44 protein-coding genes, 1 tRNA gene and 4 pseudogenes (2 of these 49 only partly in view) are annotated in these 57325 nt (G+C 66.1%); 23 read left to right on the plus strand and 26 right to left on the minus strand.

Annotated features, from left to right (window positions below; genetic code table 11):
• Positions 1–146 carry the 5' end (the start) of a TIGR02300 family protein gene (locus Mspo_RS05885; RefSeq protein ID WP_159727797.1) on the minus strand. Its footprint begins 217 nt before the window's first position, so the window shows 146 of its 363 coding nt (coding positions 1–146); the start codon lies at positions 144–146; its stop codon lies off the left edge, out of view.
• 255 nt (positions 147–401) lie between these two features.
• Here Mspo_RS05885 and Mspo_RS05890 point away from each other — a divergent pair.
• Together Mspo_RS05890 and Mspo_RS05895 are read left to right on the plus strand one after the other, a co-directional pair.
• A tRNA-Gly gene (locus tag Mspo_RS05890) sits at positions 402–475 on the plus strand.
• Positions 476–619: 144 nt separating this feature from the next.
• Positions 620–1675 carry a hypothetical protein gene (locus Mspo_RS05895; protein ID WP_159727799.1) on the plus strand — a complete coding sequence of 352 codons (1056 nt, stop codon included), beginning with the start codon at positions 620–622 and terminating at the stop codon, positions 1673–1675.
• Positions 1676–1763: 88 nt separating this feature from the next.
• On the opposite strand, the gene Mspo_RS05900 is transcribed toward Mspo_RS05895, so the two are convergent.
• From Mspo_RS05900 to Mspo_RS05920, 5 genes are all read right to left on the minus strand, one after another.
• Positions 1764–4079 (minus strand): Tex family protein, encoded by a 2316-nt coding sequence (locus tag Mspo_RS05900; protein WP_159727801.1) that lies wholly within the window; start codon positions 4077–4079, stop codon positions 1764–1766.
• A gap of 123 nt (positions 4080–4202) precedes the next feature.
• The gene (locus tag Mspo_RS05905; protein WP_159727803.1) at positions 4203–5768 is read right to left on the minus strand and encodes a hypothetical protein; all 1566 of its coding nucleotides are present in this window, start codon (positions 5766–5768) and stop codon (positions 4203–4205) included.
• A gap of 4 nt (positions 5769–5772) precedes the next feature.
• Complete coding sequence (locus tag Mspo_RS05910) at positions 5773–6552, minus strand: crotonobetainyl-CoA--carnitine CoA-transferase (protein WP_159727805.1); 780 nt, start codon at positions 6550–6552, stop codon at positions 5773–5775.
• 83 nt (positions 6553–6635) lie between these two features.
• Positions 6636–7574 carry a glycosyltransferase family 2 protein gene (locus Mspo_RS05915; protein ID WP_159727807.1) on the minus strand — a complete coding sequence of 313 codons (939 nt, stop codon included), beginning with the start codon at positions 7572–7574 and terminating at the stop codon, positions 6636–6638.
• The gene (locus Mspo_RS05920) at positions 7571–7999 is read right to left on the minus strand and encodes a GtrA family protein (RefSeq protein WP_159727809.1); all 429 of its coding nucleotides are present in this window, start codon (positions 7997–7999) and stop codon (positions 7571–7573) included. Before Mspo_RS05920 ends, Mspo_RS05915 begins: the two co-directional genes overlap by 4 nt.
• 731 nt (positions 8000–8730) lie before the next feature.
• Here Mspo_RS05920 and Mspo_RS05925 point away from each other — a divergent pair.
• Positions 8731–11937, plus strand: coding sequence for a helicase-related protein (locus Mspo_RS05925; RefSeq protein ID WP_159727983.1), 3207 nt, complete (start codon positions 8731–8733; stop codon positions 11935–11937).
• Positions 11938–12183: 246 nt separating this feature from the next.
• Positions 12184–13590, plus strand: coding sequence for a mannose-1-phosphate guanylyltransferase/mannose-6-phosphate isomerase (locus tag Mspo_RS05930; protein ID WP_159727811.1), 1407 nt, complete (start codon positions 12184–12186; stop codon positions 13588–13590).
• Between the two features lie 84 nt (positions 13591–13674).
• On the opposite strand, the gene Mspo_RS05935 is transcribed toward Mspo_RS05930, so the two are convergent.
• The 4 genes and pseudogenes from Mspo_RS05935 to Mspo_RS05950 all read right to left on the minus strand — a co-directional run.
• Positions 13675–14172, minus strand: coding sequence for a hypothetical protein (locus Mspo_RS05935; protein ID WP_159727813.1), 498 nt, complete (start codon positions 14170–14172; stop codon positions 13675–13677).
• 2 nt (positions 14173–14174) lie between these two features.
• Positions 14175–14677, minus strand: a pseudogene (locus tag Mspo_RS05940) (SRPBCC family protein).
• A gap of 116 nt (positions 14678–14793) precedes the next feature.
• Positions 14794–15432: pseudogene (locus Mspo_RS05945) on the minus strand (vWA domain-containing protein); the annotation flags it as partial.
• Between the two features lie 108 nt (positions 15433–15540).
• Positions 15541–16779: pseudogene (locus Mspo_RS05950) on the minus strand (PQQ-dependent dehydrogenase, methanol/ethanol family); the annotation flags it as partial.
• Positions 16780–17320: 541 nt separating this feature from the next.
• On the opposite strand from Mspo_RS05950, the gene Mspo_RS05955 reads away from it, so the two are divergent.
• Together Mspo_RS05955 and Mspo_RS05960 are read left to right on the plus strand one after the other, a co-directional pair.
• Positions 17321–17530: a hypothetical protein gene (locus tag Mspo_RS05955; protein WP_244613182.1), complete on the plus strand. Its 210-nt coding sequence runs from the start codon at positions 17321–17323 to the stop codon at positions 17528–17530.
• A 328-nt stretch (positions 17531–17858) separates the two neighbouring features.
• On the plus strand, positions 17859–18446 hold the full coding sequence (locus Mspo_RS05960; RefSeq protein ID WP_159727817.1) for a phosphatase PAP2 family protein: 588 nt from the start codon (positions 17859–17861) through the stop codon (positions 18444–18446).
• Here the strand turns inward: Mspo_RS05960 and Mspo_RS05965 are convergent.
• Entirely contained in the window at positions 18417–19811 is a 1395-nt protein-coding gene (locus Mspo_RS05965) for a VOC family protein (RefSeq protein ID WP_159727819.1), read from the minus strand. The genes Mspo_RS05960 and Mspo_RS05965 overlap by 30 nt on opposite strands.
• An 81-nt stretch (positions 19812–19892) precedes the next feature.
• Positions 19893–21425 carry an aldehyde dehydrogenase family protein gene (locus tag Mspo_RS05970; RefSeq protein ID WP_159727821.1) on the minus strand — a complete coding sequence of 511 codons (1533 nt, stop codon included), beginning with the start codon at positions 21423–21425 and terminating at the stop codon, positions 19893–19895.
• 216 nt (positions 21426–21641) lie between these two features.
• Between Mspo_RS05970 and rocD the strand changes: the two genes are divergently transcribed.
• On the plus strand, positions 21642–22874 hold the full coding sequence (gene rocD, locus Mspo_RS05975) for an ornithine--oxo-acid transaminase (RefSeq protein WP_159727823.1): 1233 nt from the start codon (positions 21642–21644) through the stop codon (positions 22872–22874).
• 109 nt (positions 22875–22983) lie between these two features.
• Positions 22984–23859, plus strand: a complete 876-nt coding sequence (locus Mspo_RS05980; RefSeq protein ID WP_159727825.1) for a dimethylarginine dimethylaminohydrolase family protein — start codon at positions 22984–22986, stop codon at positions 23857–23859.
• Between the two features lie 248 nt (positions 23860–24107).
• Here the strand turns inward: Mspo_RS05980 and Mspo_RS05985 are convergent, their stop codons facing one another.
• Positions 24108–25226 carry an ATP-binding protein gene (locus Mspo_RS05985; protein WP_159727827.1) on the minus strand — a complete coding sequence of 373 codons (1119 nt, stop codon included), beginning with the start codon at positions 25224–25226 and terminating at the stop codon, positions 24108–24110.
• A gap of 136 nt (positions 25227–25362) precedes the next feature.
• Entirely contained in the window at positions 25363–27627 is a 2265-nt protein-coding gene (locus Mspo_RS05990) for a response regulator (RefSeq protein ID WP_159727829.1), read from the minus strand.
• A gap of 165 nt (positions 27628–27792) precedes the next feature.
• Between Mspo_RS05990 and Mspo_RS05995 the strand changes: the two genes are divergently transcribed.
• The 3 genes and pseudogenes from Mspo_RS05995 (at position 27793) to Mspo_RS19845 (ending at position 33283) form a co-directional block, all read left to right on the plus strand.
• Positions 27793–32127: a DEAD/DEAH box helicase gene (locus Mspo_RS05995; protein ID WP_159727831.1), complete on the plus strand. Its 4335-nt coding sequence runs from the start codon at positions 27793–27795 to the stop codon at positions 32125–32127.
• Between the two features lie 71 nt (positions 32128–32198).
• Positions 32199–32693 (plus strand): annotated as a pseudogene (locus Mspo_RS20070) (helix-turn-helix domain-containing protein); the annotation flags it as partial.
• The gene (locus tag Mspo_RS19845; RefSeq protein WP_256366348.1) at positions 32624–33283 is read left to right on the plus strand and encodes an IS630 family transposase; all 660 of its coding nucleotides are present in this window, start codon (positions 32624–32626) and stop codon (positions 33281–33283) included. The pseudogene Mspo_RS20070 and the gene Mspo_RS19845, both read left to right, overlap by 70 nt.
• A 136-nt stretch (positions 33284–33419) precedes the next feature.
• On the opposite strand, the gene fabI is transcribed toward Mspo_RS19845, so the two are convergent.
• Complete coding sequence (fabI, locus tag Mspo_RS06010) at positions 33420–34298, minus strand: enoyl-ACP reductase FabI (RefSeq protein ID WP_159727836.1); 879 nt, start codon at positions 34296–34298, stop codon at positions 33420–33422.
• Between the two features lie 273 nt (positions 34299–34571).
• Here fabI and Mspo_RS06015 point away from each other — a divergent pair, with 273 nt between their 5' ends.
• Together Mspo_RS06015 and Mspo_RS06020 are read left to right on the plus strand one after the other, a co-directional pair.
• Positions 34572–35072, plus strand: a complete 501-nt coding sequence (locus tag Mspo_RS06015; protein ID WP_159727838.1) for a sigma factor-like helix-turn-helix DNA-binding protein — start codon at positions 34572–34574, stop codon at positions 35070–35072.
• Between the two features lie 16 nt (positions 35073–35088).
• On the plus strand, positions 35089–35973 hold the full coding sequence (locus tag Mspo_RS06020) for an anti-sigma factor (protein ID WP_159727840.1): 885 nt from the start codon (positions 35089–35091) through the stop codon (positions 35971–35973).
• A gap of 152 nt (positions 35974–36125) precedes the next feature.
• Here the strand turns inward: Mspo_RS06020 and Mspo_RS06025 are convergent, their stop codons facing one another.
• The 3 genes from Mspo_RS06025 to Mspo_RS06035 all read right to left on the minus strand — a co-directional run bounded on the left by Mspo_RS06025 (position 36126) and on the right by Mspo_RS06035 (position 38489).
• On the minus strand, positions 36126–36569 hold the full coding sequence (locus Mspo_RS06025; RefSeq protein ID WP_159727842.1) for a DUF2147 domain-containing protein: 444 nt from the start codon (positions 36567–36569) through the stop codon (positions 36126–36128).
• Positions 36570–36906: 337 nt separating this feature from the next.
• Positions 36907–37335 carry an anthrone oxygenase family protein gene (locus Mspo_RS06030; RefSeq protein WP_159727844.1) on the minus strand — a complete coding sequence of 143 codons (429 nt, stop codon included), beginning with the start codon at positions 37333–37335 and terminating at the stop codon, positions 36907–36909.
• A gap of 89 nt (positions 37336–37424) precedes the next feature.
• Positions 37425–38489 carry a GSCFA domain-containing protein gene (locus tag Mspo_RS06035; protein ID WP_159727846.1) on the minus strand — a complete coding sequence of 355 codons (1065 nt, stop codon included), beginning with the start codon at positions 38487–38489 and terminating at the stop codon, positions 37425–37427.
• Between the two features lie 219 nt (positions 38490–38708).
• Between Mspo_RS06035 and Mspo_RS06040 the strand changes: the two genes are divergently transcribed.
• From Mspo_RS06040 to Mspo_RS06055, 4 genes are all read left to right on the plus strand, one after another.
• On the plus strand, positions 38709–39758 hold the full coding sequence (locus tag Mspo_RS06040; protein WP_159727847.1) for a WcbI family polysaccharide biosynthesis putative acetyltransferase: 1050 nt from the start codon (positions 38709–38711) through the stop codon (positions 39756–39758).
• A gap of 100 nt (positions 39759–39858) precedes the next feature.
• Positions 39859–41052 carry an acyltransferase family protein gene (locus tag Mspo_RS06045; protein ID WP_159727849.1) on the plus strand — a complete coding sequence of 398 codons (1194 nt, stop codon included), beginning with the start codon at positions 39859–39861 and terminating at the stop codon, positions 41050–41052.
• 93 nt (positions 41053–41145) lie between these two features.
• Positions 41146–42369, plus strand: a complete 1224-nt coding sequence (locus Mspo_RS06050) for an acyltransferase (RefSeq protein ID WP_159727851.1) — start codon at positions 41146–41148, stop codon at positions 42367–42369.
• A 207-nt stretch (positions 42370–42576) separates the two neighbouring features.
• A complete protein-coding gene (locus tag Mspo_RS06055) occupies positions 42577–43584 on the plus strand; it encodes a CorA family divalent cation transporter (protein WP_159727853.1) in 1008 nt (335 codons plus the stop codon).
• Between the two features lie 171 nt (positions 43585–43755).
• Here Mspo_RS06055 and purQ read toward each other — a convergent pair whose 3' ends face one another.
• Both purQ and purS read right to left on the minus strand, forming a co-directional pair.
• Positions 43756–44442 (minus strand): phosphoribosylformylglycinamidine synthase subunit PurQ, encoded by a 687-nt coding sequence (gene purQ / locus Mspo_RS06060; protein ID WP_159727855.1) that lies wholly within the window; start codon positions 44440–44442, stop codon positions 43756–43758.
• Entirely contained in the window at positions 44439–44684 is a 246-nt protein-coding gene (gene purS, locus Mspo_RS06065; protein WP_159727857.1) for a phosphoribosylformylglycinamidine synthase subunit PurS, read from the minus strand. The genes purQ and purS overlap by 4 nt, the downstream gene beginning before the upstream one ends.
• 171 nt (positions 44685–44855) lie before the next feature.
• Here purS and Mspo_RS06070 point away from each other — a divergent pair, with 171 nt between their 5' ends.
• Entirely contained in the window at positions 44856–45200 is a 345-nt protein-coding gene (locus tag Mspo_RS06070) for a hypothetical protein (protein ID WP_244613184.1), read from the plus strand.
• A gap of 72 nt (positions 45201–45272) precedes the next feature.
• Positions 45273–45854, plus strand: coding sequence for a peptide-methionine (S)-S-oxide reductase MsrA (gene msrA / locus Mspo_RS06075; protein WP_159727859.1), 582 nt, complete (start codon positions 45273–45275; stop codon positions 45852–45854).
• A 22-nt stretch (positions 45855–45876) separates the two neighbouring features.
• Here the strand turns inward: msrA and mepA are convergent, their stop codons facing one another.
• Complete coding sequence (mepA, locus tag Mspo_RS06080; RefSeq protein WP_159727861.1) at positions 45877–46791, minus strand: penicillin-insensitive murein endopeptidase; 915 nt, start codon at positions 46789–46791, stop codon at positions 45877–45879.
• Between the two features lie 242 nt (positions 46792–47033).
• Between mepA and Mspo_RS06085 the strand changes: the two genes are divergently transcribed.
• Complete coding sequence (locus Mspo_RS06085) at positions 47034–47612, plus strand: L,D-transpeptidase (RefSeq protein ID WP_244613186.1); 579 nt, start codon at positions 47034–47036, stop codon at positions 47610–47612.
• A 538-nt stretch (positions 47613–48150) separates the two neighbouring features.
• On the opposite strand, the gene rpsA is transcribed toward Mspo_RS06085, so the two are convergent.
• From rpsA to Mspo_RS06100, 3 genes are all read right to left on the minus strand, one after another.
• Complete coding sequence (rpsA, locus tag Mspo_RS06090; RefSeq protein ID WP_159727863.1) at positions 48151–49875, minus strand: 30S ribosomal protein S1; 1725 nt, start codon at positions 49873–49875, stop codon at positions 48151–48153.
• 400 nt (positions 49876–50275) lie between these two features.
• A complete protein-coding gene (locus tag Mspo_RS06095; protein ID WP_159727865.1) occupies positions 50276–51073 on the minus strand; it encodes a DUF1217 domain-containing protein in 798 nt (265 codons plus the stop codon).
• 79 nt (positions 51074–51152) lie between these two features.
• Positions 51153–52460 carry a TIGR03808 family TAT-translocated repetitive protein gene (locus Mspo_RS06100; protein ID WP_159727867.1) on the minus strand — a complete coding sequence of 436 codons (1308 nt, stop codon included), beginning with the start codon at positions 52458–52460 and terminating at the stop codon, positions 51153–51155.
• A gap of 375 nt (positions 52461–52835) precedes the next feature.
• Between Mspo_RS06100 and Mspo_RS06105 the strand changes: the two genes are divergently transcribed.
• The 3 genes from Mspo_RS06105 to Mspo_RS06115 are packed head-to-tail and all read left to right on the plus strand — an operon-like array spanning position 52836 to position 55118.
• Positions 52836–53261, plus strand: coding sequence for a DUF123 domain-containing protein (locus tag Mspo_RS06105; RefSeq protein ID WP_159727869.1), 426 nt, complete (start codon positions 52836–52838; stop codon positions 53259–53261).
• 41 nt (positions 53262–53302) lie between these two features.
• On the plus strand, positions 53303–54799 hold the full coding sequence (gene hisS / locus Mspo_RS06110; RefSeq protein WP_159727989.1) for a histidine--tRNA ligase: 1497 nt from the start codon (positions 53303–53305) through the stop codon (positions 54797–54799).
• Entirely contained in the window at positions 54699–55118 is a 420-nt protein-coding gene (locus Mspo_RS06115; RefSeq protein ID WP_159727871.1) for a LysR family transcriptional regulator, read from the plus strand. Before hisS ends, Mspo_RS06115 begins: the two co-directional genes overlap by 101 nt.
• 7 nt (positions 55119–55125) lie before the next feature.
• Here the strand turns inward: Mspo_RS06115 and Mspo_RS06120 are convergent, their stop codons facing one another.
• On the minus strand, positions 55126–56844 hold the full coding sequence (locus Mspo_RS06120; RefSeq protein WP_159727873.1) for an ATP-binding protein: 1719 nt from the start codon (positions 56842–56844) through the stop codon (positions 55126–55128).
• Positions 56841–57325 carry the 3' end of a SagB/ThcOx family dehydrogenase gene (locus Mspo_RS06125; RefSeq protein ID WP_244613187.1) on the minus strand. It continues 1132 nt past the right edge of the window, so only the last 485 of its 1617 coding nucleotides appear in the window; its start codon lies off the right edge, out of view; the stop codon is at positions 56841–56843. Before Mspo_RS06125 ends, Mspo_RS06120 begins: the two co-directional genes overlap by 4 nt.

Here is a 57325-nt window from a genome sequence, read left to right on the forward strand (position 1 = left end):
TCGGCGTGGCGGGCGGCGATCCGCGTCGTCGCCACATGGAAAATCGCTCCACACTTCGGGCAGACGACCGGATCCTTGTTCAGATCGAAGAATTTGACGCCACAAGACTGACATTGGCGCTTGGCGCCGAGTTCGGGTTTGGCCACGGTCCTTGCATCCTCGGAGGTAGAGCGGCGTGGGACCGCCCGTGGGAAGAGATTGGTCGGGCGCTCGGTTAGTTTGCCCATGCCCGGCTGTCAAATGAGAAATCGAACGCGAGCCTGTCAAGCCGATCGCGCCCCCGCCGGGACGCTTTCGTCCGGCTTTGCAGGGGGAAAGCGCCGATCGGCGCATTGCGGACGCCTCCGCGGCCGGATCGACCATTGCCAAGCGGGCCACGACTTGGCATATCTTTCGTCGCTGCGGGTGTAGCTCAATGGTAGAGCAGCAGCCTTCCAAGCTGAATACGAGGGTTCGATTCCCTTCACCCGCTCCAGCTCGCGCTTCCTGGGACGCGAAAGCTTGTCTGGCATCCCGGAAGCTGGACTCTTTCGGGCGGTTGTTGGACGCACGCCAAATTTCCTATCCGAATGGCCGAAGCCCAAGCCATCCTGAAATCCGGTAGATTTGAGGAATCGATATGCTCATTCCCATTTCGCTTACCTCCACGAACGACATCGTCGCCGAGACCGAGGCCGAAAACGTCGGCTTCGATAGCCTCGGCCTGACCGAGGCGAAGATCGAGGAGTTTCTGCGAAAGAACGTCAGGCTCCTCTTCGACGAGGAAGAGGACGACGAAACCCTTCTTATCGTCGGCCAGCAGGTCGTGAACCTGAAGGGCGCAAGGAACGACCTCGTGGCTCTCGACGGGAATGGCAATCTCGTCCTGATCGAGGTTAAGAGGGATGCAGCCGACATGGCGTCGCGCACCGAAGCAATGGAGTTCCAAGCGGTTCGATATGCCGCCAGCCTCGCGACGGTCGCCACCGTTGACGACCTCGTCGAGCGGGTTTTCGCTCGCTATATCAGGAAATGGGAGCACGAGTTCGATCTTCGGGGTTTGACGTTCGAAGAGCTTGGAAAGCGCATCGTGAACGATTTCCTCTCTAAGAACAGCGCCGCGCAATCCTTCAATAAGCGTCAGAGAATCCTGCTCGTTTCGTCGACCTTCGACGAGCAGACCCTGTCTGCCGCCGCGTGGATGAGCGCCAATGGCATCGACATCTCGTGCATTTCATTGAACCCGATCCGGGCTGGAGGCTCCAGCAATGGCCCCCTTTACCTCGCCGCCGAAAGGCTGATCCCTACCAAAAAGATCGAGGATTTCTACATCGAGTTCCGGGAGCGTCCAGAGGGTTCCGGCGAGTCCGTTTCGGCCCCCGATACGAAGAAGGGTAGGACAAATCTTCCACGTATGTCCAAGCTCATGGAATGGGGGATCGTCGCACCAGGTATGAGATTGACCCTGAAGGGGTTCGCCGACTCGGAAGCCATCGTGAAGGACGCCAAATCGGTCGAATTCGCAGGCGAGACGATGTCATTCAATGAGTGGGGAACGAAGGTTACCGGATGGTCGGCGATCTGCATCTATGACTGGGCAGTTACGCCGGGAGGCGAGACGCTAGCAGCGCTTCGAGCCCAAAAGCTCGAGAATGTAGCGAAAAAGACTGTGGACACTCAGATGACGGAAATCTAACCGCCAACGGCATGTCACAGGTCCAGCCGCGAGATCACCGATCGATATGATATGCGGTTTGGCTGTCTAACTCGTTTCCGCCCGCCCTTCACCCTCTCGCATTCTTCGGCGGCGTGCGCATGGCGGCGAGCAGCGCCTCTCCCAGCGCCCCCGCGCCCTTCTGCGGCTCCGGCTGACGCGTCGCGCGCGGCGCGGCGCCGCCCTCGCGGCGCTGGCCACCCGGAGCGGATTGGCGCTGATCGGGCGTGTCGTCGAGCCGCATGGAGAGCGAGATGCGCTTTCTGGGCGCGTCGATCTCCAGCACCTTCACCCTGACGATGTCGCCGGGCTTGGCCACGGCGCGCGGGTCCTTCACGAAGGTCTTGGACATGGCCGAGATATGCACCAGCCCGTCCTGATGCACGCCCACATCCACGAAGGCGCCGAAGGCCGCGACATTGGTGACGACGCCCTCGAGAATCATGCCGGGCTTCAAATCGGTGATCTTTTCGACGCCCTCCTGGAAGGTCGCCGTCTTGAAGGCGGGGCGCGGATCGCGGCCGGGCTTCTCGAGCTCGGCGAAAATGTCGGTGACGGTCGGCAGGCCGAAGGTCTCGTCGACGAATTGCGCGGGCCGTAGCTTGCGCAGCTCCGTCGCATTGCCGATGATCTGCCTCATGTCGGTCTTGGCGGCGGCGAGGATGCGCCGCACGACCGGATAGGCCTCCGGATGCACGCCGGAGCGGTCGAGCGGATCGTCGCCGTCGACGATGCGCAGAAATCCCGCGCTCTGCTCGAAGGCCTTGGGGCCGAGGCGTGGCACTTTCTTCAAGGCTTCGCGCGTGCGGAAAGGGCCGTTGGCGTCGCGATGCGCGACAATGTTGGAAGCGAGCAATTCGCCGACGCCGGATACGCGCGCCAGCAGCGGCGCGGAGGCCGTGTTGACGTCGACGCCGACCGCGTTGACGCAATCCTCGACGACGGCGTCCAGCGAATGGGAGAGCTTCACCTCGGAGACGTCGTGCTGATATTGGCCGACGCCGATCGCTTTCGGCTCGATCTTCACGAGCTCGGCGAGCGGATCCTGCAGGCGCCGCGCGATGGAGGCGGCGCCGCGCAGCGTGACGTCGAGATCGGGCAACTCGCGCGAGGCGTATTCGGAGGCGGAATAGACCGAGGCGCCGGCTTCCGACACGACGATCTTGGTGAGCTTCAGCTCCGGGAATTTGGAAATGAGCTCGCCGGCGAGCTTGTCGGTCTCGCGCGAGGCGGTGCCATTGCCGATGGCGATGAGCTCGATTTTGTGCTCGCGCGCGAGCTTGGCGAGGACGGAGAGCGATTCGTCCCAACGGCGCTGCGGCTCATGCGGATAAATGGCCGTCGTCGCGACGATCTTGCCGGTCTTGTCGATGACCGCGACCTTGACGCCGGTGCGGAAACCCGGATCGAGGCCGAGCGTCGCCCGCGCGCCGGCGGGGGCGGCGAGCAGAAGATCGCGCAAGTTCGCCGCGAAGACGCGAATCGCCTCGTCCTCGGCGAAACGCCACAGCCGCGTGCGCAGATCGACGGAGAGATGCAATTCGATCTTGGTGCGCCAGGCCCAGCGCACCGTGTCCAGGAGCCAGCGGTCGCCCGGCCTTCCGCGATCGGCGATCGAAAAGCGCTGCGCGATCTGGCCCTCATAGCCGACGGCGCCTTCGCTCGGCTCCGCGAGCATCTCGAGATCGAGGACCTCCTCCTTCTCGCCGCGGAACATCGCCAATATGCGATGCGAAGGAAGCTTCACTAGCGGCTCGGAGAAATCGAAATAGTCGGAGAATTTCGCGCCCGCCGTCTCCTTGCCGGCGCGCACTTTGGACTTCATGAGTCCTTGCGTCCAGAAGGTCTCGCGCAGACGGCCGATGAGATCGGCGTCCTCCGCGAATCTCTCGACGAGAATGGCGCGCGCGCCGTCGAGCGCCGCCGTTGCGTCGGCGATGTTCTTCTCGGCGTTCACAAAAGGCGCGGCCTGCTCCTTCGGCTCGCGCTCGGGATGGGCGAGCAGAGATTCGGCGAGCGGGGCGAGGCCCGCCTCTATCGCGATCTGCGCCTTGGTGCGACGCTTCGGCTTATAGGGAAGATAGATGTCCTCGAGCCGCGCCTTATTGTCGGCCTCCATGATCGTCGCGCGCAGCGCGTCGTCGAGCTTTCCCTGCGCCTCGATCGAATCGAGTATCGCTTTGCGGCGGTCTTCCAATTCGCGCAAATAGCGCAGGCGTTCCTCGAGATGGCGCAGCTGCGCGTCGTCGAGCTGGCCCGTCGCCTCCTTGCGATAGCGGGCGATGAAGGGAACCGTCGAACCTTGATCGAGCAGAGCGACGGCCGCCTCCACCTGCCAGGGTTTCGCGGAGAGCTCCGTGCTGATTCGTTCGACGATCGACGCCATGCGCTATCCCTGCCCGCAAGTGATGGGATCGCGTTTCTAGCGTCGGGCGCGGCGCCAAGTCAAAGGCGCCAAGTCAAAAGCGAAAACCTGTGGACATCGGCCTCGCCTCGCCTCGCCGCCCAGTCATTTGCGCGAATCGGGGAGATGCGGGTGGTCCGGCCAGCAGCGGCGCTCTTCGAGCTCGAGCCGAACGCCCTCGCGCGCCGCGAGCCAGGGCGGAACCGTCGCGACGCGCGCGAGATAATTGGTCGGAAAGACATGCGGGTCGCTCTTGCGCCAGCTGGTGAGCAGATTGCAGTCGCTGATCGCAAAAGCGGGCGAGACGAGCGCGCGCTTGACCTCTATCGCCGGCGTCGCCGCCGAGACGATCACGAGCGCCGATATCGCCGAGGCGAGCGGGCCGCCGTCGCGCGGCGTCGCCACGGCGATTTCGGCGAAGGCGAAGGCGAGCAGGAACAGCGCCGGAATGGAGGCGCGCGTGGCGAGATCATTGTTGGGGCCGAAGGAATAGAAGGGCAGGAGCAGCAGGACCGCGATCGCGGCGCCGAGCAGCGGGCCGTCGCTCGCCGCGAGCCGCGCGCGCGCGGCGTAGACGATCGCCGCATGTGGAATCTCGACCAGCAGGAAGGCGGCGTAGAGAAGCGCGAAGCCCGGAAGGAACAGAAGCCATTCGTGCTTCACCGCGCCGGCGTCGATGGTGAGATAGAGGGCGATCGGCAGAAACAGGAGCCCGGCGAAAGCCGCGGCGAGATTGCGCGGCGCGAACAGGCCGCGGCCGAGCCGCAGCGCGGAAAATGCGGCGAGCGGCGCGGCGCCCGCCGCTGCGAGCGGCGACCACAGCAGCGAGGCGGCGAAGAGGATGGCGAGGACGGCGAGGTCGATCTCGCCTCGCGCGACGAAGAGCAGCAGCAGCGCCATCCACCAGCCGGGCAGCATATGGTTCGGCGCCCAGAACAATTGCGTGACATGCGAGGAATATTGGAGCGAGGAATTCCACCATTCGAGATGACCGGGCATGTTCAGCCCTTCGCGCAGGAGCTGCGGCAGCACATCGACGCCGCTGAACAGAACGAAGAGCGCGAGGAAGGGCGCGACGCGACGGCCGGCGAGAAGCGCCACGAGATAGAGGCAGAGGCCGAGCAGCAGCGCATTCTGCGCGAACAAAGCGAGATGCGCGGCGGAAAGATCCACGAAGCGTCCGACGACGGCGGGAAGGACATACATGCCGAGCGGCGCGCGCAGCAGATAATCCTCGCCGCCGTAGCGATAGAAGAGCGGGAAGCCCTGGCGCGTCAGATCGGAGAGAACCGCGTCGCGCGCGAGCCAGTCGAGATTGGCGTAGAAGAGATGGGTCTCGCCGCCGAGAAGCAGCAGGACGGCCGCGAGGGCGACGCAGGCCGCGAGACGCTTCGCGTCGACGGGCGCCGCGAGCAGGGATCCGGGCCGCGGCCGAAAGGCGAAGAGGAGACAGGCCGCCAGCGCGCAGCCGGCGAGAACGGGAGCCGCGGCGAGCCGGCCGAAGCCGAAGGCGAGCGCGACGTCGCCGAGCAGAAAGACGAGAACGCCCGCCTGCAGGAGACGCAGATTGCGCGGGAGCGCAGCGGCGCCGGCGAAATCGAAGGGCGGCGAATCGGAGGGCGGCGTCCGCGTCGACGCGTCGCCCGACGGCGGGAGGCGAAGGACGTTCAAAGTCTCACCCGATGAGATCGCCGGCGACGACGAAGGAGATCCAAGGCGTCAGCGGCGAGCGGCGAATGTCGCAGCGGCCCAGTCCGAACACTTCCGCGAGCGCGACGGTCTCGCCGGGATATTCGGGGCAGTTGAGCTGATCGAAGACGAGCACGGAGCGCCGCGTCAGATGCGGGCGCAGGCGCTCGAGGCAGGCCTTGGTCGGCGCGTAGATGTCGAAGTCGAAATAGGCGAGCGCGACGATCGTCTCGGGATGGCGACGCAGATAAGCGTCGAGCGTCTGCGCCGCGTCGCCCTTCACGATCTCGTGCTTTTCGATATGCGCGATCGGCGCTTCGGATTCGTGATGGCGCAGCACGGCGGCGAGATGGTTCTCATATCCCGCGCCGGCGCTATAGGCGCCGTCCTGCGCCGATTGGTGCGTTCCGTCCTTGGCCGAACATCCGGCGAGGCCCGCAAAAGTGTCGAAGACGGCGAGCTTGCGGGTGAAATTATAGGGTTCGAAGATCGCCCGCAGATTGGTGAGCAGAGCGGCCGTGCGGCCGTAGCAGGTGCCGAACTCGAACAGCGAGCCATTGGCCTCGAGCACATGGTTGCGATAGATGTCGCTGAGCGCCAGCGTGCGCGAGAGCTCCTGCCGGCTCAGATAGAGCGAGAGCTGGGAATAGACGAGCTCCGCCGGCGGAATCGGCGAGGCGGCGTAGAGGCGCGCGAAGGCCTCGCGATTGGTTTTCTCCGCCTTCGACGATCGCGGCGAGAAATCGGCGGTCTGCTCTTCGGTCATGAGATTCGCCTCCGGACGACCCTGGGCTTTTGTTTCGACGCGTTTCCGACGCCGAACCGGCGTCCATTTCGGCTGGAAACGCTCTAGAAATTGATGCGTTCGCGTTCGAACACCACGGGCTTTCTGCGCACCTGCCCGTGAATGGCGAGCATGTATTCGGCGAGCACGCCGATCGAGAACAGCTGCACGCCGCCGAAGAAAAACACGGCGACGATCATCGTCGTCGCGCCGGGCGGCGCGAGCGCGCCATGATAGGCGAGGCCGAGAACGAGGCTCGCCAATGCGTAGGCGAGCGAGAGGGCCGCGATCGCCGCGCCGAGGAACAGCGCGAAGCGCAGCGGCGCGAGGCTGAATGTGACGAGCCCGTTCATCCCCTGGTCGACGAGGGCGAGCAGCGAGTTCTTCGATATGCCGCGGCGGCGCGCCGTCCATTTGTAGGGCACGCCGACGGCCCTGAAGCCGCATTCGAAGGTCATCATGCGCATGAAGGGATAAACGTCGTCGATGCGGCGCATCGCCTCGACGACCTTGCGGTCGACGAGCTGGCAGTCGCCGACGCCGGGCGGCAGCGAGAATTCCGACATTCCCGTCAGCAGGCGATAATAGAGCCCGCGTAGCATTCGCATGACGGCGCGCTCCTCGCGCGTCTCGCGTATGCCGTAGACGATCTCGGCGCCCTCCTCCCAGAGCTTCACGAAGCGCGGCAGCAGCTCCGGCGGGTCCTGCAGATCGGCCGGCATGAGCAGCAGCACGGCGTCGCCGCCCGCCGCCATCACGCCATTGTAGTTGGAGCGCATCGGCCCGAAATTGCGGGCGTTGAGAATGACCTTCACGCAAGGATCGGCGGCGGCGATCTCGCGCAGGATCTCGGCCGTGCGATCGGTGGAGGCGTTGTCGCAGAACACATGCTCGCGGCGATAGTCCTTCAAATCGCCGTCGAACAGCGCCGCGATCGCCGCATGGCATTCGCGGATGTTGAGCTCTTCATTGTAGCAGGGCGTGACGATGGAGATGGTCTTCATGCGCCGCCGCCTCCAGAGCGGAAAACGAAGTCTCGATTGAGGAGATAAGAGAGCGCCGCGAGAAGCGGCGTGAGCGCCGCCTGCGCGATCGACGCCGCCGCGCCATAATGCTCGAGCGCTTTCAGCGCGAGCGCGTCGACGAGGAAGAGAAGCCCATAGACGGCGACGAAACGGCCCAGAAAGCGCGGATCGCTGGAGCCGAAGACGAGTCGCCCGATCGACAGGAAGTTGAACAGCGCGCCGATCACGGTGGAGACGGCGGCGGCGATCGTCGCGTCGAGCGTCTCGCGCCAGACGAGATAGAAGATCGCATAGCCGAAGGCGGTGTTGACGAGGCCGACGGCGAAGAATCGCAGCGCCCGCGCGCTCGGCGCGAAGCCGAGCGCCGTCGCGCCCGATCGAGAATTACGCGTGTCTTCCGCCAATTCGTCCGCCCGCTCCGCGCCGCTGTCGCGGCGAATCATGGCTTACGAAAGGTTAACGCTCGGCTTACGTCGGCCCGATGTCGCGCTCGATCGGGGAGGCGGGGCGAGCGATGGCGTTAACCCTGTCGGCCGGCGCGAATCGCTCCGCCGCGGAGCGCGGGCGCGCGTCGAGGACGAAGGGGCCGCGGCGGCGAGCGCCGGGACGGGGGATGCGGCGGCCGAATTCGAGACAGAGTGGTAAACGCGCGCGGCGCCGCGCCCTCGAGGAGCGCGCGACGGCGGCGCGATATGTTGCGGCGCAGCGGCGCAGAGCCGCGAAATCTGGTGGGAACGGCGTGGCAACACCGTGAAATCGCCGATTCGTGCGCGCTCCGTTCCGGCATGTTTCCAAATCTTAACGAGCCGGTCGTCGCGATGTCGCGATCGGCATGTTGACAAGAAGGCGCGACGGAGTCCGCGTCGCCCCTTGAGCGCCGCGTCCCATTGTCATGCTGCAAAATGTGAGATTTGGAAGCTCTAGTGTCAGGGAGGGCCGGGAGTGACCATATCTCGAGCGAACAGAGCGTGATTCGAAAAGAGTCAGCGATTCGGCCGCGATTCGTTCGGCGCCTGTTCGAAACGTGAAATAGCCTCGTCTACGCCGTTCCAATCCGGGACGATCGCCGCTATCGATCCCGGCGCGGGCTCGCGCAAGGGCTCCGCGTGAAATATGATCGAGAGCCATGAGCCCGATGCTCACCGCCAAGAGACCGGCCAAGAGACCGGCCGCGCCGGGCCTGCGCCCGTCCACGGCCGGCGTCGCCGCCGTTCTGGGGCCGACCAACACCGGCAAGACCCACCACGCCATAGAGCGAATGCTCTCCTATCCGACGGGCATGATCGGTCTGCCGCTGCGCCTCCTCGCGCGGGAGGTCTACGCGCGGGTGGCGGAGCGGGTGGGCGCAGAGAATGTCGCGCTCGTCACCGGCGAGGAGAAGATCAAGCCGCGCGCGCCCGCCTATTGGGTCTCGACCGTCGAGGCCATGCCGCGCGATCTCGACGTGGATTTCGTCGCGGTGGACGAGATTCAGCTCGCCGCCGACCTCGACCGCGGCCATGTGTTCACCGACCGCCTGCTCTTTTGGCGCGGCCGGCGGGAGACATTGCTCATCGGCGCGGAGACGATGCGCTCGCTCATCGAGCGGCTGCTGCCGGGGGTTCCGATCTTCACGCGCCCGCGCCTGTCGCGCTTGAGCTTCGCCGGAGAGCGCAAGCTGGCGCGCCTGCCGCCGCGCAGCGCGATCGTCGCCTTCTCCGCCGAGGACGTCTATGCGATCGCCGAATGGATCAAGCGCCAGCGCGGCGGCGCGGCGGTGGTGCTCGGCGCGCTCTCCCCGCGCACGCGCAACGCCCAGGTCGATCTCTTTCAGAACGGCGACGTCGATTATATCGTCGCCACCGACGCCATCGGCATGGGCCTCAATCTCGACGTCGACCACATCGCCTTCGCCGCCGACCGCAAATTCGACGGCTGGCGCCATCGGCGGCTGACCGCGGCGGAACTGGGGCAGATCGCCGGCCGCGCGGGCCGGCATATGAACGACGGCACGTTCGGCAGCACCGGCCGCTGCCCGCCCTTCGACGAGCAGACCGTCGAAGCGCTCGAAAATCATTGGTTCGATCCGCTCGTCGCGCTGCAATGGCGCAACGCCGATCTCGACTTCGAATCGATCGAGGCGCTCGTCGATTCGCTCGAGCGCGCGCCGCCGGACGAATGCCTTCTGCGCGCCCGCACGGCGGAGGACCAAATGGTCCTCGAGACGGCCGCGCGCGACGACAATGTGCGGCGCAACGCCAAAACCAATGCAGATATTATGAGACTCTGGGACGTGTGCCAGATTCCCGATTATCGCAAGACCTCGCCCGCCGCCCATGCGGAGCTGGCGCTCGCCGTCTATGGCTATGTGGTGCGCCGCGGACGTATTCCAGGCGATTGGTTCGCAAAGCAAATCGCCGCCGTGGACCGCATCGACGGCGACATGCACACGCTCTCCGCGAGGCTCGCCCAGGTGCGGACCTGGACATTCATCGCCAACCGATCCGGCTGGCTCGAGAATCCAGAGCATTGGCAGAGCGTCGCGCGTCAGGTAGAGGACAGTCTGTCCGACGCGCTGCACGAACGCCTCACGCAGCGTTTCGTCGATCGCCGCACCAGCGTGCTGATGCGCCGACTGAGAGAGAATGCGATGCTCGAAGCTGAAATCACTACTGCCGGCGACGTATTGGTCGAGGGTCAGCATGTCGGCCAGTTGCAGGGATTTCGCTTCACCGCCGATCCGCAGGCGACCGGCGAGGCGGCGAAAGCGCTGAACTCCGCCGCGCAGAAGGCGCTCGCCGGCGAGATCGAGGCGCGCGCCGCGCGCGTGTTCGACGCGGTGGACGACGCCTTCCTGCTCGGCAACGATGGGACGATCCGCTGGCTCGGCGAGCCGGTCGGCAAGATCGCGCCGGGCGCCGCCGTGCTGGCGCCGACCGTGCGGCTGCTCGCCGACGAGCAATTGACCGGCGCCGCGCTCGACAAGGCGCAGCAGCGCCTCGATCTCTGGCTCGCGCAGCATATCAAGAAGCTGCTCGGCGCGCTGGAGGAGCTCGAGAAGGGCGAGGGGCTCGAGGGCGTCATGCGCGGGATCGCCTATCAGCTCGCCGAGGAGCTCGGCGTGTTGGAGCGCAGCCGCGTCGCCCGCGAGATCAAGACGCTCTCCCAGGAAGACCGCGCCGCTTTGCGCAAGAAGGGCGTGCGCTTCGGGGCCTATCACCTTTATCTGCCGCAGCTGCTGAAACCGGCGCCACGCTCGCTCGCCGCGCTGCTGTGGGGCTTGAAGCATGGCGGGCTCGACAATCTCAAGGGCCTCGAGGAGGTGCCGCATCTGGCCGCCTCCGGCCGCACCTCCTTCGCCGCCGATCCGGCGATCTCCAAGGGCTTCTACCGGGCCGCGGGCTTTCGCGTCTGCGGCGAGCGCGTGGTGCGCGTGGATATTCTGGAGCGCCTGGCCGATCTCATCCGCCCGGCGAGCGCCTATCGGCCGGGCGTGACCGCCGGCGATCCGCCGCCCGGCGCCGCCGACGGCGAGGGATTCGTCGTCACTGTGGCGATGACCTCGCTCACCGGCTGCGCGGGCGAGGCCTTCGCCTCGATCCTGCGCTCTCTCGGCTATCAATCGACCCAGCGCCCGGGGCCGGCCATCACCGTCCCGCTGCTGGCCAAGGCCTCGACCGAGCCGCTGCAGCCGACGCCGGCCGCCGAGGAGAGCGAATCGGCGGCCGAGCCGAGCGCGGCTCTGGTCGAGACGGCCGCCGAGGGAGAGACGGAAGTTCTCGCGCCGCCGCGGGAGGCCGAACCCCTCGTCGAGCCGCCGGCCGACGCCCGAGATGCGGAAGGGGGGCGAGAGGCGGCTGTCGTGGCTGAAGAGCCGGTCGTCGCCCTCGAAGAGCCCGCTGTCGCCGCCGAGGCGGGGGCGGAAGCGCCGGAGGCGAACGCCGAATCCGCGGCCGAGCCGACGCCGATCGAAGTTTGGACGCTGCAGCGGCACGTCCCGCAGGCGCCGCGCCGGCGTCAGGGCGGCGCGCCGGGTCAGGAAGAGAGCCGCTCCGCGCGGCCGGCCGGCGAGCGCCAGCGTGGGCCGCGGCCCGGCCAGGGCGGACGCCGTCCGGAAGGGGGCGAGGGCGAGGCTGCTGCCGAGCACAGGCCGCGCGGCGAGGGCGCCCGCAAGGAAAGCGGTTTTCGCGCCGGCGGCGGCAAGCCGCGCGGCGACAATCGGCCGCCGCGGGACGATCGCCGCCGCCCCGGCTCCTTCTCCGCCCCGGAAAAGCGCGAAAAAGAGCGTCTTCCCGACCCCGATTCGCCCTTCGCCAAGCTGCTGGCGCTCAAGGCCGAGCTCGAAAAAAAGGGCAAGAGCTGAAATTTCGCCTCAAATGACTGGTGATGTCCGACCTATGCCGAAGCGGCCGCCGGCGCGCTCGGGGAGGGATCGCATCGACTTGCCAAGTCCTGGGCGTTCGGCCTATTGCTGACGTAATCTTTGGCGCACTGGCGTAAGCCGATGCTAGCGGGTCCCTTCGATCCGGCATCAGGAACGTAGGCGATACTTCGTGCGCGGTCTCGTAACGAGGGCGGCGAACCAAGGCCTTCCATTGAAAGGCGATACATGACGAAAATTCTTCCAGTCATCATGTGCGGCGGCGCGGGCACGCGCGTATGGCCCGAATCGCGGGAGACGCTCCCGAAACAATTCATTCCCCTCATCGGAGAGAGATCGACGTTCCAGACGACCATAGAGACGTTGTCGGACGAAGCGTTCGACAAGCCCGTCGTCATCTCCAACGTCGATTATCGCTTCCTCATCACCGATCAACTGCGCGAAATCGGCGCTTCCGCCGATATCGTCCTCGAGCCGACGCGGCGCGATTCGGCCGCCGCCGTCGCCGTCGCCGCCGGCCTCGCCGCCCGCCGCTCGCCCGGCACGATCGTCGTCGTGCTCGCCGCCGATCATGTCGTGCGCGACCGGCAGGGCCTCGTCGAGCTCTGCAAAAAGGCCGCGTCGGCCGCCGCCGACGGCTATATCGTCACGCTCGGCGTCAAGCCCGACAATCCGGCCACCGGCTATGGCTATATACGTCCCGGCGAGCGCCTCGCCGGCGAGATTTCCACGCTCGACGCTTTCGTCGAAAAGCCCGATCGCGAGACCGCGCAGCGCTATATCGACTCCGGCTATCTGTGGAACAGCGGCAATTTCATCTTCCGCGCCGAGGTGATGCAGGCGGAGATCGCGCATTTCGAGCCGGCGATTTTCGAGGCCGCCGAAAAAGCGATCGACGCCGGCCGCCGCGATCTCGATTTCCTCGTGCTCGACGCCGAATCTTTCGCGTGCGCGCCGAAGACCTCCATCGACTATGCAGTGATGGAGAAGACGCGCAAAGCCGCGGTGATCGAGGCCGACATCGGCTGGTCGGACGTCGGCAATTGGCGCGCCGTGTGGGAATTGACCGAGCGCGACGAGTTAGGAAATTCCGTGCGCGGCAATGGCGTCGTGCGCGACGCGCGCAATGTGCATGTGCGCTCGGACGACATGCTGACGACCGTGGTCGGCGTCGACGACGTCGTGGTGGTGACGACGCAGGACGCTGTGCTCGTGCTCGGCCATGAGCATGGCGACAATGTCAAGCAGCTCGTCGATCAGCTGAAGCGCGAGAACCGTCGCGAGGCGGGCGAGCACAAGCGCATTTTCCGCCCCTGGGGCTTTTATCAATCGGTCGATTCCGGTGAGCGGCACCAGGTGAAGCGCATTGTGGTGAAGCCCGGCGCGCGCTTGTCGCTGCAGAAGCATTTTCATCGCGCCGAACATTGGATCGTGGTGAAGGGCACGGCGGAGGTCGGCCGCGACGAGGAGACGCTGCTCGTTCACGAGAACGAATCGGTCTATCTGCCGATCGGCTGCATTCACCGCCTGAGCAACCCCGGCAAGATCGACCTCGAGATCATCGAGGTGCAGACCGGCTCCTATCTCGGCGAGGACGATATCGTGCGCCTGCAGGACGTCTACAACCGCGGCTGACGCGGCGGCGTCACAGGCGAGCCTGAAGGTTCGCGGTCCTGAGCGCGCCCTGGACCGCGAACCTTCAGGCTCGCATTTTTTCGCTCATTGCCCGCGGCTCTGCGCGCTATAGCGCTCGAGCAGCTCGGCGAGCGCCGCGTCGCGCGTCGCGCCCTGCTTTCGCAGATTGACATAATGCTGGCAGAGGTCGCCGAAGCTCTGCTTGCTGCGCGTCGCCGCCGAAATGCGCGCGATAGTCTCGATCAATTCGGCTTCATCCTCCGGCGCGCCGATTTCGGCGAGCATGTCGGCGAGCTGGCCTGCGCGATTGGCGAGCATGCGCGGCGATTCGACGAAATGCGCGCCGCCGACGTCGAGCGCCTGGCGAAGGCGCGTGACCCGCGCTTCTTCCACCGGCGCGCCGCCGTTTCTGCGCGCGGCGAGCCAATAGGCCGGATCGACGCGGTCGATCGGCGACAGCCATTTCGGCAACTCGTCCTTGCGCTTCACCTCGACGGCCGGCCGCTGCTGCGGGGTCGTGTCCTCGCAGGCCCCGAGCAGCGCCGCCACCGTCGCGCAGAGAACGGCGAGACGCGCTCTCATCCTCACTTGCCCTGCAGCTTCTCGGCGAGGCCCCGCAGCCCGTCCTTCAGGAAAGTGGTCATCGCCTCGCGCGCGGCGTCGTCGTCGAGATTGTCCGGCGGCTCATTGCTGGTGTCGCCGCGATAGAGGCGGCCATACCATTGCACCTCGCTGCCGCCGCCGGCCTCACCGCGAGCGTCGCCGAATAGGAGCTGATCGGCAGCGCGTCGAGATTGGGCTCCGACATGCGATAGGCGAGCTTCATCTGCTGCGGGTCGTATTCGTCGAGGCTCTCCGTGACGACGCCGCCCTTGCGCAAGGTGATCTCGCGCGCCGCGCCAATGGCGTCGCCGCCCGTCGCCTTCACGCCGGCGACATCCGGATGCCAGTCGAGCGCGCCAAAATGGCCGACGATCGCCCAGACGGATTTGGGATCGGCGGAGACGGTGATCTTCTCGTCGACCTTGATCGGCGTCGGACCATGCGCCTGTCCGCGCGCGCGCCATGCGGCCGCGGCGCCTTGCAGCGCGCCAGCGAGCGCGACGCCGAAGAGCGGCAGCAGAAGGCTCGAACGCCAGCGCGCGGTGAGACGCGCGATCGTCTCCCACCCGGCCCGCAATGTTTCGGCGCGCGACGCTCCGCTCATGCGGACCTCCTCGCGCTTTCTCGCGGCGCCTGGGCGCTGGCGGTCCGCACGAGGCCGGTCTCCGCGAATTTGGCGGCGAACAGCAAGGATGTGGCGATGGCCGCGACGAGCAGCGTCTCGTCAGTCAAATCCTCGCGCGGAATGCGCTCGGCGTAGCGGAAGGGGCGGCGCTCGAGCCGATCGATCTCGGCGATCGCGTCCGCCACCGCGGCGGGGCCTTCCGCCTCGAAGGCGCGGTAGGAAATGCCGAGCGATTTGAAGAAGAGATCGAGATGGCGCTCGGGCAGCGCCTGCGGCGTGTCCGACTCGCCGGGCGCCGGTCTGTCGCTGATGCCCTTGGAGCCCCGGGCGCGCAGGAACAGCCAATAGAGATTGGGCCTGATCTTGCGGAAATCGGCGCGCAGCTGATCTTGTATGCGCGGATCGATGACGGCGGCGCCGTCGGAGACGAGCAGGATCACGCGCGATTCGACATCGCCGCCAGCGGGAAATTGCGACAGCGCCATGGCGAGACCGCGGCCGATATTGGTGTAGCCGAGGCCCGGCCTGTCGATCGCCTGAACGGCGGCGCGCACCGCCTCGCGATGATCTGTCATCGGCATGACCAATATGGGCGAGGTGGAGAAAGCGGCGACGCGACTCGCCGCCGGGCAGCATTGTTATCTGGCGCGGCCTCGCGCGCCTAACCGATATCGAGATAGGCGCGGAGGCAGCGCTGAGTGCATTTGTGGGTAATTGAAAGCCGCGGAGGGGCATATGTCCTTGCCGAGATGGTCCATGCGCGTGCCATATTCCGGATCGCGCGCCGGCAGACCGCTCTTGAGGTCGACCGTCTTGAAGACATTGACCGTCTCGTCGATCTTGTCGGCGGAGACGAGGTCGCCATTGGTGCGGTCGAGCGTGTAGACGACGCCGTTGCGGTCGGGATGCGTGAGGAGCTTGCGCTCCTTGCCGTCCTTGTCCTTCTGCTCGGTGAGCAGCATGAAGTTGACGCTGGCGAAGTCCCATTCGTCATGCGGGGTCTTCTGATAGCCGAACTTGGCTTCGCCCGTGTCGATGTCGCGGCCGAAGATCGTCATCGTCCATTTGTTGTCGCCTGGACGCATCGTCTCGTTCCACGGCGCCGGATTGCCCGTGCCGTAGTAGAAGAGGTTCGCGCCCGGATCGTAAGCGTACCAACCCCAATTGGTGCCGCCGCCGATCTTCCAGGCGTCGCCTTCCCAGGTCGAGAGGCCGAGGCCCTTCTGGCCGTAATGGGGATTCTTGATGTTGAAATCCTTGGACAGTAGCAGGTCCTCGTCCGGACCCGTCGCATAGGCGCGCCATTTCTGCTCGCCCGTGTGCACGTCATAGGCGGTCACATAGCCGCGCACGCCGAGCTCGGCGCCGGACGAGCCGACGAGAACCTTGCCCTTGATGACGTAAGGCGCGATGGTGAGCGTGGAGCCGACCTTATAGTCGGAGTTCTCCATCTTCCACACGAGCTCGCCGGTCTTGGCGTCGAGCGCCTCGATATGGCCGTCGAGCAGCGTCTTGAGAATGAGCGGCGGCGGCGTCGCGTCGCCCGGCCAATAGGCGAGGCCGCGATTGACGAGATCGCAGCAGGCCACCGCGCGGGCGGCCGCATTCTGCTTCGGCTTGTCCTGCCAGAGAATGCGCGTCGGATCGTCGAGGTCGAGCGCGAAGGTGTTGTTCGGGAAAGACGTGTGGATATACATCTTGCCGTCGACGACGAGCGGGGCGCCCTCGTGGCCGTTCAGCACGCCGGTCGAAAAGGACCAGGCCACCTTCAGATCCTTGACGTTCTGGGCGTTGATCTGCGTGAGCGCGCTGTAATTGTTCGAGTGATAGTTCTTGCCGGGCATCACCCAGTTGTCTTCGCTCTTCGAGAGCTGATCGAGCTTGTCGTTGGCAAAGGCGGCGCCGATCGGCGTCACCGACAGAACGGCGAGCAGCGATACCGAATTCAGTAGATTCCTCATCGACGAGTCCTCCTGCAACAGCCATCGCCCGGCGGATCGCAGAGCCGAATGGAGATGTCGCCTCGTGAAAGAGCGATACCGAATTCAGTAGATTCCTCATCGACGAGTCCTCCTGCAACAGCCATCGTCCGGCGGATCGCAGAGCCGAATGGAGATGTCGCCTCGTGAAACAACGGCTCGCGATCTCCCGAGCCATTCTTTTTGTCGTCCGCCGTCCTCGCCGTCGTCGCGACGTTCTTTGAAAAAAAACGAGGTCCGGGGCCGGCGAGATATAGGTTTTCGGCCGCGGCTCTGTCTGTATGATTTGTCGGTAATCTGACCCGGGAAGAAATGGCGTCGGCGCCGCTCTTTCCTCACGAATCCAACGGCCGTCGCTTCCCGCGCCGTGATGTTGACAAAGTGGCATGGCGATTGAAGCGCGGGCGCCGCCGTTCGCCATTCGCTCCATCTCGAGACGGCGATCCGCTTGGGCTCGAGAATTCGATGGGCGGGATCCCGGGATGGCGGCCTCGAAAGGATCGTGATGGAGAGGCTTATCAAATTGACCGACGTCGATCGCCCCGACGAGCCGCTGGAGGTGGAAATCGAGCGCATGACCGAGACGACGCTGCGCGTGACGGTGCCCAAGACGATCGTCGCCTTCGAATTGCGGCGGCCGCGCGAAGGGGCGGCCTTCGAGGGCGCGCTGGGCGGGCGCTATTTCACTTATACGCCCGCTGCGAGCGCCAAGCCCGGACGGCGGCGCGGATAGCCTCGGGCGAGACCGGATCCTCGCCGACGTCGAAACGGGACGAAACGCCTGGGCGATTTCCTATTGGACGGAATTGGGGCAGCTCCGCGCGGCGCTCTTCCGCAGCCGCTCCATTGCCGCGCTCGCGTCGTGGCGCAGGCGTCGATCGGAGCCCGGACGAAAAAATCTTCGCGCCGCGACGCGCGGCCGCGCTCGTGTTCTATCTCTCTATCAACACGCGAACTCGCGCCTGCGATTGACAATGCCGTGACAATCGTCCCTGTCGCTGCAATCGAAACGTCGTTCATGTGTCACGAAACGGCAGCACGCGGCGCCTAGCGTTTCCGCCATGCTGATCGCTTCGAACCGTCGTCTTTCCCTCGAACGCTTCGTCCTCGCCGAGACGTCGCTGCGCGACAGGCTGCTGCGGGCCGATCTCGCCGGCGTGCATCTCATGACGCGCTCCACCAAGTCCACGCTCGGACGCCTGCTCGCGATCGCGATCAGCAAGCTCGGCAACGGATGGATCTATCCGATCCTCGCGGCGGCGATCTTCGCTCTCGCCGGAAGCGAAGCTTGGCCGGTCGTCGCGCTCGCCAGCCTCAACGCCGCGTTGCTGCATACGCTCTTCCCCATCATCAAGAAGCGCATCGGACGGCCGCGGCCGTTTCGCGTCGATCCGCGGCTGACCTCGCTCTTGAAGATTCTCGACGAGCATTCCTTTCCGAGCGGCCATATGATGACGCTGACCGGCGTGCTGGCGCCGATCGTCATCGCCTGGCCTTCGGCCGCGCTGTCCGCCCTGGCGCTCATCCTCTCCATGGCGTGGTCGCGCATCGCCACGGCGCATCACTATCCGAGCGACGTGCTCGGCGGCTCGGCGCTCGGCATCGCCATGGGCTATCCCCTATCGGCCTGCATTCTCGGCCATTGGTGAGCGGTTCTCCATAATTCCGAGCGTCGTGAGCGCGCGTTCGAGCGAGCTCGCCTCCTCATGCGCATAGATCGCCATTTCGTCGGCGACCTTGGTTCCGAGCGCATGTTCGAAAGCTTCGCGACTGGCGGAAGCGGAAAGCTCGCGACGTCCGCCCTCGCCGAGGTTGGACTGGAAAATTCCCGCCGCGCTCACCGGAAGAAAATCTTCATAAATGATCGGCTCGACGCGGAGAGCGCCTTCGCGCAGCAGCGTCTCGACGTCCTCTTGGGCGCTCTTTCTCTCGCCGGGCGCATAACGAAAGAAGGCGAGGCCCTGCGCGCGCACGGTCGCGGCGTCGTCGGGGAAGGCGGCGAAGCGGCGCTTCAGCTCGGCCATATAATCCGCAATGGCGTCGTCGCGCGGCGGCGCGGCGGCGAGCGTCTCCGCGAGCAGCCGGTCATAGAGGGCGCGGCCTTTCGCCGTGAGCGCCGCGCCGCGCTGCTCGATCTCGCCGAAGCGCGCGCGATGCTCGCCGCGCGCCTCCTCGCGTCCCGCGAAGCGCACGGGCTCGGCGATGGCCTTGAAGCTCGTCTGGCGCAGCAGGATCGGAAAGGCGCGGCGCGAGGGTCCTTCGACGATCGACTTCGGATCGAGGCCGCGCTCGGCGAGCGCCGTCTGCACGGCGTCTATGTCCAGCGTCGGCAGCGTCAGATGATTGATATGCGGCCCATGGAAGCAGACGATATCGGCGACGAGCGGATGCGCCTTGCGATAGGCTTCGTAGACGCCGGCGGTGACCGTCGCCTCGCCGCGCCAGCGAAAGGTGTGCAGCGCCTCATGGACGAATTCGATCGCCTGCGCCTCGCCGAGCGCGCCATTGGCCTCGAAGATCTCGATGAGATGCAGGCAGCGTGGCGTAAAGATACGCCGGCGCGAGAGAATCTCCAGCGCTTCGCGGCGCAGATCCTCGCCTTCGATGAGCTCCGGGCGCAAGAGCGAGGTGAAGATGCGGAACGGGCAGCGCCGGATCGATTGCGCCTCGATCGGCCGGAAGCAGGTCGAATGAACCGGCACGCCGGCGGGCGAGAGATCGTAATAGCCGACGGGATGCATGCCCATCACGGCGAAGAGCCGCCGCAGCCCCGCGAGCTCCTCCGGGCGTCCGACGCGAATGGCGCCGTGCCGCTCGACGCCGATGAGATCGAACGCGCCCGAGCGGCGAAGACGCGCCTCGAGCTCGGGATCGCGCGCGAGCGCCTCTCCGTCGATCTCGCCGACGATGCGCGTCATCTCCAGATAGCGCGGCACCTCGTCGCGATACATCTGCGTCATCGCCGCGGAGAAGATCGAGCGGATCGTGTCGGCGGAAACATGGGTGTCTGTCATGTCGGACATCTCCGTTTCGGATATTCGCCTTTGCGCGGCGCCGGCCGCTCCCTCTCCCCGCTCGCGGGGAGAGGGAGATGGTTACACGTCGAAGACGACGCCCTGGGCGAGCGGCAGCGCGCTCGAATAATTGATCGTGTTGGTGGCGCGGCGCATATAGGCCTTCCAGGAATCGGAGCCCGCCTCGCGTCCGCCGCCCGTCTCCTTCTCGCCGCCGAAAGCGCCGCCGATCTCGGCGCCGGAGGGGCCGATATTCACATTGGCGATGCCGCAGTCGGAGCCCTCCGCCGAGAGGAAGCGTTCCGCCTCGGTGAGATCGGTCGTGAAGATCGAGGAGGCGAGGCCATGCGCCACGTCGTTTTGAATGTGCAACGCCTCGTCGAGATCGCGATATTTCATCGCATAGAGAATGGGCGCGAAGGTCTCGCGCCGCGCGACGGGCGCCGGCTCGGCGAGCTCGACCAGCGCCGGCCGCACATAATAGGCGTCGGGGCGCTCCTGCGCGAAGAGGCGCTGGCCGCCGTGGATCTTCGCGCCTATGGCGGCGGCCTCCTCCAGCGCGTGTCGCATGGCGCGATGAGAGTCGCCGTCGATGAGCGGGCCGATGAGCGTCTTGCCCTCGCGCGGATCGCCGACCGGCGCGGAGGCGTAGGCAAGCGAGAGCCGGCCGATCAATCCGTCATAGACGGATTCGTGCAGGATGAGGCGACGCAGAGTCGTGCAGCGTTGGCCGGCCGTGCCCATGGCGGCGAAGGCGATGGCGCGCACCGCGAGATCGAGCGGGGCGGAAGGACAGACGATAGCGGCGTTATTGCCGCCGAGCTCGAGAATGGAGCGCGCGAAACGCTGCGCGAGGCGCGGTCCGACCGCGCGGCCCATGGCGGTCGAGCCCGTCGCCGAGACGAGCGCGACGCGGCGATCGTCGACGAGCTTCTCGCCGAGCTCGCGCCCGCCGATGACGAGCGCGGAGAGTCCTTTCGGCGCGTCGCCGAAACGCGCCAGCGCGCGCTCGAACAGAGCGTGAGTCGCGAGCGCGGTGAGCGGCGTCTTCTCGGAAGGCTTCCAGACGAGCGTATCGCCGCAGACGAGCGCGATCGCCGCGTTCCAGGCCCAGACCGCGACGGGGAAGTTGAAGCTCGTGATGATTCCGATGACGCCGAGCGGATGCCATGTCTCCATCATGCGATGGCCGGGTCGTTCCGTCGCTATGGTGAGGCCGTAGAGCTGGCGCGAGAGGCCCACGGCGTAGTCGCAAATATCGATCATCTCCTGCACTTCGCCGCGCGCCTCGGAGACGATCTTGCCGGCCTCGATCGTGACGAGCTCCGCGAGCTCGTGCTTCGCCGCGCGCAATTCCTCGCCGAAGAGCCGCACCAGTTCGCCGCGCCGCGGCGCGGGGACAATGCGCCATTTGCGAAAGGCGGCTTCGGCTTCGCCGATCGCCGCGTCTAAAGCATCGCTGTCGTGAGTTTTCACTCTGGCGATGGCGTCGCCGGTAATCGGCGTTCTGCTGTCTAATTTTCCGTCACGAAAAAGCGCGGGCTGGACAGTAATGTATGAAAGTAATTCTTCAGCTCGTGCTGCGATATTGCTGGATTTTGTAGGAGAAACCATGCCTGTGCTTCCTCGCTCGCCGTATTGCTGCTTTATTTGTCTCGCAAATAGCCCGTGTTCGATGTATTTGCAACGTCATCGTCGGAGCGGCGTAACGCCGCGCTCCGTGCGCAAGAGGCTCGAGAGAGGCAATGGCCCGCGAGCCGCCGATCGCCCGTCACACGTGAAAAACGTCGAGGCGACGCCCACATAACGAACGAGCGAGGTCAGTGGTTCATGAACGCCAACGTCAAGTCCGTAGACAACCCGCATCGCGCCCGGAACTATGCGCCGCTTCCCGTCACGTTGACGCGTGGCGAAGGCGCATTTCTCTATGATGTCGACGGACGGCGCTATGTCGACATGATGAGCGCCTATTCGGCGGTGAGCCACGGCCATGCCCATCCGCGCATTCTCAAAGCTCTGACCGAGCAGGCGCAACGTCTCGCCGTGCCCTCGCGGGCCTATTACGACGATCGTCTCGACCCCTTCCTCACAGAATTGTGCAATCTCACCGGCCTCGACGTCGCTCTGCCGATGAACACCGGCGCCGAGGCGGTGGAGACCGCGATCAAGGCGGCGCGCCGTTACGGTCGCCGCGTGCGCGGCCTGCAGAATCCCGAGATCATCGTGGCGAATGGCAATTTCCACGGCCGCACGACGACGATCGTCGGCTTCTCGTCGGAGCCCTCCTATCGCGACGATTTCGGTCCTTATGGCGGCGGCTTCCGCTCGGTTCCCTATGGCGATCTCGCCGCGACCGAGGCGGCGATCGGCCCCGACACGGTCGCCATCATGGTCGAGCCCGTGCAGGGCGAGGCGGGCGTCATCGTGCCGCCAGAGGGCTGGCTCGCCGGCCTGCGCAAGCTCTGCGACGAGCGCGGCCTGCTGCTCATCGTCGACGAGGTGCAGGCGGGCCTCGGGCGCACCGGCGCCTGGTTCGCGTTCCAGCACGAGAATGTGAAGCCGGACGGCGTCATGCTGGGCAAGGCGCTCGGCGGCGGCGTGCTGCCGGTCTCGGCCTTCGTCGGCACGCGCGCGCTGATGGATATGTTCACGCCTGGCTCGCACGGCTCCACTTTCGGCGGCAACACGCTCGCCGCGGCCGTCGGGCTCGAGGCGCTGCATGTGATGCGCGACGAGAAGCTGGTCGAGCGCAGCCGCACGCTCGGCGAGCATATGCTGCGCCGCTTGCGCAACATGGACAGCCCCGCGCTGCGCGACGTGCGCGGCAAGGGTCTTTGGGCCGGCGCCGAGATCGATCCGCGCTACGCCACGGGCCGCGAGGTCTGCGAGCGCCTGTGCGAGAAGGGCGTGCTGTCGACGGTGACGCATCACAGCGTCGTGCGCCTGTCGCCGCCGCTCGTCATCGCGCGCGAGGATCTCGACTGGGCGCTCGATCGTTTCGAGGAGACGCTCGCCGAATTCGTCGAGCGCGCCCGTCCGGCGAAGCGCGCTCTGGCGAGCTGATCGCCTTTCATCGTTCCGGCGCCGAGGCGAGCCGGCCTCGGCGCCGTCTTCGTGTCTTCGTGTCCTCGTGGTCAATTCACCATGAAGGGCGCGAGGAGAAAGGACGAGGATGATGAAGGCGCATCATATGTTCGAGCCCGCCCGCTCGCCGCGCCAGAATACGTGCGAGGAGACGCGCCAGCGCATATTGATGTGCGCGCCGGACGATTTCGACGTGCGCTATGTCATCAATCCCTGGATGGAGCATCAGATCGGCCGCACCGCGCCCTCGCTCGCCCGCGAGCAATGGCGAAATCTTTGCGCCATCGTCTCGCAGAGCGCAAAGGTCGAGCTGGTCACGCCGGCGGCGGGGCTGCCGGACATGGTGTTCACCGCCAACGCCGGCTTCGTGCTGGGGAACATCGCTGTCGTCAGCCGCTTCCGCGCCGAGGAGCGGCGGCCCGAGGAGCCCCTGTTTCGCGCCTTCTTCGAGGCTCGAGGGTTTCATGTCGCGTCTTGGCCGCAGGATCTTCCCTTCGAAGGCGCGGGCGACGCGCTCATTGATCGCGGCGCGGATATCGTCTGGTGCGGTTACGGAATGCGTTCGGCCGAATCGGCGCCGGCGGCGCTGGAGCAAATCGTCTCGCGCCGCGTGATCGGCCTGAGGCTGGTCGATCCGCGCTTCTATCATCTCGACACTTGCTTCTGTCCGCTCGCGGGCGGTTATCTCCTCTATTATCCGCCCGCTTTCGACGCCGCCTCGCGCGAGGCGATCGAGACGATCACGCCGCCCGAGAAGCGCATAGCGATCGACGAAGCGGATGCGATGCGCTTTTCCTGCAACGCCGTGGGTCTCGACGGGAGCTTGGCCATGAACGACGCTTCGCCGCAGCTGCAAAAACGCCTGCGCGCCGCAGGCTTTGCGCCGGTCATCGCGCCGCTCTCGGAATTCATGAAGGCGGGCGGCGCCGCCAAATGCCTCACGCTGAAGCTCGTGGAGCGGTAAGCGGGAGAAGGCGTTCGTCGGACTAGTGGCCTGCGTCATTCGAACCGAAGGCCCGAGGGCCCCCTCCCTCACCCTCCCCCGCTACGCGACGCTACGCGGGAGAGGGGGGCGGCAACGTCTCGCGAATCTTTGATGAAGCGCCAAATCTGCTCCCTCTCCCGCGCAGCGGGGGAGGGTTGGGGAGGGGGCTCGAACACTTTCACTTTCATTGACGCAGGCCGTCTAGCACTTTCATTGACGCAGGCCGTCTAGGCGACGCGCTCGGCCGGCGGCGTCTCGCCCTGCGGGATGGTCATCGTGAATGTCGCGCCGGCGCCGAGCTGCGAGCGCGCCTCGATGCGCCAGCCGTGCCGCTCGCAGGTCGCCTTGCACAGCGCCAAGCCGACGCCGGTTCCGGGATATTGCGTGAAACTGTGGAGCCGCCGCAGCGGCTCGAATATGGCTTCGGCGTATTTTGGCTCGAAGCCTATGCCGTCGTCAGAGACAGATACGCGCAGCTCGGGCCCGCGCTCGACGGAGAATCGAATGTGGGGCGGGCGGCCCGGCTTGCGATATTTGATCGCATTGGAGAGGAGGCTCGCGAGACAGCGCTCGAATTGCAGCTTGTCCGCGTTCACCCGCACGCCGGGCGGAACCGAGACGGCGACTTTCGCCTGCGTCTGACGGATGAGCTCGGAGAAATCCGACTCGACGGCCTCGATCGCGCGGCGGATGTCGAGCGGCTCCAGCCGCGGCGTCGTCGCGACCTGCCGCGAATAGGCGAGCAAGCCGTCGACGAGCTCGCGCGCGCGCAAGGCGGAGGCGCGGACGACCTCGCTCGCATGGGCGGCCTCGCCGAGATCGCCCTTGCCGAGACAAGCGGTGATTATCTCGGCGAAGGCCGCGATCTTGCGCAGCGGCTCCTGCAGATCATGCGAGGCGACATAGGCGAATCTCGCCAGCCGGTCATTGGCGAGCTGAAGATCGTTCGCGCGTTCGACGAGCTGCCGCTCGATCTCCTTGTGATGCGAAATGTCGAACACCGTCACGGCGACGAACAAGGGGCCGTCGTCCTCGTGGATCGGCGCGAGGCCGAGGTGAATGGGAAATTCGGCGCCTGATTTCTTGCGCGCGCGAATGTCCTTGTCGACGCCGAGCAAGACGCGGCGCGGGGCCCGATAATATTCTTCGCGCAAGGCGGCGTGGCGGGCGCGCACATCCTCCGGCAGCAGAATATCGACCGTGCGCCCGACGAGCTCGCTCGCCGAATAGCCGAAGAGGTCTTCGGTCGCCCGATTGACATAGACAATATGGTCGTCGCCGAGGAGAAGTCGCGCCGCGAAAGCGGAATCGACGATCATCTTCAGCTGCTCGGGCGTCGCATTCATGATCGCTGACCTTCGGCCCCTAGAGTCTCTCCATGTTTCGGTGAAACATGGAGAGACTCTAGGTTTTTGTTTTTGACGCGTTTCCAACGCCGAACCGGCGTCCGCTCCGGCTGGAACGCTCTATATGGGAAGCGCGTCAGGCCGAGCGAGTGGGGCGCGGCTTTTGACCGTCGATCAACGCCTTCAGCGCGTCCAGATCGATCGGCTTCACGAGATGGAAATCGAATCCCGCCGTCTCGCAGAGGCGCCGCACCTCGTCGCCGCCGGCGCCGGTCGAGGCGAGCAGCAGAATGTCGCGCCCCTCTGGCAGGGCGCGCAGCTCGCGCGCGGTCGCATAGCCGTCCATTCCGGGCAGGCCGAGATCGAGCAGAGCGACATCGGGTTCGAAGCTCTGCGTCGCCTCGATGGCGCGCATTCCATCGCTCGCGACGCAGACCTCGTAATTCTCGAGGCGCAGCAGCTCGGCCATCGCCTCGCAGACCGCCGCATCATCGTCCACGATCAGCACTCTGCGCCGCGTCGCCCGCGTCTCGGGCGGGGCGGATCGCGCGCCGTCCAGCAGGTCGCGGACCTTGCGCGCCAGACGATCGATCGAATAGGGCTTGACGATGAGCTCGACGCCGGGATCGAGGACGCCATTGTGGACGACGGCGTTGGGCGTGTAGCCGGTGGTGAAGAGAATCTTCAAATCGGGCCGCCGCTTCCATGCTTCCTCGGCGAGCTTGCGGCCATTGGTGTCGGGCATCACCACATCGGTGAAGAGCAGCGAGATATTCGGATTGACCTCGAGCTGACGAAGCGCTGCGGCCGCGCTCTCGGCCGTAAGGACATTATAGCCGAGCTCTTCGAGCGTGTCGGCGGTGAGATCGCGCACGCGCACATCGTCCTCGACGATCAATATCGTCTCGTATTTCTCGCTGCGCGGCGCGGAGCGCGCAGGGGCCGCCGCCGCGACCGCCGCGCTCGCGGGACCGTGATGGCGTGGCAGATAGAGCTTGACCGTCGTTCCGACCTCCGGCTCGGAATAAATGCGGACGTGGCCGCCCGACTGCCGCACGAAGCCATAGACCTGGCTCAGCCCGAGCCCGGTGCCGCGGCCGGCGGGCTTGGTCGTGAAGAAAGGATCGAAAGCGCGCTCGACGACGTCGCGGCTCATGCCGGTTCCGGTGTCGGTGACGGCGATCAGCACATATTGGCCGGACGGTATGCCCACCTCGCGCGCGGCGTATTCCTCGTCGAGATAGGCGTTGCTCGTCTCGATCGTGAGCTTGCCGCCCTGGGGCATGGCGTCGCGCGCATTGAGCGCGAGATTGAGGATCGTCGTCTCGATCTGGCTCGGATCGGCGAAAGCGCGCCAGAGACCGCCGGCGAACACCGCCTCGAGACGCACATCCTCGCCGAGCGTGCGGCGGAGCATCTCGGCCATCGAGGAGACCATCTTATTGGGGTCGATCGGCTCGGGCGCGAGCGGCTGGCGGCGCGAGAAGGCGAGGAGCCGATGCGTCAGCGTCGCCGCATGTTCGGCGCCTTCGAGCGCGCCGTCGAGATAGCGCAGAGTCTCCGCCGGATCGCTCGCGAGCCGTCGCTTGGCGAGATTGACGCTGCCGATGACGACGGCGAGCATATTGTTGAAGTCATGCGCGAGGCCGCCGGTGAGCTGGCCGATCGCCTCCATCTTCTGCGATTGCCGCAATTGTTCGGTGAGTTGCTCGCGCTGCGCCGCTTCCGTGGAAAGCGCGACGTTGACCTCGCGCAGCTCGGACTGCGCGGCGGCGATCGCCCGCAGCCGGCTGTGGAGCAGGCCGATGGTCGCCGCGCCGACGAGAAGGGTGATGGAGATGGCGAGCGCCGCTCCGGCGCGGAGCAGCGAGCCGCTCTTCTCCACCGCGCGGGACTGCGCGTCGATCAACTCTTGCTGGCGGACGGCTTCGGCGTCGAGGCCTGCGGCGAGGCGCTCCATGATCGACTTGCCGGCGCCCGCGCGCAAGACGCCCATGGCTTCATCGTGCTTTCCGGCCGCCTGAAGCTCGACCGTTCTACGTATCTCGGCGAGCTTTTCGGTCGCCAGAGCGCGCAGCTCCGCCAGCCTGCCGCGCTCCTCGCCCGACTCGGTCGCCCGCGTCAGCGCGTCGAAATCGGAGCCGATGCCCGCCGCCGCGGCGTCGAGCGGGACGAGATAGGCCCGGTCGTCGGTCAGAAGATAACCGCGCTCCGCCGATTCCGCCTCCTGCAAATGGCCGAGAATGCGGTGCTGAATCAGCGTTTCCCCGATGAGCTGGCGGACGTCGCGATAGTCGGTCGCCTGCTTGTCGACGAAAGCGAAAGCGGCGAACAGCGACGCCGCCAGAACCGCGAATCCCGCGTAGAGAAAGGAAGACGTGTCGATGAACTTGTTGCGCATGAACATCCTTTCGGCGCGAAGGCGGCGTTTGCTCGTGCGGCCGGAAATCAGCCCGCGCGAGACTTGTCGCGCGTGGGCGAAATTCCCAGTTCGGCTTATTGGCCCGCGGCCTGATCGCCGCTAGTCTGTCGAGTTCCCCGAGGGTCCGTTCCTCTCCTCACGGCCATGCATCTGTCGCACCTTTTTCATCCGGCGGTTTCGGCATGGTTCGCCGATCATTTCCGCAACGCCACGCCGGCGCAAGCAGAAGCTTGGCCGCAGATCAAATCCGGTCGAAATGTCCTGATCGCCGCCCCCACCGGCTCGGGAAAAACGCTCGCGGCCTTCCTCGCCGCGATCGACGATCTCGTCCGCCAAGGGCTCGCCGGGACGCCGCTCGACGCGACGCAGATCGTCTATGTGTCTCCACTCAAAGCGCTTTCCAACGACGTCAGGCGCAATCTCGAGGCGCCGCTCGCCGGCGTCCGCGAAAAGCTGAGACTTTCCGGACTGCCCGACGTCGACATAAGCGTGCTGGCGCGCACCGGCGACACGCCCTCGGCGGAGCGCGAGCGGATGCGCAAGCAGCCGCCGCATATTCTCGTGACGACGCCCGAATCGCTCTATGTGCTGCTCGGCTCGGACTCGGGCCGCAAGGCGCTCTCGACGACGCGCTCGGTCATAGTGGACGAGATTCATGCCGTCGCGCCCAATAAGCGCGGAGCGCATCTCGCGCTCTCGCTCGAGCGGCTCGCCGCCCTCTGCGGCGACAATTTGCAGCGCATCGGCCTCTCGGCGACGCAGAATCCGATTTCGGCGGTCGCGCATTTCCTCGTCGGCGCGGGGCCGGACGGCGAAGCCGCGAAAGAGCCCGCAATTATCGATTCCGGCCATCACCGCGCCCGCGACCTCGCCATCGAGGTTCCCGGCGCGCCGCTGGAGGCGGTCATGTCGGCGCAGGTGTGGGCCCTAGTCTACGATCGTCTCGCCGAATTGATCGCCGAGAACCGCACCACACTCGTCTTCGTCAATACGCGGCGTCTCGCCGAGCGCCTCGCGCGCGAATTGTCGGATCGGCTCGGCGAAGCGGCCGTCACCTCCCATCACGGCAGCATGGCGAAAGAGCATCGCCTCATCGCCGAGCAGAGGCTGAAGCGCGGCGAGCTCAAGGCCTTGGTGGCGACTGCGTCGCTCGAGCTCGGCATCGACATCGGCGATGTGACGCTCGTCTGCCAGATCGCCTCGCCGCGCTCCATCGCGAGCTTTCTGCAGCGCGTCGGCCGCTCCGGCCATGTCGTCGGCGGCCTGCCCAAGGGGCGGCTGTTTCCCTTGTCGCGCGACGATCTCGTCGAATGCGCGGCGCTGCTCGACAGCGTGCGCCGCGGCGAATTGGACAGGCTCACGATTCCGCATCGCCCGCTCGACGTTCTCGCCCAGCAGATCGTCGCCGAGGTGGCGGCGCGGGAATGGGGCGAGACCGAGCTCTATGAGCGTTTCAAGCGCGCCTGGCCCTATCGCGCATTGACGCGATCGGAATTCGACGATGTCGTGAAAATGCTCGCCGAGGGTTTCGCGACGCGGCGCGGAAGACGCGGCGCGCTGCTCCATCACGACGCCGTCAATCATATGCTGCGCGAGCGGCGCGGCGCGCGCATGACGGCGCTCACCTCCGGCGGCGCGATCCCGGAGACCGCCGATTATCGGGTGCTGCTGGAGCCGGAGAATCTCATCGTCGGCACGGTTCATGAGGATTTCGCCGTCGAGAGCATGGCCGGCGATATTTTCCAGCTCGGCAACGCCTCCTATCGCGTGCAGCGGGTCGAGCGCGGCGTCTTGCGCGTCGAGGACGCGCAGGGCCAGCCGCCGACCATTCCCTTCTGGCTCGGCGAGGCGCCGGCGCGCGCCGACGAGCTCTCACTCTCCGTCTCGCGCCTGCGCGCCGAGATCGCCGAACGCCTGCGCGAGGATGCGAGCGGCGCCGAGGCGCAGCGCTGGCTGATGGAGGAGGTGGGCGTCGCGCCGCCCGCCGCCGAGCAGCTCGTCGATTATCTTTCCGCCGCGCTCGGCGCCTTCGGCGGCGTGCTGCCGACGCAGGATTGCCTCGTGCTCGAGCGTTTCTTCGACGAGGCGGGCGGAATGCAGCTCGTCATTCATTCGCCTTTCGGCGGACGGATCAATCGCGCCTTCGGCCTCGCGCTGCGCAAGCGCTTCTGCCGCAAGTTCAATTTCGAGCTGCAGGCGGCGGCGACGGAAGACGATATCCTGCTCTCGCTCACCACGGCGCATAGTTTCGAGCTCGCCGAGGTCGTGCATTATCTGCATTCCAATAGCGTGCGCGGCGTGCTGGTGCAGGCGATGCTGACGGCGCCCATGTTCATGACGCGCTGGCGCTGGACGGCGGGAATATCGCTCGCCCTGCCGCGCTTCCAGGGCGGCAAGAAGACGCCGCCGCAATTTTTGCGGATGCAGGCGGAGGATCTGGTCGCCGCCGTCTTTCCCGATCAGATCGCCTGCTTCGAGAATATCGTCGGCGAGCGCGAGGTTCCCGACCATCCGCTGACCAATCAGACGATCGACGATTGTCTGCACGAGGCGATGGACATAGACGGGCTCGAGCGCCTGCTGCGGCGCATGGAGGCGGGCGAGCTGCGCGTCGTCGCCTGCGATCTCACCCAGCCTTCGCCGCTGGCGCTGGAAGTTCTGTCGGCGCGTCCCTACGCCTTCCTCGACGACGCGCCGCTCGAGGAGCGCCGCGCCCAGGCGGTGATGGCGCGCCGCTGGCAGGATCCCGAGAGCGCCTCCGATCTCGGCCGTCTCGACGAGGCGGCGATCGAGCGCGTGAAGGCGGAGGCCTGGCCGGAGCCGATCGACGCCGAGGAGCTGCATGACGCGCTTTTGTGGATCGGCTGCCTCACGCAGGCCGAGATCGCCGCCGCGCCGGAATGGGCCGGCTGGCTGGAGGCGCTGGCTAGCCAAAAGCGCGCGACGCGCTTCGAGACGAAGCAGGCGGTCTTCTGGGTCGCGGCGGAGCGGCTGACGCAATTCCACGCGCTCTGGCCGAAGGCGCGCCTTTCGCCGAAGATTTCGCCGCCCGAAAGTGAGGCGCAGGCGCCCTGGTCGGCCGAGCAGGCGGCGATCGAAATATTGCGCGGGCGGCTCGAAGGCTCAGGGCCGGTCACGCAGACCGCGCTCGCCGCTGCGCTCGGCCTCGAGCCGGCGGGCATTGCGACGGCGCTGGCGGCGCTCGAGGCCGAGGGCACGATCATGCGCGGGCGCTTCCTGCCCGGCGCCAATGACGAGCAATGGTGCGACCGCCGGCTGCTCGCCCGCATTCATCATTATACGATCAAGCGGTTGCGGGCCGAGATCGAGCCCGTCGCGGCGCGCGACTTCCTGCGCTTTCTCCTCGATTGGCAGCATGTCGCCGAGGATGCGCGGCTGAAGGGCGCCGAGGCGCCGCCGGCGGCGCTCGCCGGCCTCGAGGGATACGAGGCGCCGGCGGGCGCCTGGGAGACCGAAATTCTCCCCGCGCGCATCGAGGATTACGAGCCCGCCTTTCTCGATTCGCTGTGTCTTTCCGGACGTGTCGCCTGGGCGCGGCTGACGCCGCCCGCCGCCGCCAAGGGCGGGCGCGTCGTCACGCCGGTGAAGAGCTCGCCGGTCGCGCTTTTGGAGCGCCGCCGTCTCGGCGATTGGACTTCGGTCGCTGCGCCCGTGCAGCCGCCCGCGCTCAGCGGCCGCGCCGAGCTGGTCGTCGAAACTCTGCGCGCGGAAGGCGCGCTGTTCTTCGACGAGCTCGCGGACGCTTCGCGCCTCTTGCGCTCGGAGCTGGAGACGGCGCTCGCCGAGCTCGCCGCGCTCGGCCTCGTGACCTCCGACAGTTTCGGCGGCCTGCGCGCGCTGCTGGTTCCGTCCGAGAAGCGCAAGCCCTTCGACGGCGCGCGGCGCAAGGGCCGCGTGCTCTCCTTCGGCATGGAGAGCGCCGGCCGCTGGTCGCTGATCCGCCGCGCCTATGCGGCGCCGGGCTCGCAGGAGCGGCAGGGCTCGGTGGAGCATATCGCCGAAGCGCTGCTGAAGCGTTACGGCGTCGTCTTTTGGCGGCTCTTGGCGCGCGAAGGCGGCTGGCTGCCGCCCTGGCGCGATCTGCTGCGCGTCTATCGCCGGCTCGAGGCGCGCGGCGAAATTCGCGGCGGCCGCTTCGTCGCCGGCTTTTCCGGCGAGCAATATGCGCTGCCCGAGGCGGTCGGCCTGCTGCGCGAAATCCGCCGGCGTCCAGCGTCCGGGCGATATGTGTCGCTCTCCGCCGCCGATCCGCTCAATCTCATCGGCGTGCTGACGCCGGGGGCCAAGCTCGCCGCGCTCACCGGCAATCGCCTGCTTTTTCGCGACGGCCTGCCGATCGCCGCGCTCTCAGGCGGCAGAATCGAATTTCTGACCGATGTCGACGAGGCGACGCGCTGGGAAGCGGAAAAGCGCCTCATCCGCTCGGCGGCGCGCGGGCAGCTCGCGGATTTGGCGTGATACGAAATCCGGCTGATTGACTCGACGGCGGGGATTCCCGGGGGGAATCGAAGCAGTTGAGCTGTGTCGTCATGAATCGCTGGAGGCGGGTCAAGGCGACGATAGCTGCGCATTTGAGTGTCGATGCGTTGCGTGAACGGTATGTTTCGAGTTCGAACGCGCGCGAAGCGCGGCATTTCCATACGATCTGGCTGCTCGCCAAAGGCCACACGCTCGGCGAAGTCGCCGAGATGACCTCCTTTGGCCAGCGCTGGATCGAGCAGCTCGCGGCGCGCTACAACGCCGAAGGCCCGGCGTCTCTTGGCGACTTGCGCCGGCGCAACGGCTCTCCGGCAACGGTGTTGAAGCCCGAGTTGCTCGACAAGCTGCGCCTTCGGTTGAAAGATCCGCCCGACGATGGCGGCTTGTGGACGAGCGCGAAGGTCGCGGCTTTTCTCGCGCGCGAACCGGGGTTGGAGAAGGTCGCAACTCGACGCGGCTGGGAGGCGTTGAAAGCCTGCGGCATGTCGATCCAGGTTCCACGCCCCAAAAATCCGAAGTCCGCCTCGCCCGAAGAGGCGACGGCGTTCAAAAAAACCTCGAAGACGCCGTTGCAGAGGAAGCCGCGAAACATCCGGAGCGGCCAGTCGAAGTCTTCGCCGGCGACGAACACCGGCTCGGCCTGAAACCCGTCACGCGGCGCGTTTTGGCGCCCATTGGCGCGCGGCCGACCGCGCATGGCCATCACCGCTTCGACTGGCTTTATGTGACCGCCTTCGTCTCGCCGGCGAGCGGCGAGACCTTCTGGTATGTGCACGATGGCGTGTCGAAACCCTTTTTCGCGGCGCTGCTCGAAACCTTCGCGCGCGAAGCCAAGGCCGGCGTCGACCGCACCATCGTGCTCGTTCTCGACAACGCCGGCTGGCATGGCGAGGCGGGTCTGAGCGTGCCCGATGGCGTGCGGCTGGTCTTTCTGCCGCCCTATACGCCGGAGTTGCAGCCGGCGGAGACCCTGTGGACGCTCGTCGACGAGCCTATCGTCAACAAACACATCGAAACGCTCGACGAGCTCGACGCAATCGTCGGCGAAAGATGCGCCGCGCTCGCGAACGAACGCGACGCCATCAAAAGCCGAGCTGGTTTCCATTGGTGGCCAAAAATCGCCGAGCAGAGGTAATCAGCCGGAAACCGTATGAATTGGATCGCAACCTTCAGTCTGGCTTCAGAACAGGCCGCTATCCACCCCCATGGAATCTTCGCCTTCGGCTCGCGATGACGGCCGCGGGTTTGTCGATGGTCGAGCGAGGCGACGCCTATTTCGTCTCCGTCGCCTGCTGCGGCAGCAGCGCCAGCAGCGAGGCCATCTTGGGCGCGGCGCTCGGATTCATCATGCCGACGACATGATAGCCGGCGTCGACATGCAGCACCTCGCCGGTGACGCCGCGCGCCATGGGCGAGAGCAGATAGACGGCCGTCTCGCCCACTTCCTCGATCGTCACCACGCGCCGCAGCGGCGCGTTATATTCGTTCCAGCGCAGAATATAGCGGAAATCGCCGATGCCGGAGGCCGCGAGCGTCTTGATCGGCCCGGCGGAAATGGCGTTGACGCGAATGTTCTTCTCGCCGAGATCGGCCGCGAGATAGCGCACCGAGGCCTCGAGCGCGGCCTTGGCGACGCCCATCACATTGTAGTGCGGCATCCATTTTTCGGCGCCGTAGTAAGTGAGGGTGAGCAGCGAGCCGCCCTCGGTCATCAGCTTTTCGGCGCGCTGCGCGATCGCCGTGAAGGAAAAGCAGGAGATCAGCAGCGACTGCGTGAAATTCTCCGCCGTCGTGTCGACATAGCGGCCGTCGAGCTGATCCTTGTCCGAAAAGGCGAGGCAATGGACGACGAAGTCGATCTTGCCCCACAGTTTCTCGACCTCGGCGAAGACCGCGTCGATCGTCTCCGGCTCGGAGACGTCGCAGCGGCCGACCACCTGCGCGCCGATCTCCGCGGCGAGCGGACGCACGCGCTTTTCCAGCGCCTCGACCTGATAGGTGAGCGCGAGCTTCGCGCCGGCGTCGGCCGCGGCCTTGGCGATGCCCCAGGCGATCGACTTGTTATTGGCGACGCCCAGCACGAGGCCCCGCTTGCCGGCGAGAACGCCGCTGAAAATATTGCCGTTCGACGTCGGTTCCGGTTGCGACATGGGAGCAAAGGTCCATAAATCTGCGATCGAGAGGCGCGGTGTTCCGCCGCCTGTCGGCAACGCCGTTGGAGGGCTGCGCAAGATGCGCGCGGGCTTGGGACATTGGAGCGGGCCGACCGACCGGAGGCGTCCCCGGCCCGACATACAAAAACACATAAATCTCAGGGCGCGGAGATAGTCAATCGCGGCGGACTGGCATAATATCTCCCGCAAACAAACCGAACCAGCGCCGCGCGGACGAGGCGTCGAGGGCCGCGCGAGACGGGCCGAGCGATGGGACAGGCGGAGGATTTCGACGAGACCCTGGAGCGGCTCACGCCGGGCCTGCGTCGCTACGCCCGCGCGCTGCTCTCCGGCGCCGCCAATGATCTCGCCGACGAGCTCGTCCAGACCGCGCTGCAGGCCACCGCCGACGAAGCGCGGCTCGAGTCCGGCTGCGCGGCGCTCGATTTGCGCGTCGATCTCTACGCCACCCTGACCCATGCGGCGCAGCGCCGCCTGCGGTCCGTCGCCCCGCATCGGCCGTCTCTGCGCCAGCCGGCGATCATGCACCGGCTCGCCGATCTGCCCTTCGAGGAGCGGGAGACGCTTCTGCTCGTCGTGCTCGAGGGCTTCACCTATGAGGAGGTCGCCCGCATCACCCGCACCGATCGGCCGGTGGCGCTGATGCGGCTGATGCGCGCGCGCTCGGCGCTGACGGCGCTCGACCGCCATCCCTCGCCGGGAGCGGACGCCGGCCGGCGGCCCGGGCCGCATCTGCGTGTCGTGAAATAACCCGTGAGGCGGCGCCATGGGCCCCGGTGAGCATGTCGACGAATCCGATCTGCACGCCTTCGTCGACGGCGAGCTCGACGCCGAAAAGCGCCGGCGCATCGAGGATCATCTGCACTCCCATTCGGAGGACGCCGCCCTCGTCGAAGGCTGGCGGCGGCAGAATGCGGCGCTGCGCGCGGCTTTCTCCCAGACGGTGAAGGAGCCCCTGCCCGCAAGCCTCAAAACCGCTACGGTGACGAGCCTCACCCGCAGCTTCGGCTCGGGGGTCAATTGGGCGCGCTTCAGCCCGAGCAAGGGCGCTTCGCTCCGGGCCATGCGGCGCGCGGACACGAGCCGCAGGCCGCCGCGCCGGCCGGCCATCATCATGTCGCTGTTGACGCTGCTCGCCGGCGCCGTGGTCGCCGGGGCGGCGCTGCTCGCCTTCACCGGACCCGCCTCGCCGCCGCCCGCCGTCCCTCAGCGCGCCGCCGTCATCGAGCCGCCGGGCCTCGTCGCCCATGCGCAGCTCGCCTATCAGACCTTCGCGCAGGATACGCGGCCGGTGGAGATCGGCGCCGACCGCGCGGCCGAGCTTTCCGCCTGGCTCGGCGAGCGCGCGGGCTTCGGGCGCCTGCCGGATCTCTCCGCCGCCGGGCTCGAGCTCGTCGGCGGCCGGCTCATTCCGGGCGTTCTCTCGCCCGCCGGCCTCTTGATCTACCGCGCCGCCTCCGGGGCTCGCGCCGCGCTCTATTTCGAGCGCGCGGGCGGCGAGCGTCCTTCCGCGGGTCCGCCCAAGACGGCCCCCGGCCTCGCGGCGGTGGAATGGCGGGCGGCGGGCTTCGCCTTCATCCTCATCGGCCAGCTCGCCGCCGATACCGCCCGGGCCGCGGCCGAAAGCGCCGCCGCCCAAGCCTCCCGCTGAGCAAGCGCCACTGACCGAGCGGCCCGCCGCCTAGAGTCTTTGATTTGACGCGTTTCCGACACCGAACCGGCGTCCACTTCGGCTGGAAACGCTTGTCTTTGATTTGACGCGTTTCCGACACCGAACCGGCGTCCACTTCGGCTGGAAACGCTTTATCTGAGATCGACGTCGACCATGGCGTGAGCCGCCGGCGTGGGGACGCGCGTCCAGGTCTCGTCGCTGCACAGCACGCCCCAGAGACACCCTTTCAGCGTCAATCGAGTCGGGCTCGTGACGGTGATGAAACCGTCATAGCTCTTGCCGTCCTCGACATTGAAGAGCTTGCCGGCCCATTCATTGGGTCCTGTCTGCTTCGCGCCGCGCAGGATGACGGCGCCGATGGCGGATTGGTCCTCGGCGTTCTGCGCCGCGACGATCTTGGCGCAGAGCTTGCCGCTCTCGCAATCATAGAAGCTGAACTGCACGCGACCTTCCGGCCGCAGCCAGACGCCGCGTGGATCATTGGGCGAGGCGCCCGCGGCGGAACTGGCGGCCAGCGCGGCGGCGGCCAGGAGCGCGGAGGGCGCGAGAAAATCGAGGGCGAAAGAGCGCGTCATGTCGATCCTCCTTCTGCATTGGAGAAGGAGGATCGACGATCATCTTGTCGAATCTTCGGCCGCAACGCCTTTAGAGCGCATTCGTACAAATCATGTTCGAATGCGCCCTGAAAGCAATTCGAATTCGCATGTTCATTTCCGAAAAGCCGCCTCGCGCTCTTCTGGGAACATGCGCCGGGCGCTTCCGCTCGAACGGAATCGTTCGATCGGCCACTTCACGCGGAAGCTGGTCTAATCGGCGCGTCGGCTCAATCGGAAGGAGCGTCATTCCCGACGCTCGCGCAGCTTCGGCCTGCCGGGAGTGACAACGCCCTTTCGGTTCAGCTGACGCAGCCCGCTAGCCGCTCGCGAAGACGAAGAGCGCGGTCGCCAGCGCGCCGAGCGCGGTGAGCGCGAGCTCGAGCTTGCCCCAGAGCTCGATCGACTTGCGCGCGTCGGCGCCGTCCTCGGCGGCGATCAGAGCGAGAATGCGATTGTCGAGCGGCACGACCGCATAGAATAGGAAAGGCCAGGCGGCGACGATCGTCGCCGCGCCGGCGAGCCAGCGCACATCGTCCGAGCTCTTATAATCGATGAATCCGAAAACGGCGGAAGCGAGCGAGAGGCCGGCGAGCAGCGCGAATCCGCGATGGTCGGAGGTCTCCCATTCCTTCATGAGCGCCGGGTCGTCGAGCTTGAGCCGCGCGGGCTGCTCGACGAAATTGACATAGAGAGACGCCCCCGTGAAAGCGCCGGCGGCGGCGAGAGCGAGCGAGCCCGTGACCATGGAGCGTCGTCCTTCGTTCGAACTGTGACGGAGGTAATATAAGCTCTGGTTTCCGGAATCGAAGCGCGCCGAAACGACGCGCGTCGCGATCAGGCGGTCTCGATCGCCTCCTCGTCGCAGACGATGCGGGAATTGCTCTCCGCCTCCGCGGCGACGTCGAACTTCAGCGGCTCGATCTTGGCCGTCTGCCGCTCGCGCTCGGTGAAATGCTCGAAGAAGAGCCGCATCGTCTGGCTGATGCCGAAAGGATTTATGCGGCGCACATCGTCCCGGTAGAAGCGCGCGACATTGGGCGGCGCCGTCGCGATGTCATAGGAGGGGAAATAGGCGACGTTCGGCCGCGCCCGCACCACCTCGTCGGCCGCGGCGCGCAGGATCGCCTTGATCGCGGAATTCGCCTCGAGCACATGGCGGTTCTCGTAAGTGGCGATGATGCCGACCGGCGAGACGGTCAGAATGATTCGCGCATCGGCGTTGACCGAGCGGATGCGGTCGACGGAGGCGAGGAAGTCGCGCACCACCTCCGACACGGTCATATTGTGGAAGGCGAAGACCGAAGGGTCCCAGACGCCGCCGGCGACGCCCGGCGCCTGCTGCAGCACGGCGCCGTCGCTGCGGCAGCGCCAGGACTCGGTATGGCCGAATGTGAAGATGAAAACATCGAGCGTCTCGAACATTTCGCGCACGGCGGCGAAATGCCGCTCGCGTTCGGCCAGCATGTCGTCGATCGAATCATAGCCGTCCGGCTCTATGCTCGGACGGAAAGGATCGACGATGTGGCCGTCCTCCTGGCGCACCCAATGCACGAGATCGGGCGTGAGCGTCCCATAGGCGCGGTCGAAGAGCTGGAGCAGCGCCGTCGTGGTGTAGAGATTGCCGTAGCGGCAGGAATACATCGAATAGTTGCGCCGCTCCGCCTCCGCGGCGGACATGCCTTCCGGCGGCTGCTCGGCGAGATAATAATGAAAGCCGCTCGCCTGCAGCCGCTGCGCGATCTCCTGCGCGAAACAGCTGCCGCCGGTCGCCACCTTGTCGCTCAGAGCGATTCTGAAAGGGGTGGCGAGAATCGGGTCGATCGCGAAGGGAGGCGTCTGCGTCACCGCCTTGCGCCAGAAGCGATGGTCGGGTAGGGAGCTATAGGGATGTTCCGCCAATTGTCGGTCTCCTGGAAAGCCGCCGGCCGTCGCGGCTCGTCGAGCCGTTTCACTCTCGCGACGCGCGGCCCGCCATCATGTGGCGGGCGCGGCGCGACTTGAGCGGTCGAACGAGGCGGCCGCATCGATGCGCCCGGGAGCATAGACGGCGACCGGACGCTTGTCATCCTTCGGCGCCGACTTGGGTTTCGGGCCGCGACGAAATGGCGTTACCCGCGCATGTTGTCTCAGATCGACCGGCAGATCATCCGCTCCTGGTACAATCATCTCGTCGAGCCGCGGCTCGCGCCCTTCTATTCGAAGGGCCCGCGCCTCACTGGGCCGCGCATCGCCGTCATCGGCAATTGCCAAGCCTTCGGTCTCGCCTATGCGATGAAGCTCATCGACCCGAGCGCGCGCGTCTCGCATTTCTCGGCGATCGCCAAGACGATCGCCGATGTGAAGCTCCTCGCCAAGACGCTTTCGACCTATGATTATGTGTTCAGCCACGAATTCCTGCACGGCCATGTGCGCGGTGGCGGTTCGGCGGAGCTGTGCGAATTGCTCGACAAGGTGATCATGATCCCATCGATCACTTTCTCGGCGTTCCATCCCGATCTCGTCTATCTGCTCGATGCGACGCGCGGCCATGCGCCGACGATCGGCCCCGTCGGCCCCTATCACTCGGCGCTCGCGGTCTTCGCCTTCCGGCGCGGCCTCTCGGTCGAGGAGGCGCATGCGCTGTTCAACCGCAATGTGTTCGAGGCGCTCGGCTATTTCGACGTGTGGAACGACGCGGTGAACGAGCTCGTCGAGACCGGCAAGCGCAAATTCGGCATGGATCTCACGGCCGAGATCGCCAATTGGTCGCGCCGCGGCGTGTTCATGTATTCGCTGGTGCATCCGCGGCCCTTCGTGCTCTTCGACCTTGCCAAGAAGTTCCTCGCGCACGCCGGCCTGCCGACGCCGGCAATCAATGGCGACTATTATGCGATCGACGATCTGGGGCGCGCGGAGATATTCCCGATCTATCCGCCGATCGGGGAATATTTCGGCGTGCAGGGAAGCTACACATTCAAGCTCGAAAATTACCATCTCTCGGCCGAGGTCGGCGAATTCGTGACGCTGCCCTACTATCTCGCCGAGTGCTATAAGATCTATCGCCGCTGCGCGCCGTCGCAGCTCACCCATCCGCGCATCGAGGCCTGGCTCGCCGATCCGGCCGCGGTCGGCCGCATCATCACGCTCGCGGGGGAAAATCTGCGCAAGGGCCTGCTGCCCGTGAGCTGATCTGAAGGCCAGATCCGCGACCCTGGGAATCCGCGAGTTGACGCGTATTCGGCTTTCCTCTAGCGTTCTCGACCGACCATCATTGAATGAGCGGTCTTTCATGCCTGCCGCTTTATCGAACTTCATTCACGCCGCCCGCTGGATTGCCGCTCTCGCCGTCCTCCTCGCCCACGCCAATGTGCTCATCTCCTTGAGCGACATAATGGTCGGCCCGCATGGGCCGCTCGTCTACGTCTGGTGGTTCGCGACGGCCTTCTCGCATCAGGCGGTGACGGTCTTCTTCGTGCTCTCGGGCTTTCTCGTGGGCGGCCGTGTCTTCACCGCCTTGCGGCAATCGACGCCGTTTCTGCGCGCCTATTTCATCGACCGCGCGAGCCGCCTCTATATCGTGCTGATCCCCGCATTGGCGCTGACCTTCGCGCTCGACGCGCTCGGCCGGAGGCTTTTCGCCGGCGCCGGAATCTATGAGCTCGCCGGGCGCGAGGGCGCCTTCGAGCCCTCGCGCATTCTTTCGACGCTCGCCATGCAGCAGCATATCTGGGCCGGCCAGGCCGGCACCAACGGCCCGCTCTGGTCGCTCGCCTGCGAATTCTGGTACTATCTGCTCTTTCCGCTGCTGCTCCTGCCCTTCGCGCGCTGCTATTTTGAGCCTGCCCGCCTCGCCGCCTTCGGCGTCGGGGTTGCGCTTCTTTGTGTCCTCTCGCTGCCCTCCACGCGCTTTCCCGTCGGCTTCGCGATCTGGACGACGGGCGCGCTGGCGGCGCGCGCGCGGCGTCCGCTCCTGCGCGGCAAATATCTGTCGCTCGGCCTGTTTCTCGTCGTCGTCGTGGTCGCGCGGCTCGCCGTGCGCGGCCCCTTCGTCGAAGCGCATCCGATCATTCACGACCTCGCCGACGCGCTGACCGCCGCGACATTCGCCAATCTGCTGGCGACGCTGCGCTTCTGCGAGACGGGCCTTCGCCTGCCCCTTCCGGCGCTCCATCGCCGGCTCGCCGATTTCTCCTTCTCGCTCTACGCCACGCATATGCCGATCGTTTTCTTCTTCTGGGCGGGAGCGGGCCATATTTTCGGCAAAGACTGGCTAGAGCTTCTTCCGACGCCGGCGCATTGGTCCGCGGCGGCGGCGCTGCTTCTCGTCGCGACGGCTGTCGCCTGGGGCTTCTCGCGCGCGACCGAGGCGCACACCCCGGCGCTGCGGCGAAGGTTTCACGCGGCTTTCGCGGCGCTCGACCGGCGTATGCGCCTCGGCGAGCGGGCGCGCTGGGTTGGCCAAGGTCGAGCCGAAGGACTATAACTCGGCGCGGCCCAGAGCCGGTTATCGGGCGCGATTTTTCGTCGTTCGACCGATTCCGGTCGAAGGATGCGCGCGCCAAGCCGTCGGAGACACATGCCGATCCTGTTGTCGCAATTCATCGAAGCCTGTCGTTGGGTGGGCGCGCTGCTGGTGCTCGCCGTTCATTCCACCAATATGTTCGTCAATCTCGCCGACATAATGAGCGCGCCGCATTCGGCGAGCGTCTACGCTTGGTGGTTCTTCGTCAGCTATGAGCTCGGCCATCAGGCCGTCGTCGGCTTCTTCGCCATTTCCGGCTATCTCGTCGGCGGCGCAGTGCTCGCGCAGCTGCGCAAGGACAAGCCCTTTCTGCGCGAATATCTCATCCATCGCTTCGCGCGCATCTATATCGTCCTCGCGCCGGCGCTGCTCGTCACCGTCGCTCTCGACTGGATCGGCCGCAACTGGTTCGGCGATAGCGGCGTCTATGACTGGCCGGTCTTCGCGGATCATTATCGCCTCGACCTCTTCTTCGGCGCGCTCGCCAATCTCTCGGCGATCTATTGTGACTTCTTCGGCTCCAACGGCCCCTTATGGTCGCTCGCCTGCGAATTCTGGTACTATATCTCCTTCCCGCTGCTGCTCTTGCCTTTCGCGCGCGCCTATTCCCCGAAAGCGCGCGCCGCGGGATTTGCGCTCGGCCTCGCCATTCTCGTCGTCATGTCGATCCCGCCGGGCTGGTTTCGGTTCGGCTATCTGCTCTGGGCGCTCGGCGCGCTCGCCACTCTGGCGAAGCGCCCGCTCGTCGAATCGCGCTGCCTCGCGCTCGGCCTCTATGTCGCCGCCGTCGTGCCGATCCGCCTCCTGGTGCGCGGCCCCAATCTCGAGGCCTTTCCGCTCCTCGCCGATCTCGCCGACATATTGTCGGCCGTCCTCTTCCTCAATCTCGTGGTGACGCTGCGCTTCGGGCCACAGCAGGGCTGGGCGCTGTTCCGGCCGCAGCTGCATCGGCGTCTCGCCGATTTCTCCTTCTCGCTCTACAGCGTTCACATGCCGCTGCTCATCCTCGCGCGGGCCGTCGCCGACCGGAGCTTCGGGCCGCAATGGGCGCGCGAGCTGGCGACGCCCGCCCATTGGGCGACGCTGGCGGCGGTGATGACGGGCGCTGTTCTCTTCGGCTTTCTCTTCTCCCGCGTGACGGAGGCGCACACCAACGCCGCGCGGCGGGCGCTGCGCTCGGCCTGCGAAACCGCCGAGGACTGGCGACGCAGACGCTTCCCGCCGCCGCGCCCCGCCGCGGAGGAGGCGGAACGCGAGCCGCAAAAGGCCGACGCATGATCTCGGGGGCCGCCCATGGCCGCTGTCGACGAAACGTCGCATCCCTCGTCTAGACCAGTCTCCGATCCTTTTGGATCGGAGACTGGTCTAGTGTTGTTTTGACGCGTTTCCGACGCCGAACCGGGGTCCACTTCGGCTGGAAACGCTCCAATGGCGACGATCCGAGGCCGGGCCGCCGAGGACGCGCGCCCGCGGGGACGCGCGAAAATGAAGACGCTTCCGCCGAGCGGCGCGATCGTGGGCGATTCGCCCTTTCTGTGGATCATGCGCTTCGACGCCGACGGCGCCGCGACGCTCGTCGCGAATCAGGACCAGCCGCGGCTCGACGTCGACGACGGCGGCTATGTCTGGGTCCATCTCAATGTCGCCGATCTGCGCTATCGCGACTGGGTCGCCGGCCGGGAGCAGCTTCCGCCGGAAGCGCGCGCTCTGCTCATCGATCAGGACGGACATCACCGGCTCGACGCCGACGAGCAGGCGCTCTGGGGCGTGATCGCCGATTATGGCCGCGACCTCGAGCGCGAGGAGGACGTGCTGCGTCCCTTGCGCGTCGTCGTCACCGAGCGCTGCATCGTCACCGCCCGTCGCTACGCCGTCGAATCGACGGCCGCCATTCGGCGGGCGGCGCTCGAGGGCCGGCGCCTGCGACGGCCGCTCGACCTCTTCGAGGCGCTGGTGACGCAGAGCCTCGTCGCCATGGATATCGGTCTCGACAAGCTGCTCGCCGATTTCAACAAGATCGAAGATCGCGTGCTCGACGACGAAACGCATGACGAGCGGCGCGAGCTCGGCGCGCTGCGTCGCCAGACGATCCGCCTGCGGCGCGAGCTCGCCGATGGGCAGCGCGTCTTTTCGCGCGCGGCGAACTCGCCGAAAATCTCGCCGGGAACCTATGCGGCGCTGCGCCGGTTGACGCAGCGCTTCGATGCGATGCAGCAGGAGTTGCAGGCGGTGGAGGAGCGCGCGCGCCTGCTGCAGGACGAGATCGTCTCCAATCTCACCGCCGAGACCAATCGCCAGCTCTATGTGCTGACCATTCTCGGCACGCTCTTGATGCCGCCGACCTTGGTTTCCGGCATCTTCGGCATGAACACGAAGAACCTGTTCTTCGCCGATAATGAGCGGGGCACGCTCTATGCGGCGGCGATCTGCGCGCTATCGGCGGCGGCGGCTTTTCTCGCGTTGATGTGGATCAGGCGAGACGCGCGGAAGTGAGCCGCGTTTTCCGCCGTCAATTGCGAGGAGCGAAGCGACGAAGCATTCCAGAGCCGCGGCCCACGGCTGAAGGATTGCTTCGCTTCGCTCGCAATGACAAGGCGGAAAGGCTTTCAGGATGATCGATTGAAGCGAGCCTTCGGGCTCGCTTCGTCTTCGCGCGCGAAGCGATCAAGCCGCCGCGAGGCTCTCGAAGAGGCCACGGCCGTCGATTCCGCCGACCAGCGGATCGATGAGATTCTCCGGATGCGGCATCAGGCCGAGCACATTGCGCCGCTCGGAATAGATTCCGGCGATGTCGTTGCGCGAGCCGTTGGGGTTGGCCTCGCCGCCCACGCGGCCGAGCGGATCACAATAGCGGAAGGCGACGAGCCCCTCGCCCTCGAGCCGCGCGATCGTCTCGTCATCGGCCTCGTAATTGCCTTCGCCATGGGCGATCGCCACCTCGATCGTCTGGCCCTGGCGGTAGTTTCTGGTGAAGGCGGTGTCGGCGCGCTCGACGCGCAAATGCTGCATGCGGCAGACGAAGCGCAGATTGGCGTTGCGCATCAGCACGCCGGGGAGGAGCCCGCCCTCGCAGAGAATCTGAAAGCCGTTGCAGACGCCGAGCGTCAGCCCGCCGCGCGCGGCATGGGCGCGCACGGCGTCCATGATCGCAGCGCGCCCGGCGATGGCCCCGCAGCGCAGATAATCGCCATAAGAGAAGCCGCCCGGCAGCACGACGAGATCCGTGCCGGAAGGCAGCTCGGTCTGCGAATGCCAGACGAGGTCCGGCTCACGCCCGGTCGCCTGGCGAAGCGCCCGCGCCATGTCGCCTTCGCGATTGGAGCCGGGAAAGACGATGACGGCGGCTCTCATGGGCTTTGGATCTCGATCTCGAAATTCTCGATGACGGTGTTGGCGAGGAGCTTCTCGCAGGCGGTCCGCAGCCGCGTCTCGGCGAGGGCGCGGTCGGCGCCGTCGAGCTCTATATCGAACACCTTGCCCTGGCGCACGCCGCCGACGCCCTCGACGCCGAGCGAGGCGAGCGCGCCTTCTATGGCCTTGCCCTGCGGGTCGAGCACGCCGCTCTTCAAGGTGACGATGACGCGGGCTTTCATGCGGCTTTCCTGTTTCGGCTGCAAAAGGCTGGCCGCAGGGTTAGCGGGGGACGCGCCGGAGCGCAAGCCGTTCGGGCCTGGGCCTGCGCTCCGCCGCAGCGGCCTCGGGCGAGGCCGCGACTTTCGCCCGTGGCGGCCCGGCGTGGACAGACGGCCTCGCTCATTCTATTCATGAGCCTCCGCATCGGGCTCGAAATCGCCATGCTGAGACTGCTCATCCGTTTTCTCGGGCTGATCCTGCTGGCCGGCGGATTCGCGGCCCTCATCGTCGACGGCACGCGCTCGCTCGCCGGCGACGGGCTCCATGTCACGGCGCTCAGCGAAGGCGCGGCCGATCTTTTCCCCGCTCAGATGAAGGCGTTTCGCATCGCCGTCGAGAAGGCGCCGCAGTTCTGGGGCCCTGTCGTTTTCACCCTGCTGCTCGCGCCTTTGAGCCTCACCCTCACCGCCCTCGGCGGCCTGCTCATTGCATTGAGCCGAAAGCGCCGCCGGGCGATCGATTATCCCTTGCGCTGACCGCCCTTTCGCCGCCGGCGCCGCAGGGCCATATCCCGTGGCGTGGCGCGCGGCAGCGAGAGGTCGACCGACATGAGCGAGCATTTCGTCAACCACCGGCCGATTCACGGCCCCTTCCCGGCCGGGCTGGAACAGGCCGTCTTCGGGCTCGGCTGTTTCTGGGGCGCGGAGCGGCGCTTCTGGAAGCTCGGGGACGGCGTCTATGCGACCGCCGTGGGCTATGCCGGCGGAACGACGGAAAACCCAACTTACAAGGAGGTCTGCGCCGGACGCAGCTTCCATGCGGAAGTGGTGCTCGTCGTCTTCGACCCCGCGAAAATCTCCTATGAGGAGCTGCTGCGCGTCTTTTGGGAGAGCCACGACCCGACGCAGGGCAACCGGCAGGGCAATGACATCGGCACGCAGTATCGCTCTGTGATCTTCTGCTATTCGGACGAGCAGCTGCGGCTCGCCGAGGCCTCGCGGCGCGGCTATGGCGAGGCGCTCGCGGCCAAGGGCTTCGGGCCGATCACGACGCAGATCGCGCCGGCCCCGCCCTTCCATTACGCCGAGGATTATCACCAGCAATATCTGGCCAAGAATCCGGACGGCTATTGCGGCCTCGGCGGCACGGGCGTCGCCTGCCCCGTCGGGCTCGGCGTCGATCCGGCCTGACGCTCGGCTGAATCTATTTCACCTATTTCGCCTTCAACACCTGGCGGCATTCGGCCGGGAGCTTGGCCATGGTCATGGGCGGCCAGGTCTTGGCGGGTTTCTTGGGGTGCAGCGCTTCGTCGGTGAACCACCAGGCGAGCGAAGCGTCGCAGCCGTCGCCGGGCGGCGTCGGATCCTGATCCACGCAGCTCTCCGCGCCGCGCGGGCAATAGAGCCGGATATGAAAATGGTAGTTGTGCCCGAACATCGGGCGCACCTTGGCGAGCCAGGAGCGGTCGCCCGTCGCCTGACGGCACAGCGCCCTCTTGATGGCGGCGTTGACGAAAATGCGCTGCACCTCCGGCGCGCGCGCCGTCGTCCGCAGCACGGCGAGCTGGCCCTCGGTCCAGACGTTCGGATCGATGTCGAGCCGGTCCTCGCGCACCATGTCGGTCGCCGATATCTCCTCCCTTTCGGCGCGGGTCAGCTCCCGCTGCGGCATGGGGGTGAGCCATATGTCGGCGTCGAGCCCGATCTGATGGGAGGCGTGGCCGGTGAGCATCGGCCCGCCGCGCGGCTGCGAAATATCGCCGATGAGCAGGCCCGGCCAGCCGGAGGCCTGCGCCGCCGCCGGCGCGAGGCGCTGCAGAAAGGCGATGAGCGCCGGATGGCCCCAGAAACGATTGCGCGAGAGCCGCATGATCTGCCAGTTCGGGCCGTTCGCCGGCAGTGGCTCGGCGCCGGCGAGACAGCCATGCGAATAGAAGCCGATCGGGTCCGGATCGAGGGGCGCCGGATCGCTCGCGCGGCCAAAGAGCTCCTTGGCCGGCGTCGAAGGATCGTCTGGACGGGCGATGGGCGGCAAGGGCTCGGGGCGCAACGTCCCCTTGTCTTGCGCGAAGGCCGCTCCCGCGGCGGCGAGCACGAGAGCGAATGCGGCCGATCTCTTGTCGATCATGTCAGCGGGCTTCCGTGGCGAAGCGAGGAAGAGGAGTCGAGAATCGCTCGGATTCTGGTCGCTTTTCGGTCTTTTCGCCAGCCCGGCCCCGCAAGGCGAAGAAAAGGTGACGCGTCTCACCGCAATTTTGCGCTTTCGCGTCAACCTTACCCTCGGATATAGGTTGCCCCTACGTGGGGACCACGATTTTATGCCGCCCTAACTGTGCGGCGTGTGTCTCGTGTTCACGGGGAGTGTTCGTGATGCGTTGTTTCAAAGCCCTCGTGCTCGTTTTCGCGGCGATGATCGCTTCGATCGGCGCGGCGCAGGCGACCGTGCAAATCCACATCGATCTCTCCACTCAGAGGATGCGGGTCGAGTCCTCCAAGGGCTCCTATAGCTGGCCGGTTTCGACGGCGCGCGCCGGCTATGTGACGCCGCGCGGCGTTTATGCGCCGACCGGCCTGCAGAAAATGCATTATTCGCGCAAATACCATATGTCGCCGATGCCGCATTCGATTTTCTTCAACGGCGGCTATGCGATCCACGGCACCTATGCGACGGGCGCGCTCGGCCGTCCGGCCTCGCATGGCTGCGTGCGCATCGCGCCGGGCAACGCCGCGACGCTCTACAAGCTCGTGCAGGAGGAGGGCGCGCAAATCTCCATCACCGGCTCGTCGCCCACGCGCTACGCCGCGCATAAGACGCATCGGACCCGGCTCGCCAAGCTGCATCGCCCGCATCGCTCTCATGCGCTCGCCTATGCGCCGCATCGCTATCATTCGATCAGCAGCGTGAAGACCTGGCAGGCCGCGCCGATGACCAGTCCGTTCGGCAACTGACGAAGCCGCGCATCCGCTCTAGGCGCTGTTTGGACGAGTTGCCCGAGCCATGGGACTGTCGCGGCGAGAGCGATGACGGCGAGATAGTCTTGGCGCCGTCTTTTTTCGTATCTGGCGGCGACGCGCCTGAACTGCTCGAGCTTTGCTGAAATCTAGCAATTCGATCCGGTGGCGTTCGACGTTAGAGCGGCTTTGTCGGGAAGGGGGGTTCGGGATGACGGCTCGTGCGCCTCTTTCCGCGACGACGCTTGCGTAGCGCGTCGGAATCATAGCGCTTTTGCTTGCGGCGCGTCGCCGCCGTTCGCGGCAGAAGGTGGCCCGGCGAAGCCGGGTCGGACAAGGGCCCGTCGCCGCATTCGCGTCTTTCTCGTGTCCTTTGCGCCTTCGTGGTTTCGCCACAAGGACACGCAGCGCCCTCGACCCTCGTCGACGCGAGGGCCGCCTTCTCCCAAACGAGTGGGAGAAGGAGCGCGCGATCTCCGGCGTCCTTTGCGGAGACGGCCGGGGACCGCGCGAGGCCATCATGCGGAAGTCGTTCTTACTTCTTCGGCCCTTCCTCGCGCGCCTTCAGAGCCGCGCCGAGAATGTCGCCGAGCGAGGCGCCCGAATCGGCGGAGCCGTATTGGGCGATCGCCTCCTTCTCCTCGGCCACTTCCAGCGCCTTGATCGACACGGCGACCTTGCGCGCCTTGCGGTCGAACAAAGTGACGCGGGCGTCCACCTTCTCGCCGACGGCGAAACGCTCCGGACGCTGATCCGCGCGGTCGCGCGCCAGCTCGTTGCGCTTGATGAAGGTGGTGAGGTCGGTGCCGGTGATCTTCACCTCGAGACCGGCCTCCTTCACCTCGAGCACCTCGGTGGTGACGACAGCGCCCTTCTTCACCTCGCCCGCGCCCTCTTCCGAGATCGAGGCGAATGGGTCATTGGCGAGCTGCTTCACGCCGAGCGAGATGCGCTCCTTCTCTATGTCGACGTCGAGCACCTGGGCGGTGATGACATCGCCCTTCTTATACTCTTCGATGACCTGCTCGCCGGGGCGGTTCCAGTCGAGATCGGAGAGATGGACCATGCCGTCCACATCGCCGTCGAGGCCGATGAACAGGCCGAATTCGGTCTTGTTCTTGACCTCGCCGCTGACGGTGGAGCCTTGCGGATGCTTCTCGGCGAAGGCCTCCCACGGATTTTGCAGCGTCTGCTTGAGACCGAGCGAGATGCGGCGCTTGACCGGATCGACCTCGAGCACCTGGACGTCGACCTCCTGGCTCGTCGCGACGATCTTGCCGGGATGCACGTTCTTCTTCGTCCAGGACATTTCCGAGACGTGGACGAGGCCCTCGATGCCCGGCTCCAGCTCCACGAAGGCGCCGTAGTCGGTGATGTTGGTGACGCGGCCGTGGAACTTGGCGCCGATCGGATATTTCGCCTCTATGCCCTGCCACGGATCCTCGAGCAGCTGCTTCATGCCGAGCGAGATGCGGTGCGTCTCGTGATTGATCTTGATGATCTTCACGCGCACGGTCTGGCCGATGGACAGAACCTCGCTCGGATGATTGACGCGCCGCCAGGCGACGTCGGTGACGTGCAGCAGGCCGTCGATGCCGCCGAGGTCCACGAAAGCGCCGTAATCGGTGATGTTCTTGACGACGCCCTCGATGACCTGCCCCTCCTCGAGATTGGCCACGATCTCGTGACGCTGCTCGGCGCGGCTCTCCTCGAGCACGGTGCGGCGCGACACGACGATATTGCCGCGGCGGCGGTCCATCTTCAGAATATGGAAGGGCTGCGGCACATTCATCAGCGGGCCGACGTCGCGGATCGGACGAATGTCCACCTGGCTGCGCGGCAGGAAGGCCACGGCGCCGTCGAGATCGACGGTGAAGCCGCCCTTGACCTGATTGAAGATCACGCCCTCGACCTTCTCATTGTTCTCGAAGGCCTTCTCGAGCTTGACCCAGCTCTCCTCGCGACGCGCCTTGTCGCGCGAGATGACGGCTTCGCCGAGCGCATTCTCGATGCGCTCGAGATAGACCTCGACCTCCTCGCCCACCTTCGGGGCCGGGTCGCGGCCGAAGCCGGTGAATTCCTTGAGGGCGACGCGCCCTTCGGTCTTGAGGCCCACATCGATGACGGCGACGTCCTTCTCGATGGCGACCACGCGGCCCTTGATGACGGAACCCTCGAAAGCCTCGTTCTGGCCGTAGCTTTCTTCGAGCAGGGCGGCAAAGTCCTCGCGCGACGGGGCGCGCTGTGTTGAAGTCGACATGCGTTCTCCTGGGAAGCCCTTTCGGGGGCGGCGCCGGCTTGGGGTTGGCGTTGCGGATCGGACGTCTTCGATCGGAGGTCTCCGCCGCCGCCGAGGCGGGGCAAGGGACGAGAGTTCTGCTGAGAGAACCGGCCGGCGCGGCCCGATCGAAAATGTCCGGGTTTGCAAAAACGATAGAGGCTGGAAGGGAAACCCCGCCAGCCATCCACATATAAATTATCAGCCCATCGGGCCGCGGGCAAGGGCGCTATTCATCCCTGGAAACGGCTCGGTAAAGGCCACGGCCGTCGCTGAACCGCCTGCGGGCTATGTCCTGGCCGAATTTCCGACGCGCCCGCCACAAACCGGGCCGCGACTGTCGTGGAAATGCGGCGTCGCGCATCTCACCGTGACGGCGCGATCAGAAATAACCGAACTTCGTTCCCTGCACGCTCAGCAACAGGCTCGCGTCGAGGCCGAAGCTCGACCCCGAGCCCGACGTGTCGAACAGCGTCGAGAGCAGCGAGCTCTGCGAATTGGCGTCGCCGCCATTATTGTAGTCATATTGGGCGGCGAAGCGCGAGATGAACTGCTGCAGCTTGGCCGGGTCCTTGAAATCGTCGAGATTCACCTTCGACGACAGCAGTCGATATTGCGTGTCGATCGACTGCGAGGAGGTGAGCGGCGAGAGGCCGAGCGCGGTCTGGACGACGGTCAATATATTCCTGTCGGCCAGAATGCCGTAGACGCTCGTCAGAGCCGGCGCGTGCTGCCGGAAATAGAGCGCGAGCTGCACGCCCGGATTCTGCTGGCCCTGATTCGTCTCCAGCGCCTGCTCCGTATAGCGGCTCACCACATTGTCCACGAGCGTCGCGGAGCTCGTCGTCGGCTCGCCATTGCCGGCGAAATCGAAGGCCGTCGCAAAAGCCTTGATATTGGCGTTGCTGATCGTGTTGGCGAGCGCCGAGCTGTTGGAGACGCCGCCCTCCAGCACCTTCTGCATCAGGCCCTTGGCGTAGGTCATGCTGCCGAGGCTGAAGGCGGTCATCGCGTAATTGAAGAGCCGCGAGTCCTTCATGAAGGCGTCGACCGACGTCACCTTACCGATATGGTCCTTGAAATATTGCGTCTGCGTCGCGACCTCCGGCGATTTCGCGGTCATCGCCTGCCATTGCGCCTGATTATTGGCGATCTGCAGATAGGTGGAGAGCGTCGTCATGAAGACATTCCAGAGGGCTGGTCCGCCGAAAGGCTGGCCCTCCATCATGCGCCGGACGGTCTTGACGAAATGTTAAGGTTCAGCCGAGCTCGTTGCCATCGACGGCGAGACGCGGATATTTCGCCGCGGCGCCCGGCCGCGCGACGTCTCCCGGCAGAATGTCATGACCGGCGAGCGCCGCGATCGCGGCCTTTTTCGCGCCGATGATCGTGTTGCGGGCGATGACGGCGGGCCCGACGCCCTCGCCGATCTGGAAGGTCACGCCATAATCATTGTCGACGAGGCGATTGCCCTCGACGCGAATATTCTGGCGGTAGCCGCCGCAGCGCACGCCCATCCAGCCGCCGACGATCGTATTGCCGGCGATCTCGACATTGCTCTCCGCCTCTATGCCGGTGAGCCAGCTCATGACGGGACCGAATTCGTCGTCCGGATGCGTCTCGTGCAGGCCAGTGATCCGATTGCCGGTCACGACGCCTATGTCGGTGCCCCGCTCGGCGTTGGCGAGCGCGATCCCGGCGCCGGCGTCGTCGATTTTATTGTCCCGGAATGTCGCGCGCTTGGCGCCGAATTCGGCATACATGGCGCGCTCGCCGAAGCCCGCGCAGTCGTTGCCGACGACCTCCACATCATGGCCGGCGTTGTTGCGCACGGCCGTGTAGGCGCAGCGGCGGATGACATTTTTCTCCACCCGCACGAAGCCGGAGCCCCAAATGCTCACGCCATTGCCATAGGCGCCGTCGCCGCCAGAGAGGTTGCGAATGTCGCCGATCTCATTGTTGCGGATGCGCGAGCCTTCATAGCGGCCGGCGGTCGTCGTCCATACCAGCACGCCATTGTCGCCGCAGCGGCGCACCTTATTGTTGTCGATGTCGACGCCGAGCCCGTCGAGCGAGAAATAGCCGGCGTCGCGCACATCGTCGACGATATTCTGCGCAAAGCGCCCGCCGCAGCGCAGCAGATTGACGCCGCGCCCGCCCGAGCGACGGATCGCGCAGCCATGGATCGCGAGCTTTGGAATGTCGGCGAGATCGAGGAGTCCCTGTTTCGGATCGGCGAAGCGCGCGCCGCCGCCGTCGAAGCCGATATTCTCGAGCGTCAAAGCGGCGATGCCGGCGCCGCGCAGCAAAGGCCCCGGCCCGATCGCCTGCAGCGTCGTTCCCTTGGCCGCGCCGATGATCGTCACCCTGTCGTCGATCGCGATGGAACGAATGCGCAGAACGCCGGCCGGCAGCCGCAGGGCGCCGCCGCCGCTCGCTGCTTCGCGCAGTCGTTGCTGCAACCAGAGGGTGGCGTCGGGGGCGGCGGCGCGGGCGCGCGGCGAATGCGCGGAGGCGGCCAGGGCCGCCGCTCCATAAGCGAGAAATCCTCGTCGCGTCTGACGCATCGCCGCTCCGATTAGCGCGATGGAAGCAGCGCGTCGAGCGGGTTGCCTGTTGTTTTTGCACACAGGCCTGGGAATTCGGGCGTTCCGCCTCATTTATATAGTTGCATTACATAACGAGCCGAGCCATAAAGAGAGCGCCCAAACGGGCGCATATCGTCTTGCAAAGAACAGCTCAAGGTCCCGCCTCGACGGATTTGCGATTTGCGACATCGCTTTGTTCGTAGAGGCGGTTCACCTTTCGACACGCTCTTCCCTCCAGAGCGCGGCCTCATCCGTCGAGGTCGGTCTCTTTGCGGCTCAGGTTCTCACGGTGTCCAAACTCCCCGTTTCGCGCACGCGCGGGACGGGGAGCCCCTTTTCGCCGTATCCTGCGCCATGACGCTCAGCTTCATCCGCGCCGCCCATGAGGCCCCCGCCGCGCCGGGAGCCTATGTTCTGCTGGTCCGGCTCGCGCATCCGCTCGAGGTCGCGGCCGGCCGGCGCCATGCGACGCTCGCGCCGGGGCGCTATCTCTATTGCGGCTCGGCCAAGGGGCCGGGCGGTCTGCGCGCCCGGCTCGCGCGCCATATGCGGCGCGGCAAGCGGCGCCGCTGGCATATCGACCAGCTGACCGAATCTGGCGAATCGCAGGGCGCCTGGATCACGCTCGCGGCGAGCGAATGCGACCTCGTCGCGGCGCTCGGGGCGCTGCCGGTTCCGCTCGACGGTTTCGGCAGCTCCGACTGCCCGCGCTGCCGCAGCCATCTCCTCTATTGGCCGGCGGGCGAAGCCCCGGCTTTCCTCGCCGCGCAAAAATGCTAGGAAGAGCGCCGAAAAAGGCGCATCCCATGTCAGACGAAAAGATGTCAGACGAAAAGAAATCCAAGATCGAGGCGCGCTCCCCGCGCGGCCTCGCCGACCGCGACGCCGCCGAGCTCCAGGCGACGGGCAAGATGCTCGACGTCATTCGCTCGGTCTATGAGCTCTACGGCTTCGAGGCGCTGGAGACCCCGGCGATCGAATACACCGACGCGCTCGGCAAATTCCTGCCCGACCAGGACCGCCCGAACGAGGGCGTCTTCTCCTTCCAGGACGACGACGAGCAATGGCTGTCGCTGCGCTATGATTTGACGGCGCCGCTCGCCCGCTATGTCGCGCAGAATTTCGACCGGCTGCCGAAACCCTTCCGCTCCTATCGCTTCGGCAATGTCTATCGCAATGAGAAGCCGGGGCCGGGACGCTTCCGGCAGTTCATGCAATTCGACGCCGATACGGTGGGAGCCGCCTCGCCGGCCGCCGACGCCGAAATCTGCATGATGGCCGCCGACACGCTGGAGCGGCTCGGAGTAGCCCGCGGCGATTACGTCATCAAGATCAACAGCCGCAAGGTGCTGGACGGGGTGATGAAGGCGATCGGCCTCGAGGGCGACGAGAACGCCGGCCGCCGCCTCATCGTGCTGCGCGCCATCGACAAGATGGACCGGCTCGGCCCCGAGGGCGTGCGCCTGCTGCTCGGCCCCGGCCGCAAGGACGAGAGCGGCGACTTCACCAGAGGCGCCGGCTTGGCCGAAGACGCCGTGGCGACGATCCTCTCCTTCACGCTCGGCGGGCAATATCAGGACGGCGAGCCGCGTTTCGGCCTGTTCGAGCTGCTCGGCCGCAGCAATGTCGGCGCGGAAGGCGCCGAGGAACTGCTGGAGATCGAGGATCTCGTCCGCGACGCCGGCTTCGGGCCGGACCGCATCCGCATCGATCCTTCCATCGTGCGCGGGCTCGAATATTACACGGGGCCGGTGTTCGAGGCGGACCTCACTTTCGAGACCAAGGACGAGAAAGGCCATCCGGTGCGCTTCGGCTCGGTCGGCGGCGGCGGCCGCTATGACGGGCTCATCGGCCGCTTCCGCTCGGAGAACACGCCGGCGACGGGCTTTTCTATCGGCGTGTCGCGCCTCTATGCGGCCTTGAAGCTCGTCGGCAGCCCCATCGTCTCGACGGCGGAACGGCTCGGCCCGGTCGTGGTGCTGGCGCTCGACCGCGACCATATCGCCGATTATCAGCGCATGGTCGCCGCGCTGCGCAATGCGGGAATAGCGGCCGAGCTCTATCTCGGCTCCTCCGGCATGAAGGCGCAGATGAAATATGCCGACAAGCGCAACAGTCCGGCCGTGGTGATCCAGGGCTCGGACGAGCGCGCCAGAGGCGAGGTGCAGATCAAGGATTTGATCGAAGGCGCGCGGGCGAGCGCGGCCATCGCCACCAATGAGCAGTGGAAGGCGGCCCGCCCCGCGCAATTCTCCACGCCGGAGAGCGAGCTCGTCGAGCAGATCAAGGCGCTGCTGGCGCGGCAACGCGAGGGGTAGAGCGGACTGCTGTTCCCGCGGGGCGTTTCACCCTCCCCTTCGGGGGGAGAGTCGGACCGCGGCGGCTCGATGCGAGAGCTTCCAGCTCGCCGCCGAGTTTGGCGTGACGCCGACCGAGATCAGCCATCAAATCGAAAATCTCGGGACGGCGCTCGGGATGCGGCTTTTCACGCGCAAGGCGAGCGAGATCCCGCTGACGCAGGGAGAGGCGGCGGATTCGGCGTTTCATCGAAGATTCGCCGAGCGTCGGCGCCCCCTTTCCCACGCAGCGACGCGAGCGGGAGGGCGCCTGTTTCTGCAGCCGGACTCCCGTCGCTGAGCGGCCGCTATTCCGCCGCCGTCTTCAACTCCTCCACGCGCGCGACATCCAGTCCGCGGAAGATGGCGCAGCGCTGGAACACGCCGATATCGGGCGAAACCTGCTTCTGGTGGCAGAATTTCGCCGTCAGCTTGGCGAGGCCCTTGATGTCGCGGCCCGTCGCATAGGGGAAGACGGAGACGAGATCGTCGATCAGCGCATCGGGGAGCTTCAGCTCGAACTGATCCGACATCACGCGCCAGATGCGGCGCTTCGCGTCATCGTCCGGCGGGTTGTATTTGATGAGCGCGATGCAGCGGGAGACGATCGCCTCGTCTATGTCGTCGACGCGGTTGGTCGTCAGGAACAAGAGCCCGTTGAAATATTCGAGCACGCGCAGGAACACGCCGACGACGGCGTTCATGGCGATATTGTCGTCGCGCCGCTTGATATAGACATCGGCCTCGTCGATCAGCATCACCGCGCCCCAGCGCTGCGCGCGCGTCAAAATCTCCTTGAGGGCGGTCTCCATCGTCGCGACATTGAGGCCGAGCTGGCCGGAATGCACGCGATAGAGCGGCCGCTGGATGATCTCCGAATAGACCTCCGCCGTCAGCGTCTTGCCGACGCCGGGCGGGCCGGCGCAGAGCACGGTGGTGCCGCCCGACTTGCCAGCGACGATATCGTCCATCAGCACGTCCATCTCGGCGGTCAGAATATCGATGAGGTCGGTCTGCTCTGAGGGCAGCACCAGCTTCTGCTTCAGCGCCGGCTTATATTCGTAGAGCTTCATCTCATCGACATGCACCCACACGTGATGATGCAGATCGAGATGGAACATCAGAATATAGGGATGCACCGGAACGCGCTTGAACAGCGTTTCGGGTATCTGCTGCTGCAATTCCGCGAGCTCGTCCTCGACGGTGAATTTATTGCTCTTCGACGCTTTGCGGATGAAATGGCCGAGCACGTCGCCGGGCGCCTCCAGCGTCAGGCTGCGCGCCGCGAGGATCGCCTCGTCATTGACGAGGCGCGCGTCGCCGCCGCTCGTCGACAGCACGACGACATCCTTGCGCGACCAGTCCATGTCGCGATGCGAGGCGTTGGGGTCCTCGGCGTGAAAGCCCGTGCCGCGGCCGGTGAACTGCTGGCCGTAACGTCCGCGCCAATCGAAATAGGTCTCGGTCGCCGCATCGAAGGCTTCGACCAGCTCCGGCGTCTCGCGAATATAGCCCTTGGCGGCGAGAATCTCGTTGATCGTGCGGCCCGCGACCTCCGCCGCCATGATGCGGATGGCGTTGGTGGTCAGCACGCCCTTGGCGTTGGATTTCAGCTCGATCATCACCTTGCCCGCCTCGTCGTTCGAGGCCGGCACAAAGTCGAAGCGGGTGATGACATAGGGCAGAGGCTTGGAGGCGACGCTCGCCGTGAACAGCCAGCCGCGAATGGCGCCCGCGGTGAGGTAGCGCACCATCGCCGGCAGAACGTCCTCGAGCTCGGTCGCCTCGAAGCGCTTGCCGCCGGCCTTCAGCGCGTCGCGCAATGTCGCGAGCTGCGCGGCGCGGGCGCGCATGTCCGGGCCGGCCGCGCGGTAGAGCTCCTCGAGGAAGGTCAATTCCTCGTCGGAGAGATGGGCGAAGTCGATTTCGACCCTGTCGCTGAAGCGCAATTGGTCCGCCATTCCGGCATGGGCCGGAAAACGCGCCATCAGCGCTTCGACATATTGGCGTTCGATCTGAATATTCATCGCCGCTCTCGTCTGTCATCGGGATAGGGGGGAAGCGTCAGAATGCGCGTGTCTTCGACAGGCCCTCCGACGGTGAAGTGGTAGATGTCCTGGAACTGCATATCGCCCGGCGGCAGACCCAGCAGCTCATGGACCGTATCGTCGAAGAAGCAGCCGATGCCGGTGCCGGCGATCCCCGCCGCGGTCGCCCAGAGATAGAACGCCTGGCCGATGAGCCCGGCCTCGAAGTGCAGGCGCCGGTAGGCGAAAGGGCCGTCCTGCTCGAGCGCACGGTCGAAATCGGCGATCATCGCGACGCTGAAGCAGCCCTTGCCGGAAATGGGTTGGAGACAGGCGAGCTTGGTCGCCTCCTTCTCCACCGAGCCGGCGTAGAGCCGGTAGAGCGGCAGGCCATCGAGCTCGACCAGCGCCCATTCGAAATCCTTGCGGGAGGCGGCGCGCAGCCGCGCCGCGACATCGCTGTCGCGCTGCAGCGCATAGA

Source organism: Methylosinus sp. Ce-a6, assembly GCF_009811655.1.
Lineage (GTDB): Bacteria > Pseudomonadota > Alphaproteobacteria > Rhizobiales > Beijerinckiaceae > Methylosinus.

What these genes read in the sequence shown, in the direction of transcription:
- Mspo_RS06025 (WP_159727842.1), bottom strand. Translation starts at nt 36,569, where the DNA reads ATGACGCGCTCTTTCGCCCTCGATTTTCTCGCGCCCTCCGCGCTCCTG.
- hisS (WP_159727989.1), top strand. Translation starts at nt 53,303, where the DNA reads ATGTCAGACGAAAAGAAATCCAAGATCGAGGCGCGCTCCCCGCGCGGC.
- Mspo_RS06045 (WP_159727849.1), top strand. Translation starts at nt 39,859, where the DNA reads ATGCCTGCCGCTTTATCGAACTTCATTCACGCCGCCCGCTGGATTGCC.
- Mspo_RS05990 (WP_159727829.1), bottom strand. Translation starts at nt 27,627, where the DNA reads ATGCGCAACAAGTTCATCGACACGTCTTCCTTTCTCTACGCGGGATTC.
- Mspo_RS06120 (WP_159727873.1), bottom strand. Translation starts at nt 56,844, where the DNA reads ATGAATATTCAGATCGAACGCCAATATGTCGAAGCGCTGATGGCGCGT.
- Mspo_RS05930 (WP_159727811.1), top strand. Translation starts at nt 12,184, where the DNA reads ATGACGAAAATTCTTCCAGTCATCATGTGCGGCGGCGCGGGCACGCGC.
- Mspo_RS06015 (WP_159727838.1), top strand. Translation starts at nt 34,572, where the DNA reads ATGGGACAGGCGGAGGATTTCGACGAGACCCTGGAGCGGCTCACGCCG.
- purQ (WP_159727855.1), bottom strand. Translation starts at nt 44,442, where the DNA reads ATGAGAGCCGCCGTCATCGTCTTTCCCGGCTCCAATCGCGAAGGCGAC.
- Mspo_RS06030 (WP_159727844.1), bottom strand. Translation starts at nt 37,335, where the DNA reads ATGGTCACGGGCTCGCTCGCTCTCGCCGCCGCCGGCGCTTTCACGGGG.
- Mspo_RS06100 (WP_159727867.1), bottom strand. Translation starts at nt 52,460, where the DNA reads ATGCGTCAGACGCGACGAGGATTTCTCGCTTATGGAGCGGCGGCCCTG.
- Mspo_RS06105 (WP_159727869.1), top strand. Translation starts at nt 52,836, where the DNA reads ATGACGCTCAGCTTCATCCGCGCCGCCCATGAGGCCCCCGCCGCGCCG.
- Mspo_RS06085 (WP_244613186.1), top strand. Translation starts at nt 47,034, where the DNA reads ATGCGTTGTTTCAAAGCCCTCGTGCTCGTTTTCGCGGCGATGATCGCT.
- fabI (WP_159727836.1), bottom strand. Translation starts at nt 34,298, where the DNA reads ATGTCGCAACCGGAACCGACGTCGAACGGCAATATTTTCAGCGGCGTT.
- Mspo_RS05935 (WP_159727813.1), bottom strand. Translation starts at nt 14,172, where the DNA reads ATGAGAGCGCGTCTCGCCGTTCTCTGCGCGACGGTGGCGGCGCTGCTC.
- rpsA (WP_159727863.1), bottom strand. Translation starts at nt 49,875, where the DNA reads ATGTCGACTTCAACACAGCGCGCCCCGTCGCGCGAGGACTTTGCCGCC.
- Mspo_RS06040 (WP_159727847.1), top strand. Translation starts at nt 38,709, where the DNA reads ATGTTGTCTCAGATCGACCGGCAGATCATCCGCTCCTGGTACAATCAT.
- Mspo_RS05915 (WP_159727807.1), bottom strand. Translation starts at nt 7,574, where the DNA reads ATGAAGACCATCTCCATCGTCACGCCCTGCTACAATGAAGAGCTCAAC.
- Mspo_RS05895 (WP_159727799.1), top strand. Translation starts at nt 620, where the DNA reads ATGCTCATTCCCATTTCGCTTACCTCCACGAACGACATCGTCGCCGAG.
- Mspo_RS06095 (WP_159727865.1), bottom strand. Translation starts at nt 51,073, where the DNA reads ATGACGACGCTCTCCACCTATCTGCAGATCGCCAATAATCAGGCGCAA.
- Mspo_RS05995 (WP_159727831.1), top strand. Translation starts at nt 27,793, where the DNA reads ATGCATCTGTCGCACCTTTTTCATCCGGCGGTTTCGGCATGGTTCGCC.
- Mspo_RS05925 (WP_159727983.1), top strand. Translation starts at nt 8,731, where the DNA reads ATGCTCACCGCCAAGAGACCGGCCAAGAGACCGGCCGCGCCGGGCCTG.
- Mspo_RS05980 (WP_159727825.1), top strand. Translation starts at nt 22,984, where the DNA reads ATGATGAAGGCGCATCATATGTTCGAGCCCGCCCGCTCGCCGCGCCAG.
- Mspo_RS06115 (WP_159727871.1), top strand. Translation starts at nt 54,699, where the DNA reads ATGAGCAGTGGAAGGCGGCCCGCCCCGCGCAATTCTCCACGCCGGAGA.
- Mspo_RS05900 (WP_159727801.1), bottom strand. Translation starts at nt 4,079, where the DNA reads ATGGCGTCGATCGTCGAACGAATCAGCACGGAGCTCTCCGCGAAACCC.
- msrA (WP_159727859.1), top strand. Translation starts at nt 45,273, where the DNA reads ATGAGCGAGCATTTCGTCAACCACCGGCCGATTCACGGCCCCTTCCCG.
- Mspo_RS06050 (WP_159727851.1), top strand. Translation starts at nt 41,146, where the DNA reads ATGCCGATCCTGTTGTCGCAATTCATCGAAGCCTGTCGTTGGGTGGGC.
- Mspo_RS05960 (WP_159727817.1), top strand. Translation starts at nt 17,859, where the DNA reads ATGCTGATCGCTTCGAACCGTCGTCTTTCCCTCGAACGCTTCGTCCTC.
- Mspo_RS05985 (WP_159727827.1), bottom strand. Translation starts at nt 25,226, where the DNA reads ATGAATGCGACGCCCGAGCAGCTGAAGATGATCGTCGATTCCGCTTTC.
- Mspo_RS06020 (WP_159727840.1), top strand. Translation starts at nt 35,089, where the DNA reads ATGGGCCCCGGTGAGCATGTCGACGAATCCGATCTGCACGCCTTCGTC.
- Mspo_RS05965 (WP_159727819.1), bottom strand. Translation starts at nt 19,811, where the DNA reads ATGACAGACACCCATGTTTCCGCCGACACGATCCGCTCGATCTTCTCC.
- Mspo_RS06055 (WP_159727853.1), top strand. Translation starts at nt 42,577, where the DNA reads ATGAAGACGCTTCCGCCGAGCGGCGCGATCGTGGGCGATTCGCCCTTT.
- purS (WP_159727857.1), bottom strand. Translation starts at nt 44,684, where the DNA reads ATGAAAGCCCGCGTCATCGTCACCTTGAAGAGCGGCGTGCTCGACCCG.
- Mspo_RS06070 (WP_244613184.1), top strand. Translation starts at nt 44,856, where the DNA reads ATGAGCCTCCGCATCGGGCTCGAAATCGCCATGCTGAGACTGCTCATC.
- Mspo_RS05970 (WP_159727821.1), bottom strand. Translation starts at nt 21,425, where the DNA reads ATGGTTTCTCCTACAAAATCCAGCAATATCGCAGCACGAGCTGAAGAA.
- Mspo_RS05910 (WP_159727805.1), bottom strand. Translation starts at nt 6,552, where the DNA reads ATGACCGAAGAGCAGACCGCCGATTTCTCGCCGCGATCGTCGAAGGCG.
- rocD (WP_159727823.1), top strand. Translation starts at nt 21,642, where the DNA reads ATGAACGCCAACGTCAAGTCCGTAGACAACCCGCATCGCGCCCGGAAC.
- mepA (WP_159727861.1), bottom strand. Translation starts at nt 46,791, where the DNA reads ATGATCGACAAGAGATCGGCCGCATTCGCTCTCGTGCTCGCCGCCGCG.